62 protein-coding genes and 1 pseudogene (2 of these 63 cut by a window edge) are annotated in these 55514 nt (G+C 59.8%); 49 read left to right on the plus strand and 14 right to left on the minus strand.

The window, feature by feature from the left end; translation table 11 throughout:
* The 7 genes from fghA to rpoS all read left to right on the plus strand — a co-directional run.
* Positions 1–396, plus strand: partial view of an S-formylglutathione hydrolase gene (gene fghA / locus J3D54_RS14385; RefSeq protein ID WP_253419212.1) — the final stretch only. Its footprint begins 450 nt before the window's first position; 396 of the gene's 846 nt are visible here — the last part of the coding sequence; its start codon lies beyond the left edge, outside the window; the stop codon is at positions 394–396.
* Between the two features lie 43 nt (positions 397–439).
* The gene (ispF, locus tag J3D54_RS14390) at positions 440–913 is read left to right on the plus strand and encodes a 2-C-methyl-D-erythritol 2,4-cyclodiphosphate synthase (protein ID WP_018927000.1); all 474 of its coding nucleotides are present in this window, start codon (positions 440–442) and stop codon (positions 911–913) included.
* Complete coding sequence (gene truD, locus J3D54_RS14395) at positions 910–1968, plus strand: tRNA pseudouridine(13) synthase TruD (protein ID WP_253419214.1); 1059 nt, start codon at positions 910–912, stop codon at positions 1966–1968. The genes ispF and truD overlap by 4 nt, the downstream gene beginning before the upstream one ends.
* Positions 1956–2705: a 5'/3'-nucleotidase SurE gene (surE, locus tag J3D54_RS14400; protein ID WP_253419216.1), complete on the plus strand. Its 750-nt coding sequence runs from the start codon at positions 1956–1958 to the stop codon at positions 2703–2705. Before truD ends, surE begins: the two co-directional genes overlap by 13 nt.
* Before the next feature lie 41 nt (positions 2706–2746).
* On the plus strand, positions 2747–3382 hold the full coding sequence (locus tag J3D54_RS14405) for a protein-L-isoaspartate(D-aspartate) O-methyltransferase (RefSeq protein ID WP_172901226.1): 636 nt from the start codon (positions 2747–2749) through the stop codon (positions 3380–3382).
* A 211-nt stretch (positions 3383–3593) separates the two neighbouring features.
* Positions 3594–4451, plus strand: coding sequence for a peptidoglycan DD-metalloendopeptidase family protein (locus tag J3D54_RS14410; RefSeq protein ID WP_026331840.1), 858 nt, complete (start codon positions 3594–3596; stop codon positions 4449–4451).
* 106 nt (positions 4452–4557) lie between these two features.
* Complete coding sequence (gene rpoS / locus J3D54_RS14415; protein ID WP_253419218.1) at positions 4558–5562, plus strand: RNA polymerase sigma factor RpoS; 1005 nt, start codon at positions 4558–4560, stop codon at positions 5560–5562.
* Positions 5563–6046: 484 nt separating this feature from the next.
* Here the strand turns inward: rpoS and fdxA are convergent, their stop codons facing one another.
* Both fdxA and mutS read right to left on the minus strand, forming a co-directional pair.
* A complete protein-coding gene (fdxA, locus tag J3D54_RS14420) occupies positions 6047–6370 on the minus strand; it encodes a ferredoxin FdxA (protein WP_253419220.1) in 324 nt (107 codons plus the stop codon).
* A 142-nt stretch (positions 6371–6512) separates the two neighbouring features.
* A complete protein-coding gene (mutS, locus tag J3D54_RS14425; protein WP_253419222.1) occupies positions 6513–9092 on the minus strand; it encodes a DNA mismatch repair protein MutS in 2580 nt (859 codons plus the stop codon).
* A gap of 199 nt (positions 9093–9291) precedes the next feature.
* On the opposite strand from mutS, the gene J3D54_RS14430 reads away from it, so the two are divergent.
* From J3D54_RS14430 to recX, 36 genes are all read left to right on the plus strand, one after another.
* Positions 9292–10026: an XRE family transcriptional regulator gene (locus J3D54_RS14430; RefSeq protein ID WP_253426623.1), complete on the plus strand. Its 735-nt coding sequence runs from the start codon at positions 9292–9294 to the stop codon at positions 10024–10026.
* A 510-nt stretch (positions 10027–10536) separates the two neighbouring features.
* Complete coding sequence (locus J3D54_RS14435) at positions 10537–11118, plus strand: DUF642 domain-containing protein (protein ID WP_253419225.1); 582 nt, start codon at positions 10537–10539, stop codon at positions 11116–11118.
* Between the two features lie 70 nt (positions 11119–11188).
* Positions 11189–11539 (plus strand): phage holin family protein, encoded by a 351-nt coding sequence (locus J3D54_RS14440; protein WP_018926992.1) that lies wholly within the window; start codon positions 11189–11191, stop codon positions 11537–11539.
* A gap of 47 nt (positions 11540–11586) precedes the next feature.
* Positions 11587–12099, plus strand: a complete 513-nt coding sequence (locus J3D54_RS14445; RefSeq protein ID WP_253419228.1) for a hypothetical protein — start codon at positions 11587–11589, stop codon at positions 12097–12099.
* 3 nt (positions 12100–12102) lie between these two features.
* Positions 12103–12714 carry a phage baseplate assembly protein V gene (locus tag J3D54_RS14450; protein ID WP_253419231.1) on the plus strand — a complete coding sequence of 204 codons (612 nt, stop codon included), beginning with the start codon at positions 12103–12105 and terminating at the stop codon, positions 12712–12714.
* 10 nt (positions 12715–12724) lie between these two features.
* Entirely contained in the window at positions 12725–13057 is a 333-nt protein-coding gene (locus J3D54_RS14455) for a phage baseplate protein (RefSeq protein ID WP_253419234.1), read from the plus strand.
* A complete protein-coding gene (locus tag J3D54_RS14460) occupies positions 13054–14049 on the plus strand; it encodes a baseplate J/gp47 family protein (protein ID WP_253419238.1) in 996 nt (331 codons plus the stop codon). The genes J3D54_RS14455 and J3D54_RS14460 overlap by 4 nt, the downstream gene beginning before the upstream one ends.
* Positions 14046–14681, plus strand: coding sequence for a phage tail protein I (locus tag J3D54_RS14465; RefSeq protein ID WP_253419242.1), 636 nt, complete (start codon positions 14046–14048; stop codon positions 14679–14681). Before J3D54_RS14460 ends, J3D54_RS14465 begins: the two co-directional genes overlap by 4 nt.
* A complete protein-coding gene (locus tag J3D54_RS14470) occupies positions 14682–16583 on the plus strand; it encodes a phage tail protein (protein ID WP_253419245.1) in 1902 nt (633 codons plus the stop codon).
* 2 nt (positions 16584–16585) lie between these two features.
* The gene (locus J3D54_RS14475) at positions 16586–17008 is read left to right on the plus strand and encodes a phage tail assembly chaperone (protein ID WP_253419247.1); all 423 of its coding nucleotides are present in this window, start codon (positions 16586–16588) and stop codon (positions 17006–17008) included.
* A gap of 88 nt (positions 17009–17096) precedes the next feature.
* Positions 17097–17306, plus strand: a complete 210-nt coding sequence (locus J3D54_RS14480) for a hypothetical protein (protein WP_253419250.1) — start codon at positions 17097–17099, stop codon at positions 17304–17306.
* A gap of 2 nt (positions 17307–17308) precedes the next feature.
* On the plus strand, positions 17309–18475 hold the full coding sequence (locus J3D54_RS14485; protein ID WP_253419253.1) for a phage tail protein: 1167 nt from the start codon (positions 17309–17311) through the stop codon (positions 18473–18475).
* Positions 18475–18981 carry a phage major tail tube protein gene (locus tag J3D54_RS14490; RefSeq protein ID WP_253419256.1) on the plus strand — a complete coding sequence of 169 codons (507 nt, stop codon included), beginning with the start codon at positions 18475–18477 and terminating at the stop codon, positions 18979–18981. The genes J3D54_RS14485 and J3D54_RS14490 overlap by 1 nt, the downstream gene beginning before the upstream one ends.
* Before the next feature lie 194 nt (positions 18982–19175).
* Positions 19176–19757: a phage tail assembly protein gene (locus J3D54_RS14495; RefSeq protein WP_253419261.1), complete on the plus strand. Its 582-nt coding sequence runs from the start codon at positions 19176–19178 to the stop codon at positions 19755–19757.
* A gap of 128 nt (positions 19758–19885) precedes the next feature.
* Entirely contained in the window at positions 19886–22018 is a 2133-nt protein-coding gene (locus J3D54_RS14500) for a phage tail tape measure protein (protein WP_253419264.1), read from the plus strand.
* Positions 22018–22401, plus strand: coding sequence for a phage tail protein (locus J3D54_RS14505; RefSeq protein WP_253419267.1), 384 nt, complete (start codon positions 22018–22020; stop codon positions 22399–22401). The genes J3D54_RS14500 and J3D54_RS14505 overlap by 1 nt, the downstream gene beginning before the upstream one ends.
* Entirely contained in the window at positions 22394–22606 is a 213-nt protein-coding gene (locus J3D54_RS14510) for a tail protein X (protein WP_253419270.1), read from the plus strand. Before J3D54_RS14505 ends, J3D54_RS14510 begins: the two co-directional genes overlap by 8 nt.
* A 9-nt stretch (positions 22607–22615) precedes the next feature.
* Positions 22616–23632: a contractile injection system protein, VgrG/Pvc8 family gene (locus J3D54_RS14515; protein ID WP_253419272.1), complete on the plus strand. Its 1017-nt coding sequence runs from the start codon at positions 22616–22618 to the stop codon at positions 23630–23632.
* A 137-nt stretch (positions 23633–23769) separates the two neighbouring features.
* Positions 23770–24354, plus strand: a complete 585-nt coding sequence (locus J3D54_RS14520) for a hypothetical protein (protein WP_253419276.1) — start codon at positions 23770–23772, stop codon at positions 24352–24354.
* Entirely contained in the window at positions 24351–24533 is a 183-nt protein-coding gene (locus J3D54_RS14525) for a DUF2635 domain-containing protein (protein ID WP_253419279.1), read from the plus strand. Before J3D54_RS14520 ends, J3D54_RS14525 begins: the two co-directional genes overlap by 4 nt.
* Positions 24533–26029: a phage tail sheath subtilisin-like domain-containing protein gene (locus J3D54_RS14530; RefSeq protein WP_253419282.1), complete on the plus strand. Its 1497-nt coding sequence runs from the start codon at positions 24533–24535 to the stop codon at positions 26027–26029. Before J3D54_RS14525 ends, J3D54_RS14530 begins: the two co-directional genes overlap by 1 nt.
* Positions 26030–26096: 67 nt before the next feature.
* Positions 26097–26444, plus strand: a complete 348-nt coding sequence (locus tag J3D54_RS14535; RefSeq protein ID WP_018926973.1) for a phage tail tube protein — start codon at positions 26097–26099, stop codon at positions 26442–26444.
* Positions 26441–26737, plus strand: coding sequence for a phage tail assembly protein (locus J3D54_RS14540; protein WP_105340306.1), 297 nt, complete (start codon positions 26441–26443; stop codon positions 26735–26737). Before J3D54_RS14535 ends, J3D54_RS14540 begins: the two co-directional genes overlap by 4 nt.
* A gap of 130 nt (positions 26738–26867) precedes the next feature.
* Positions 26868–28358 carry a phage tail protein gene (locus J3D54_RS14545; protein ID WP_253419285.1) on the plus strand — a complete coding sequence of 497 codons (1491 nt, stop codon included), beginning with the start codon at positions 26868–26870 and terminating at the stop codon, positions 28356–28358.
* Positions 28355–29590 (plus strand): DNA circularization protein, encoded by a 1236-nt coding sequence (locus J3D54_RS14550; RefSeq protein ID WP_253419288.1) that lies wholly within the window; start codon positions 28355–28357, stop codon positions 29588–29590. The genes J3D54_RS14545 and J3D54_RS14550 overlap by 4 nt, the downstream gene beginning before the upstream one ends.
* 3 nt (positions 29591–29593) lie before the next feature.
* Positions 29594–30637, plus strand: coding sequence for a phage baseplate assembly protein (locus J3D54_RS14555; RefSeq protein ID WP_253419293.1), 1044 nt, complete (start codon positions 29594–29596; stop codon positions 30635–30637).
* Between the two features lie 135 nt (positions 30638–30772).
* A complete protein-coding gene (locus tag J3D54_RS14560; protein ID WP_253419297.1) occupies positions 30773–31282 on the plus strand; it encodes a phage baseplate assembly protein V in 510 nt (169 codons plus the stop codon).
* A complete protein-coding gene (locus tag J3D54_RS14565; protein ID WP_003222234.1) occupies positions 31282–31680 on the plus strand; it encodes a phage GP46 family protein in 399 nt (132 codons plus the stop codon). The genes J3D54_RS14560 and J3D54_RS14565 overlap by 1 nt, the downstream gene beginning before the upstream one ends.
* On the plus strand, positions 31670–32713 hold the full coding sequence (locus J3D54_RS14570; protein ID WP_253419300.1) for a baseplate J/gp47 family protein: 1044 nt from the start codon (positions 31670–31672) through the stop codon (positions 32711–32713). Before J3D54_RS14565 ends, J3D54_RS14570 begins: the two co-directional genes overlap by 11 nt.
* The gene (locus tag J3D54_RS14575; RefSeq protein WP_253419303.1) at positions 32701–33300 is read left to right on the plus strand and encodes a YmfQ family protein; all 600 of its coding nucleotides are present in this window, start codon (positions 32701–32703) and stop codon (positions 33298–33300) included. Before J3D54_RS14570 ends, J3D54_RS14575 begins: the two co-directional genes overlap by 13 nt.
* 11 nt (positions 33301–33311) lie before the next feature.
* The gene (locus tag J3D54_RS14580; protein ID WP_253419306.1) at positions 33312–34460 is read left to right on the plus strand and encodes a tail fiber protein; all 1149 of its coding nucleotides are present in this window, start codon (positions 33312–33314) and stop codon (positions 34458–34460) included.
* A gap of 49 nt (positions 34461–34509) precedes the next feature.
* The gene (locus J3D54_RS14585) at positions 34510–35073 is read left to right on the plus strand and encodes a glycoside hydrolase family 19 protein (protein WP_253419309.1); all 564 of its coding nucleotides are present in this window, start codon (positions 34510–34512) and stop codon (positions 35071–35073) included.
* Positions 35055–35573 carry a lysis system i-spanin subunit Rz gene (locus tag J3D54_RS14590; protein WP_253419312.1) on the plus strand — a complete coding sequence of 173 codons (519 nt, stop codon included), beginning with the start codon at positions 35055–35057 and terminating at the stop codon, positions 35571–35573. Before J3D54_RS14585 ends, J3D54_RS14590 begins: the two co-directional genes overlap by 19 nt.
* 80 nt (positions 35574–35653) lie before the next feature.
* Positions 35654–36154, plus strand: a complete 501-nt coding sequence (locus J3D54_RS14595) for a CinA family protein (protein ID WP_253419315.1) — start codon at positions 35654–35656, stop codon at positions 36152–36154.
* An 83-nt stretch (positions 36155–36237) separates the two neighbouring features.
* Positions 36238–37290: a recombinase RecA gene (gene recA / locus J3D54_RS14600; RefSeq protein WP_007940559.1), complete on the plus strand. Its 1053-nt coding sequence runs from the start codon at positions 36238–36240 to the stop codon at positions 37288–37290.
* Positions 37291–37298: 8 nt separating this feature from the next.
* The gene (gene recX, locus J3D54_RS14605; RefSeq protein WP_007940560.1) at positions 37299–37766 is read left to right on the plus strand and encodes a recombination regulator RecX; all 468 of its coding nucleotides are present in this window, start codon (positions 37299–37301) and stop codon (positions 37764–37766) included.
* Positions 37767–37808: 42 nt separating this feature from the next.
* Here the strand turns inward: recX and J3D54_RS14610 are convergent, their stop codons facing one another.
* Entirely contained in the window at positions 37809–38927 is a 1119-nt protein-coding gene (locus J3D54_RS14610) for a TIGR00730 family Rossman fold protein (RefSeq protein ID WP_253419318.1), read from the minus strand.
* Between the two features lie 491 nt (positions 38928–39418).
* Here J3D54_RS14610 and J3D54_RS14615 point away from each other — a divergent pair, with 491 nt between their 5' ends.
* The gene (locus tag J3D54_RS14615; RefSeq protein ID WP_253419321.1) at positions 39419–39613 is read left to right on the plus strand and encodes a hypothetical protein; all 195 of its coding nucleotides are present in this window, start codon (positions 39419–39421) and stop codon (positions 39611–39613) included.
* Here J3D54_RS14615 and J3D54_RS14620 read toward each other — a convergent pair whose 3' ends face one another.
* Positions 39614–40039 carry a PA3611 family quorum-sensing-regulated virulence factor gene (locus tag J3D54_RS14620; RefSeq protein WP_253419324.1) on the minus strand — a complete coding sequence of 142 codons (426 nt, stop codon included), beginning with the start codon at positions 40037–40039 and terminating at the stop codon, positions 39614–39616.
* Positions 40040–40228: 189 nt separating this feature from the next.
* Between J3D54_RS14620 and J3D54_RS14625 the strand changes: the two genes are divergently transcribed.
* From J3D54_RS14625 to J3D54_RS14635, 3 genes are all read left to right on the plus strand, one after another.
* The gene (locus tag J3D54_RS14625; RefSeq protein WP_253419327.1) at positions 40229–40987 is read left to right on the plus strand and encodes a tRNA-uridine aminocarboxypropyltransferase; all 759 of its coding nucleotides are present in this window, start codon (positions 40229–40231) and stop codon (positions 40985–40987) included.
* Positions 40988–41196: 209 nt separating this feature from the next.
* The gene (erdR, locus tag J3D54_RS14630; protein ID WP_018926954.1) at positions 41197–41847 is read left to right on the plus strand and encodes a response regulator transcription factor ErdR; all 651 of its coding nucleotides are present in this window, start codon (positions 41197–41199) and stop codon (positions 41845–41847) included.
* 75 nt (positions 41848–41922) lie between these two features.
* The gene (locus J3D54_RS14635; protein ID WP_253419329.1) at positions 41923–42285 is read left to right on the plus strand and encodes a diacylglycerol kinase; all 363 of its coding nucleotides are present in this window, start codon (positions 41923–41925) and stop codon (positions 42283–42285) included.
* Here the strand turns inward: J3D54_RS14635 and J3D54_RS14640 are convergent.
* Positions 42282–43208: a LysR family transcriptional regulator gene (locus J3D54_RS14640; RefSeq protein ID WP_253419332.1), complete on the minus strand. Its 927-nt coding sequence runs from the start codon at positions 43206–43208 to the stop codon at positions 42282–42284. The two genes, J3D54_RS14635 and J3D54_RS14640, sit on opposite strands and share 4 nt — an antisense overlap.
* 122 nt (positions 43209–43330) lie before the next feature.
* Here J3D54_RS14640 and fpr point away from each other — a divergent pair, with 122 nt between their 5' ends.
* On the plus strand, positions 43331–44110 hold the full coding sequence (gene fpr, locus J3D54_RS14645; protein ID WP_003443014.1) for a ferredoxin-NADP reductase: 780 nt from the start codon (positions 43331–43333) through the stop codon (positions 44108–44110).
* Positions 44111–44183: 73 nt separating this feature from the next.
* Here the strand turns inward: fpr and tsaA are convergent, their stop codons facing one another.
* The 6 genes from tsaA to rimO all read right to left on the minus strand — a co-directional run bounded on the left by tsaA (position 44184) and on the right by rimO (position 49431).
* Positions 44184–44885, minus strand: a complete 702-nt coding sequence (gene tsaA, locus J3D54_RS14650; RefSeq protein WP_253419335.1) for a tRNA (N6-threonylcarbamoyladenosine(37)-N6)-methyltransferase TrmO — start codon at positions 44883–44885, stop codon at positions 44184–44186.
* Between the two features lie 183 nt (positions 44886–45068).
* Positions 45069–45839 (minus strand): SDR family oxidoreductase, encoded by a 771-nt coding sequence (locus J3D54_RS14655; protein ID WP_253419338.1) that lies wholly within the window; start codon positions 45837–45839, stop codon positions 45069–45071.
* Between the two features lie 204 nt (positions 45840–46043).
* The gene (locus J3D54_RS14660) at positions 46044–46514 is read right to left on the minus strand and encodes a DUF1456 family protein (protein ID WP_018926949.1); all 471 of its coding nucleotides are present in this window, start codon (positions 46512–46514) and stop codon (positions 46044–46046) included.
* Positions 46515–46589: 75 nt separating this feature from the next.
* Positions 46590–47300, minus strand: coding sequence for an rRNA pseudouridine synthase (locus J3D54_RS14665; protein ID WP_019580978.1), 711 nt, complete (start codon positions 47298–47300; stop codon positions 46590–46592).
* Between the two features lie 195 nt (positions 47301–47495).
* On the minus strand, positions 47496–47969 hold the full coding sequence (locus tag J3D54_RS14670; RefSeq protein ID WP_253419341.1) for an acetyltransferase: 474 nt from the start codon (positions 47967–47969) through the stop codon (positions 47496–47498).
* Between the two features lie 124 nt (positions 47970–48093).
* Entirely contained in the window at positions 48094–49431 is a 1338-nt protein-coding gene (gene rimO, locus J3D54_RS14675) for a 30S ribosomal protein S12 methylthiotransferase RimO (RefSeq protein WP_018926946.1), read from the minus strand.
* 290 nt (positions 49432–49721) lie between these two features.
* Between rimO and J3D54_RS14680 the strand changes: the two genes are divergently transcribed.
* Positions 49722–51623, plus strand: a complete 1902-nt coding sequence (locus J3D54_RS14680) for a potassium transporter Kup (RefSeq protein ID WP_253419344.1) — start codon at positions 49722–49724, stop codon at positions 51621–51623.
* Between the two features lie 202 nt (positions 51624–51825).
* Here the strand turns inward: J3D54_RS14680 and J3D54_RS14685 are convergent.
* The 3 genes and pseudogenes from J3D54_RS14685 to mprF form a co-directional block, all read right to left on the minus strand.
* A pseudogene (locus J3D54_RS14685) lies at positions 51826–52032 on the minus strand (DUF3077 domain-containing protein); the annotation flags it as partial.
* Between the two features lie 234 nt (positions 52033–52266).
* Positions 52267–53562, minus strand: a complete 1296-nt coding sequence (locus J3D54_RS14690; RefSeq protein WP_253419346.1) for a virulence factor family protein — start codon at positions 53560–53562, stop codon at positions 52267–52269.
* Positions 53562–55514 carry the 3' portion of a bifunctional lysylphosphatidylglycerol flippase/synthetase MprF gene (gene mprF, locus J3D54_RS14695; RefSeq protein WP_253419348.1) on the minus strand. It continues 690 nt past the right edge of the window, so the window shows 1953 of its 2643 coding nt (coding positions 691–2643); its start codon lies beyond the right edge, outside the window; it ends in the stop codon at positions 53562–53564. The genes J3D54_RS14690 and mprF overlap by 1 nt, the downstream gene beginning before the upstream one ends.

Here is a 55514-nt window from a genome sequence, read left to right on the forward strand (position 1 = left end):
ATGGGCGGTCACGGCGCGCTGGTCTGCGCGTTGCGCAATCCGGGGCGTTATCAGTCGGTGTCGGCATTCTCACCGATCAACAACCCGATCGATTGCCCGTGGGGCCAAAAGGCCTTTTCCCGCTACTTGGGTGAAGACCGGTCGAAATGGCGCGAGTGGGATGCCTGTGCATTGATCGCCGAGGCCGACGAAAAGCTGCCGCTGCTGGTGGATCAGGGGGATCGCGACGATTTCCTCGCCACCCAGCTCAAGCCTGAAACCCTGCAACAGGCGGCGAAACTTGCCGGTCATCCGCTGACGTTGCGTTTGCAACCCGGCTACGACCACAGTTATTTCTTCATCGCGAGTTTCATCGACGACCACTTGCAGCATCACGGACGCGCTCTAGGCGTTTAATGCAGGTAGAATCACGCCCTGACAAAAATCGGGGCGTTTTTTTATGCGTATTGGCCACGGCTATGATGTGCACCGTTTCGGTGAGGGCGATTTCATCACGCTGGGCGGTGTGCGGATTGCACACAGCTTCGGGCTGCTTGCCCATTCCGACGGTGATGTCCTGCTGCACGCCTTGAGCGATGCGTTGCTCGGCGCTGCCGCGCTGGGTGATATCGGCAAGCATTTTCCAGACACCGACCCGCAATTCAAGGGTGCCGACAGCCGTGCGCTGTTGCGTCATGTCGTCGCACTGATCCACGCCAAGGGCTGGAAAGTCGGCAACGTCGATAACACCATCGTCGCCCAGGCCCCAAAAATGGCCCCGCATATCGAATCGATGCGCGCGCTGATTGCCGCGGATCTTCAAGTTGAGTTGGATCAAGTGAACGTGAAAGCTACCACCACCGAAAAGCTTGGCTTTGTCGGTCGCGAAGAAGGTATTGCCGTGCATTCCGTTGCCCTGTTGTTGCGCGCATGAACGAGGCGCAATTGCTCGGCCCACGGGCCTATGGTCAAGCCCTCGGCACCGCAGTGCTGAAAGCCACGGCGGAAGATTTCCAGGTCGATGAAGTCCTCGATATTCCCCTGAGCGGCGATGGCGAACACCTGTGGATCTGGGTGGAAAAGCGCGGTTTGAATACCGAAGAAGCGGCACGACGGATTGCCAAGGCCGCGGGCGTGCCGTTGCGGACTGTCAGCTACGCGGGTCTCAAGGACCGTCAGGCGCTGACTCGCCAGTGGTTCAGCGTGCAACTGCCCGGCAAGGCCGATCCTGATCTGTCGGCGGCGGAAAACGACACGCTGAAAATCCTCAAGACCGGTCGGCACAGACGCAAGCTGCAGCGCGGTGCCCATTCGGCCAACGGCTTCACCTTGCGCCTGACCCAGTTCGCAGGCGACAAGGCGGCGATCGAAGAGCGGCTGCTGTTGATCGCCAGGCAAGGTATTCCCAATTATTTCGGCGCCCAGCGTTTCGGGCATGACGGCGGCAATGTCGTCGACGCCCGTGCCTGGGCAGCACGCAAGGCCCTGCCGGAACAACGCAACGTGCGTTCGCGCCTGCTCTCCACCGCGCGCAGTTTTCTGTTTAATCAGGTGCTGGCGGCACGTGTCACCGATGGTACCTGGCAGCGTGCTCAGGTCGGCGATCTGCTGGCTTTCACCGACAGTCGCAGTTTCTTCCCGGCAGGTGAAGCCGAGTGCAGTGACCCGCGTCTGGCGATTCTCGACTTGCACCCGACCGGCCCGCAGTGGGGCGAAGGTGACTCGCCGGCGTCAGGCGCTGTCCATGAACTGGAGCAGGCAATCGCCGCGCGCGAAGCGGACCTGCGCGATTGGTTGATTAACGCCGGAATGAGCCACGAACGTCGCATCCTGCGGCTGCCCATTGGCGGGTTGACGTGGCATTATCCCGAGCCTGACATTCTGCAACTGGAATTCGTCCTCCCGGCCGGATGCTTCGCCACCGTATTGGTGCGTGAACTCGTCGATCTGGTGCCGGTGGGGCAGACGGACAGCCCATGCGTATTCTGATTTCTAACGACGATGGGGTAACCGCACCCGGTCTCGCCGCGCTTTATGCTGCGCTGGCGGATTACACCGAATGCGTGGTTATCGCCCCGGACCAGGACAAAAGCGGCGCCAGCAGCTCGCTGACGCTCGACCGTCCGTTGCACCCGCACACCTTGGCCAATGGCTTTATCAGCCTCAACGGAACACCCACCGACTGTGTGCACCTGGGCCTTAATGGCTTGCTGGAGTTCGAGCCGGACATGGTGGTTTCCGGTATTAACCTGGGTGCGAACCTGGGGGATGACGTGCTGTATTCCGGTACTGTCGCGGCGGCCCTTGAAGGACGTTTCCTGGAGCGTCCTTCGTTTGCCTTTTCGTTTGTCTCACGGCAAGTGGAGAACCTTCCCACGGCGGCCTATTTTGCGCGCAAACTGGTTGAGGCCCACGCGGACCTCAATCTGCCACCGCGCACGGTACTGAACGTGAACATTCCCAACTTGCCGCTGGAGCATATCCGCGGTATCCAGCTGACCCGCCTGGGCCATCGCGCCCGGGCCGCTGCGCCGATAAAAGTGGTCGATCCGCGCGGTAAATCCGGCTACTGGATTGCTGCGGCGGGGGACGCCGAAGATGGCGGTCCGGGCACCGATTTCCATGCGGTGATGCAAGGCTATGTTTCAATCACGCCACTGCAACTGGATCGCACCTTTAATGATGCCTTCAGAAGTCTCGATGGCTGGCTGGAGGGGCTGCGCTAATGGCTCGTGAACAAGACGATATTCTGCACCGCGGCATTGGGATGACCTCCCAGCGGACCCGTGAGCGTCTGATTCAGCGCCTCTATGAAGAAGGGGTGTCCAACGCCAAGGTGCTGGAAGTCATCCGCCGCACACCGCGTCACCTGTTCGTCGATGAGGCGCTGGCCCACCGCGCTTATGAAGATACGGCGCTACCGATTGGCCATAACCAGACGATCTCCCAGCCTTATATGGTGGCGCGCATGAGCGAGCTGCTGCTGGAAGCCGGCCCGTTGGATAAGGTGATGGAAATCGGCACCGGTTCGGGTTACCAGACAGCGGTGCTGTCGCAACTGGTTGAGCGGGTTTTTTCCGTCGAGCGCATCAAGGTTCTGCAAGATCGAGCCAAGGAGCGCCTGGTGGAGCTGAACTTGCGCAACGTGGTATTTCGCTGGGGCGATGGCTGGGAAGGCTGGCCGGCGCTGGCGCCTTACAACGGCATCATTGTTACCGCCGTGGCCACCGATGTGCCTCAGGCGCTGCTCGATCAATTGGCACCGGGCGGGCGGCTGGTGATTCCAGTCGGCTCCGGTGAAGTTCAACAATTGATGCTGATCATCCGTGAAGAGCAGGGCTTTTCCAGGCGTGTTCTAGGGGCGGTGCGCTTTGTGCCATTGCTCAACGGACCACTGGCCTGAGCATTTGTTTCAGCGCGCTGAATTCTCTTCGATTGCCCGGGTCTTACAGCGGCATCGATGGGTTAAACGCAATTCATCCTCAGGCAGCTAACGTGTGCGTGAAACGAGTTCGCTTCATTAAAGGTAAAGCCTGTTCGGCCCGTTATACTTGCGACATTTCGTGCCGAAACACGGCAATTCATATTTTCAGCCACCACAAAGGGAGCGGCGGGTGAGTCTCACAGTCGTTGCGCAGCGAATGGGTATAACGAGCTTTCAGCGTCTGGTGACTGGTCTTGTCTTGAGTACCTTGCTGGTCGGTTGCTCCAGCACCAAATCGAGTAGCGTGGGAGTTGTCGAACGCAACAATGCGGTCGCCCAGCGTCCCGCCGTAACCACCGGCCAGTACGTTGTTCGGCCCAAGGACACATTGTTCTCCATCGCCTTTCGCTATGGCTGGGACTACAAAGCCCTCGCGGCAAGGAACAACATTCCTACGCCTTACACGATCCATCCGGGTCAGACGATTCGCTTTGACGGTCGCAATGATTCAACGCCGACAGCGGTGGTGAGTTCGTCCAGTTCCTCGCCTTCGTCGTCGAGCAAAACCACGGTAATTCGGCGCCAGGCAAACGGCACGACGACCAGTACAACAGTGCTCGCACCGTCCGTCGCCAGCAAGCCGGCACCCGCTCCACTGCCTCCTGCCGGTCCGGCCCCGACGGGCTGGGGGTGGCCTTCTAGTGGCATTCTGATTGGAAAATTCTCTTCAAACGGTAGTTTGAATAAAGGAATTGATATCGCCGGGGATTTGGGACAGCCTGTTTTAGCTGCGTCTGATGGGACGGTGGTATACGCCGGGAGTGGCTTAAGGGGCTACGGCGAATTAGTCATCATCAAACACAGCGATACCTACGTCAGTGCCTACGGTCATAACCGCAGGCTGTTGGTTCGGGAGGGGCAGCAGGTCAAAGTCGGACAGACAATTGCCGAAATGGGGTCAACGGGTACAGACCGGGTGAAACTGCATTTTGAGATTCGCCGACAAGGTAAACCTGTAGATCCGCTGCAGTTCCTGCCACGTCGTTGATTTGTTAGCCAGCCTGTTCCGTCACGTAGAGGGAACAGGCTCCAGCGTTGCCAAGGATCAAGGCGCCGCTTGAGCTTGAGGTCGAACTCACCAAAGGACTATAACAATGGCTCTCAGTAAAGAAGTGCCGGAGTTTGACATCGACGATGAGGTTCTCCTTATGGAGACCGGCATCGCTATGGATTCGATGTCGAATGATGAAGGGGATGCACCTTCCGTTCGTGCCAAATCCAGACACTCCGCTTCGTTAAAGCAACACAAGTACATCGACTACACCCGGGCACTCGATGCCACGCAGCTGTACCTCAACGAAATCGGCTTTTCCCCATTGCTCTCCCCGGAAGAAGAAGTTCATTTTGCGCGCTTGTCGCAAAGTGGTGATCCGGCCGGACGCAAGCGCATGATTGAAAGCAACCTGCGGCTGGTGGTGAAAATCGCCCGGCGTTACGTCAATCGTGGGCTGTCGCTGCTGGACCTGATCGAAGAGGGTAACCTCGGCCTGATCCGGGCAGTGGAAAAGTTCGATCCAGAACGCGGCTTCCGCTTTTCGACCTACGCCACCTGGTGGATTCGTCAGACCATCGAACGCGCGATCATGAATCAGACCCGGACCATCCGGTTACCTATCCATGTGGTCAAAGAGCTCAACGTGTACTTGCGGGCTGCACGGGAGCTGACTCAAAAGCTCGACCATGAACCCTCACCCGAAGAAATCGCCAACCTGCTGGAAAAACCGGTAGGCGAGGTCAAGCGCATGCTCGGCCTGAATGAGCGGGTTTCTTCGGTCGACGTCTCGCTGGGTCCGGATTCGGATAAAACCCTGTTGGACACCCTGACCGATGACCGCCCGACCGATCCATGCGAGTTGTTACAGGATGACGACCTGTCGCAGAGCATCGATCAATGGCTCTCGGAGCTGACCGACAAGCAACGCGAGGTGGTCGTACGCCGCTTCGGCTTGCGAGGTCACGAGAGCAGCACGCTTGAAGATGTCGGCTTGGAAATCGGCCTTACCCGGGAGCGGGTCAGGCAAATCCAGGTGGAAGGCCTCAAGCGTCTTCGGGAGATTCTCGAGAAAAACGGCCTGTCGAGTGAGTCGCTGTTCCAATAAGCCATTCGCTCAACCAGCAACAAAAGCCCCGACTGGTTCGGGGCTTTTTGCTGTTGGGAAGATGAAGGTGCGTTGGTATTGGCGCCACCTCAGGTTTGTAGTCTCGTGGTGTAAGTCTTTGCTTACTCTTTCGTAAGTGTTCATTATTTTTACACCCTGGCAGTTGTCTATTCGAAGCGTGTAGTAATTATAAGTTATTGATTTATATGCTTATTTTATTAAGTTAACAGCATATTACAGATGATTTCAGCCATGGAGGCCGATTGCTCTTGGTGGGGAATCCTCTAGTATTTGAACTGTGTCGACGGATAGACACGCCCTTCAAGGAAGAGGGGAACGGACATCGCAGGATGCGATTCATCAGGACGATGAAAAGGAACACATGGAATAGGGAAAAAATGTGGGCGGGTCAAACCGCCCCTTTTTTTTGCCTGCAGAAAAGCAAAAAGGCCCGCAAGGGGCCTTTTCGGGAACGCGAGGGAAATCAGCGTTCGAGGTGTTCGATTTTGCCTGGCTTGCCATCCCATTCAGCGGAATCGGGCAATGGATCTTTCCGTTCAGTGATGTTTGGCCATACCTCGGCCAATTCCATGTTCAGCTGAATGAAGTTTTCCATGCCGGTGGGAACTTCATCTTCGGAGAAGATGGCCACGGCAGGGCATTCGGGTTCGCACAGTGCGCAGTCGATGCACTCATCCGGGTGAATCACCAGGAAGTTCGGGCCTTCGTAAAAGCAGTCCACCGGACAGACTTCTACGCAGTCGGTGTACTTGCACTTGATGCAGTTGTCGGTGACGACGAAGGTCATTTCTAATTTTCTCCTCAGGCGGCGGCAGCGGAGCCCCTTCAGGACGGGGTCGCCAGGTTCGGGAGCGATAGTCTGCAGGCCAGGCTATGAGCCTGCAGCATCCCAAACCGCGCGAGATTCTAACAGCTTGCAGGCAAGTGCGTTAGATCCGTGTCTTTAATGTATAGAGCATTTCCAACGCCTTGCGCGGTGTCAGGTCATCCAGGTCGAGCTTGGCCAGTTCATCCAGCACCGGGTGCGGCAGGCTGGCGAACATGTCGCTCTGCTGAGGCGCCACAGGCTTGCCTTTGGCCGGCGCTGGCATTTCATGAGGCAGCGCCGTGGATTCCAGTCGGCTCAAGTGTTCACGGGCACGCACGATCACTTCGCTCGGCACACCGGCCAACTGCGCAACCGCCAAGCCATAGCTCTGGCTGGCAGGCCCAGGCAGCACGTGGTGCAGGAACACGATGCGTTCGTTGTGCTCGGTGGCATTGAGGTGCACGTTGGCTACTAGCGGTTGGGCTTCCGGCAGCACCGTCAGCTCGAAATAGTGAGTGGCGAACAGTGTATAGGCCCGCAGCTGTGCCAGACGTTCGGCCGCGGCCCACGCCAGGGACAAGCCGTCGAAAGTGCTGGTGCCGCGACCGACTTCGTCCATCAGCACCAGGCTGCGCTCGGTGGCATTGTGCAGGATGTTCGCGGTTTCGCTCATTTCGACCATGAAGGTCGAACGCCCGCCCGCCAAGTCATCGCTGGAACCGATCCGGGTAAATATCCGGTCGACCAGGGACAACTCGCAACTGGCCGCCGGCACGAAGCTACCGATGTGCGCCAGCAGCACGACCAACGCGGTCTGGCGCATGTAGGTGGATTTACCGCCCATGTTCGGACCGGTGATCACCAGCATGCGGGTGCTGTCATCGAGGCTCAGGTCGTTGGCCACGAACGGTGTGGTGAGTACTTGCTCGACCACCGGGTGACGACCCTGGCTGATGCGCATGCAGGGCTCGCTGACGAAGCGCGGGCAGTTCAGGTCCAGATTCAGTGCACGCTCGGCGAGGTTGCTCAGTACGTCCAGTTCGGCCAGTGCGGCGGCTGTGTCTTGCAGGGGGGGCAACTGGGCGATCAGGTCTTCGAGCAGCGCTTCGTAGAGCATCTTCTCGCGCGCCAGGGCGCGGCTCTTGGCTGACAGCGCCTTGTCTTCGAACGCTTTCAGTTCCGGGGTGATGAAGCGCTCGGCGCCCTTGAGGGTCTGGCGACGGATATAGTCCGCCGGTGCCGACTCGGCCTGCTTGCTCGGCAGTTCAATGAAATAGCCGTGAATGCGGTTGTAACCGACCTTGAGGTTGGCCAGGCCGGTGCGGGTCTTTTCGCGGGCTTCCAGATCGATGAGGAACTGCCCGGCGTTTTCGCTGAGCGATTGCAGCTCGTCGAGTTCGCTGTCGTAACCGGTTTTCAACACACCGCCATCACGGATCACCGCTGGCGGGTTGTCGATGATGGCTTTTTCCAGCAGTGCTGCCAGTTCCGGGTAGGTGCTGGTGGTCGTTGCCAGTTGAATGATGTGCGGAGCTTCAAGCTCGGCCATCGCCACCTGCAACTCTGGTAGGGCGCCGAGGGCATCGCGCAGACGCGCCAGGTCACGAGGACGGGCATTGCGCAGGCCGATCCGCGCCAGAATCCGCTCGATGTCACCGATTTCCTTGAGCTGCGGTTGCAGTTTCTCGAAACGATAACGGTCAAGCAGGCAGGTAATCGACGTCTGACGCGCCAGCAATACGGTCAAATCCCGCAGCGGACGATTCAGCCAGCGGGTCAGCAAACGGCTGCCCATGGCGGTCTGGCAGCGATCGACCACCGATTGCAACGTGTTGTCGCGACCACCGGCCAGGTTGGTATCCAGTTCCAGGTTGCGACGGCTGGCGCCGTCCAGCACCACGGTGTCGTCCAGGCGTTCATGACGCAGGCTGCGCAAGTGCGGCAGGGCAGTGCGCTGGGTTTCCTTGGCGTAGCTGAGCAGGCAGCCAGCAGCGCCGATCGCCAGGGTCAGATTCTCGCAGCCGAAACCTTTCAGGTCCTGGGTAGAAAACTGCTGGCAAAGACTTTTCAACGCCGAGTCACGCTCGAAATCCCACGGCGCACGGCGACGTACCCCACGACGTTTCTCCGCCGGCAGGTCTTTCGGCCAGTCGTCCGGGATCATCAGCTCAACCGGATTGACCCGCTCCAGCTCCGCCAGCAGATTTTCCCAGCCCTTGATCTCCAGCACGGTGAAGTTGCCGCTGGTGATGTCCAGCACCGCCAGACCGAACAGACGCTCGTCACCCAGCACCGCCGCGATCAGGTTGTCCCGACGCTCATCCAGCAGCGCTTCATCGCTGACCGTGCCGGGCGTGATGATCCGCACCACCTGACGATCCACTGGGCCTTTGCTGGTGGCCGGGTCGCCGACCTGCTCACAGATCACCACCGATTCGCCGAGCTTCACCAGTTTCGCCAGGTAACCTTCCGCGGCGTGGTAAGGAATCCCACACATCGGAATCGCCTGACCCGCCGATTGCCCACGAGCCGTCAGGGTGATGTCCAGCAACTTGGCGGCCTTCTTCGCATCTTCATAGAAGATCTCGTAGAAGTCGCCCATGCGATAGAACATCAGCTGGTCGGGGTGCTGATTCTTCAGGCGCCAGTACTGCTGCATCATTGGCGTGTGGGAGGACAGATCGGAGACGGCTTTATTCATTGGATATAGGCAAATTCGTTGAAAGGTGTGGGGCAAAGGAGGGGCATCGGCCCGGCTTTTCCGCGATGGGCGCAAGGTTACCATGGGCGGTCCGCCCGACGCAGGCATGAAAACCCCAAGGCAATTTATCGTGGGTTTATGCACAAATTATGCAATTTGGCATTTGTCTTCCGAAAAAAGATCAAGCACTATTCGCGTTATGCAAAAACGCAATGTTTCTACCGTCTTAAGAGCGCTGCTCGATCAGCACGGGATCTCCCCCACGGAGCTTCACCGTCGCACCGGCGTGCCTCAATCCACTCTCTCGCGCATCCTCAGCGGGAAGATCGTCGATCCTTCGGATAAACATATCTCGAAGATTGCCGAATACTTTTCTGTGAGCACCGATCAGTTGCGGGGCCGCGCGGATGTCGCGCCGGCCGCCAGCGCCGGGCGCGATGAATTGCATTCGGAGCTCAAGGACATAAGCCTGTGGGACGACGATACGCCTGTCGATGACGACGAGGTATCTGTCCCCTTTCTTCGCGAGGTTGAATTGGCTGCTGGATCAGGAAGATTCGTCATCGAAGAGAGCGAGCGCTCTAGCCTGCGCTTCGGCAAGCGCAGCTTGCGCCACAACGGTGTGCAGTTCGACCAGGCCAAATGCGTGACCGTGCGTGGCAACAGCATGTTGCCGGTACTGCGCGACGGCGCCACGGTGGGGGTGAATGCCGGTAAATGCGGGATTGGCGACATCATCGACGGCGACCTGTACGCCATCAACCACAACGGCCAGTTGCGGGTGAAACAGCTTTATCGCCTGCCTACCGGGATTCGCCTGCGCAGCTTCAATCGCGATGAGCATCCGGATGAGGACTACAGCTTCCAGGAAATCCAGGAAGAGCAAATCGTCATCCTTGGTCACGTCTTCTGGTGGGGCATGTACGCCCGCTAACCTCACCGCTGTCAGATAAAACCCGTCGCCCGACGGGTTTTTTTTCGCCTGCCGAAAACCGCCAACGCCTTTGTCTGTGGGCCTTTCATGCGCCTGTGCATTTTCAATGCATAAACAAATGCATTTATGCATTGACTGTATATGCATACATGCATATTCTTTGTCTCAAGCCGCTCAACAAAGCGGCTCGAAACGAAGCTCTTTAGTTCCACCACAAAGGCAGCGATGAACCGGCCTCAACGGTTCAGAGGGTTGGCAACTGACCCGGGTGTGCAGCGTAAAGCACCAGAAGCAGTTATCCGGCGGGCAGGGACCGCGGTCGGAAAAACAATTTGAATCGATCCGTACCGCGCCAGTAGCGCCGAAAGATCACGCAAGCGCATTACTGAAAAGCCTGGGTGACCGGGCTTTTTGGAATGCCTGCCTACATCAGGCATATCAACCCTCATCCGGGACCGTAATTCCAGCAAACCGCTGTGCAATCCATTCATTCGACTCAATAGGTAAAACATGAACGTATTCAACAAAATCATTGGCCCGCTGATGCTGACCATGGCTCTGTCCGGCGCTGCGGGCAGCGCTACTGCCGCAAACCTCCTGGTCAACGGCAGCTTTGAACAACCGGGTTGCAGCGACAGTTGCATTCTGGACACGACGGCGAAAGCCAACTTCATCACCGGCTGGACGACCTTTCTGTCGGGCGCCGAATACTTCAACGTGCGCGCCTCGATTCCAGGCTCCGCCGCAGCGGAAGGCGCGGTGATTGTCGATCTGGCTAACAATATTTATGGCAACGGCGGCGGCATTCAGCAGAATTTCGCCACCGTAGTAGGGGCCAAGTATCGATTGACCTTCAGCCTGGGCAATTCGGTGTACGCCAGCCGCTCCGGTGATGGTGTCGTGCAAGTGAAGGTCGCCGGTCAGACCGCCACCTTCAACACGCCAACGGTCAAGGGTAGCGTTGTCGAGTGGAACACTGTGACTTATGACTTCACTGCGACCACGGCCCAAACCACTCTGGCCTTTTCCAATGAGCAGAACCCATACGTCAACTTCGCTTTCATCGACAACGTGATCGTTGAAAAGCTGTAGTTCTTCATCGATCAAAACCAGGCGGCTCATTTTCGAGAGGCCCATCTCATCGATCCCAAGGAGGCGGGACATGACAAACGAGCAACAAGCGTTGCTGGACATGCCGATCTGGCTGGTCATCCTCCTCGCGGTGGCGGGCGGGGTGTCCGGCGAAATGTGGCGCGCCGACAAGGAGGGCGCCCGTGGCTGGTCGCTGTTGCGGCGCCTGGCCCTGCGGTCCGGAGCCTGCATGATCTGCGGGGTCTCGGCAATCATGCTGCTGTACGCCGCCGGCTTGTCGATCTGGGCCGCCGGTGCCTTTGGCTGCCTGACGGCGATGGCGGGGGCGGACGTGGCCATCGGGCTTTACGAACGCTGGGCCGCCAAGCGGATTGGCGTTTGCGAAGTGCCACCGCGCGATTCTCGTCCCGATCAACAGTGAGCCGGCGTCGCTGATCTTCGCATTGCTATAGGAACAGGAGGCCATTAATGCCCGCCGCTATCGAAAAACCATCGCAGGTGCTTTCCGCCATTGCCGAGACGTTGCGCAGCGCCATCCCCGGTTTGAACGTCGGGACTCATCAAGACTTCGACGGCATCGTCGATCAGCCCTGGGTGTTGATCGCCATCGAGCGAGATGCGCCGGGCATCCGGGCCAACGACGGACGTATCGCTCATGTCCTGACGGTTTCCTTGCAAGCCGTGTTGCCCGGCGCAGGGTTGGCGGCGTGCGATCTGGCCAGTGAGTTGAAAAGCCTGGTCGTCGATAACCGCTGGAAACTGCCGGGCGAGCAATGCGATCTGCCGATGAACATTGAGGGCATCCCGTCCACGTTCATTAGCGAGGCACGGGAGTACACCGCCTGGACCGTTTCATTTACCCAAACCCTGTACCTCGGCCCGACGCTGCTCGAAGACCCGTTGGGCATCCCGAAATTCGCCCGTACCTGGGAAGTGTCGAACATCGACGACCCGGATCAATACACCGCACTTGAGGGTTGACCCATGTTTGATGCGCTTTTACGTATGCAATTGGGGCCGATCATCGAGCGTCTGGCCGAGATGGAAACCGAACTCGAAGACCTGCACCGGCGTGCCGACAGTTTTTGTCGCATCGGCATGTGTCAGGAAGTCGATGCGGCCAGCAATACCTGCAAGGTCCGTCATGGGGAACTGCTCACCCCGGCGATCCGGTTTTTCAACCCAAGCGCTGGCGCACAGAGCGAGTCGCGGATTCCTTCCGTGGGGGAGCAGTGTTTGTTGCTGAACCACGGCGGCGGCGAGGGCGGCGGGCAGTCGGTGGCGTTGTTCGGCCTCAACGGCGGTCAGTTTCCGCCCGTCTCGACGCAGGCATCGCTGACGCGTCGCCTCTATCAGGACGGCACGGAAAACGGTTACGACGACGCCAGTCATGTCCTGCACTGGAAGAACGGCCCGGCGGCGTTCACCGGTTCCCGTGAATCCCTCGAGTTGAACATCGGCCCGGCACGACTGGCGATGACGCCTGAGGCCATCGAATTGCAACTGGGCGCCGTCGGCCTGCGGCTCGACGCCTCCGGTGTGCATCTGAGCGGCCCATTGGTGGATCACCAGGGTCGCGTCATCAGTACCGCATAAAGAGCTCCCCATGATCGGAATCGATAGAAACACCGGCGCGACGGTCGACGACTGGCAGCAGTTTGTGCAGCGCGCCACCCGAGCCCTGACCACGCCGTTAGGCACGCGTCAAAAGCGCCCTTTGTATGGCTGCGCACTCACTGAATTGCTGGGGCAGAACCTCGGCGACGACCTGCTGATTCTCGCCCAGAGTCATGCGGCCCAAGCGTTTTACAACAAGTACAACGGCATCGACGATTTCGAGCCGCAGGTCATTGTGGCCAGCCGCTACGGTGCCGGGTTGTTGTTGCGTTTCGCCGGCACCTGGAAAAACCGCCAACAGACCTTCGAGGTGGTGGCATGAGTATGTTGATACCTGGCCAGAACCAGTTGGCCGAACCGACCATCGTCACAGTCGAAGCGTTCGAGGATCTGCTCGCAGAGTTCAAGACTTTCGTCGTCGAGTACGTCGGTGCCCGTGCTCCCGAGAGCGCGGCCAAGCTTGTGGTCAGCCTGGAAAACGAAAGCGAGTTGCTGACCCTGGCCCTTGAGGCGTTTTGTGTACGGCTGCAAACCCACGAACGCAAATACAACGCCCGCATCAAGCAGATGCTGGCGTGGTGGGCCACCGGCACCAACCTCGATGCGCGGCTGGCGGACATGGGGCTTGAGCGCCAGTTGCTGGACCCGGGCGATCCGGCGGCATTCCCGCCGATCGATCCGGTCTACGAGAGCGATGACGACGCCCGGTTGCGTTATTACCTGGCGCCGCATGCCCCGGCGGCGGGCTCGCGGATGCAGTATCGGCGCGAGATTTTCACCCTTGGCGAACGGCCTGTCGTGAAGGTGGAAACCACCGCGGCGGGTGTGGTGACGGTCACTTACACCTTCGACCCGGACGGCTATGTCGCACAGGTCAAGGACGGCAACGGGCGCCGGACCGCGCCAGGCGAAGTCACGGTTACGGTGCTTTCCCGAGAGGGCGACGGCACGCCATCCCAAGCGCTGCTCGACGGTGTTCGCCAACATTTCGCCCGGCCTGATGTCCGGCCCGAAACGGACCTGGTTACCGTGCAGGCTGCGCAAATCAAGAACTACAAAATCCGGGTGATCGCGAAGATCAATCCGGGTCCCGATTCAGGGCTCACCAAAGTCGCCGCGCAACAGCAGTTGCAGGCGTACGCCGATGCCTGTCATCGCCTGGAAGGGCGGGTGGACCCGAGCTGGATCGACTACACGCTGCACAGCGCTGGCGCGGTTCAACTGCAAATCCTTGAGCCGGTCGCGCCGATTGTCACGAGCGTTTTTCAAGCGCCGTATTGCACGGGCGTCGAGGTCGAGGTGGACACGTTATGAGTGACGACATACCTCGCCCGAGCCTGTTGCCAGCCAACAGCTCTCCACTGGAAAGGGCACTTGATCTCGGTTTCGCCCGGTTGCTTGAGCGCATTGACCCGCCGTTCCCCGAGCTGATGAACCCCGCCGAAACACCGCTGGCATTCTTGCCGTATCTGGGCGCGGATCGCGGGGTCGGCGAATGGAGCTCCGAGGCAGCCGAGTCTGAAAAACGTTTGACGGTAGAACTCGCCTGGCCCACCGCACGGCAGGCCGGGACGCGAAAAGCACTGGAAAACGCGGCCAAGGGTTTGCAATTGATGCCCGAGGTGCGCGCCTGGTACGAGCAAACACCACCCGGCCCGCCTTACAGCTTTTCCGTCAGGGCCTTCACCGAACAGCCCTACAGCGAAGCAATCGACGCCCGTCTCGATCGACGCCTGGCCGATGCCAAAAGCGAACGTGACACCTTGACGGTTTCTGTTGGCTTGAGCGCATTCGGCAGTCACGTCATCGGCGCCGCCACCGTCTGCGGCGAGCTGACCACGGTTTATCCGATCGTCGTCGAAGGACTTGAAGCCTCGGGTCAGGCCTTCATGGCCGCCGGGCTCTACACCGTCGAAACCTCCACTATTTATCCTCAGGGGTCCTAAATGGCCGACTATTACACCCTGCTCACCAATGCGGGGATCGCCTACGAAACCGCCTGCAAGGCAGCGGGCACACCGATCAAACTGTCGCAGATTTCCGTCGGGGACGGCGGCGGCGCGGTTTACAACCCGGCTGCCACTGCCACGGCACTGAAACGCGAAGTGTGGCGCGGGCCACTCAATGCACTGTTCCAGGATGAGAAAAACCCGAGCTGGCTGCTGGCCGAAGTGACTATCCCGCCTGAAGTGGGCGGCTGGTATGTGCGTGAGGCTGGGATCTGGACTGATACCGGGATTCTGTATGCGATCGTCAAATATCCGGAGTCGTTCAAGCCGGTGCTGGCGACTTCAGGGTCGGGGAAAGAGTTTTACATTCGTTCGATTTTCGAGACCAGTAATGCGGCGTTGGTGACGTTGTTGATTGACGACACTGTGGTCAAGGCGACGCGTGCGTGGGTGATGAGTTACCTCGCTGAAGAACTCGGCAAACTCGACGGCAAGCAGTCGGTGCGGGTTGCCGCTGCTGCTAACGTGGTGTTGAACGGTGCTCAGCAGATTGACGGTGTTGCGGTAGTGGCGGGGGATCGGGTGTTGTTGCCGAACCAGACGCTGGCCAAAGACAACGGCTTGTGGGTGGTTAGCAATGGCAACTGGGTTCGGACAAGCGATGCCAGCACCAGTGCGAAAGTTACTCCAGCCCTGACTGTGATGGTCGAAGAGGGCACGGTGAATGGTGATTCGCTGTGGCACCTGACCACCAACGGGCCGATTACCCTGGGCACGACGGCGCTGACGTTTGAGATGTTGGCCGGGCGGACGGGGATTCAGCCGGGGACTTATAAGAGTCTGACTGTGGATAAGTACGGTCGGGCAACCGGCGGTTCGAATCCTGAAACGTTAGCCGGGTTTGGTATCAAGGACACGTACACCAAGGCTGAAATCGAGGCGATGATTGCCGAGGCTTCGGCGCTTCCGGTTGGCGCGATGGTGCCGTTTCCTTTGAATAAAGTCCCGCCGGGGTTTCTTGAGATTGATGGCAGTGTGAAGAGCATTGCGGTCTATCCGGATCTGGCAGCGTTCCTCGGCACGGTATTCAACAAGGGGGATGAGGGGGCCGGTAATTTCCGTTTGCCTGAATCGCGCGGTGAGTTTTTGCGTGGTTGGGACCATGGGCGCGGTATTGATGCTGGCCGGGCGATTGGTAGTTGGCAGAAAGGTACGATGGTTAGCGCTGATACCACTGGCTCAGGTGATGGATCTACAGTCATCGGCCTCGGTGCAGCCGCCGCACTGCCTCTGGCGAGTTACGGTGTCGATCCTATCGCTCTTGCAGACTACCCGTCGCAGGTTACAGCTCTCTCAAGTGCTGCGACTGCGGCAAGCAATGTGGCGGTGAGTGGCTCGACTCGACCTCGAAACTTGGCGGTCATGTGGTGCATCAAGGCCTGGAATGCGCCGATCAATCAGGGAAACATCGATATCGCCGCGCTGGCTGCGTTGGCTGCTCCCGCTACTGAAACCAATCAGGGTACGGCCAAGGTCGCTACACAGAATCAGGCGGATGTCGGAACCGATGACACGACCTTTATCACGCCTAAAAAAATGCGTTGGGGAATTACGGCCAACCTTAACGCTAACGGCTACATCATTTTCCCGACGTGGATGTTCAGCTTCATTATCCAGTGGACCACTGTCGGTAATATTCCAGCGGGTGCATCAGGGTCTGTTGCCTGGCCTATTGCTTTCCGAGCTGCGTGTCTTTTTGGGGGGGCTTGTCCTGTTGGGGTAGCCTCTAACAATTCGGCGGGAAATATCGTGCCCGGTGCCGTTTCAACCACGGGTATCAATTTATATAACTGGGGGGTGATTAGCGCGTCTTCCCGGGCATGGGGGTTTGGAGTTTGAACATGCAGCGATTTTACAGCCAATCTACCGGTTGCACTTATCTCCAGGGCTTTCATACGCAAATGCCCGAGGACGCAAAGCCCATTGCCGACGAGCACTATCAAGCTGTTTTGGCAAATCCGGTGCCGGGAAAGGTTCGCGGTCATGATGCTGACGGGTTGCCGATGCTGGTCGATCCGTCACCCGAAGATCTGGCCGCTACGGAGAGAGCCTGGCGGAACTGCGAAATTCTGCGGGTGCAATGGATTCGTGACCGGTACCGAGACGAGCAGGAACTGAGCCGGCCGCCCTCGATCACGTCGGAACAATATTCGGGGTTGCTGGATTACATGCAGATGTTGCGCGACTGGCCAGAACAGCAGGAGTTTCCCGCTGAACAGTTCCGTCCGGTACCCCCCGCCTGGATCGTCAAGCAAACCCAGTAAACGCCCCGCACCGCCGGGGCGTTTTCTTTTCCTCAACACCTGAAAGTCCCTTCCTCAAGGGGCTTTTTTCATTTCTGGAGAAACCCAAATGGCACTACGCCAAACCTACACCGTGCTCCTCCCATTCCCCACTGGAGGTGGCCACTGGTCGAGCATCGGCCAAGAACTCGACCTGCTTGACGTAGAGGCCAGTGCGTTGCGCAGCGCTGGTCGTCTGGAGCTGAAAAAAACCGAGGCCGTCGAGTCGGCCTCTACATCCATCCCGGCCAAAAAGGCCGCTGCCAAGAAGGCTGAATAACCATGGCTGAGGTTTTGAACTTCGAGCACAACGGCATTACCGTCAATGCCACTGAATCTCCCGAGGCCATGGGTGGCCTGGGTGACAACGTCATCGGTCTGGTCGGCACCGCGCCGAAAGCGGATCTGTTGATCCCGCGTAACGCCCCGTTCCGCATCAACAGCTTCACCACCCAGGCACTGCTGGACCCGACCGGTACCGAGTCGGGCACGCTGTTTCACGCGGTGTTCCAGATCCTGAAAGTGGTCAAGGTGCCGGTCTACGTGGTCATCGTCGAAGAGGGCGCTACCCCGGCCGACACCGTGAACAACGTGATTGGCGGCATCGAGCCGTCGACCGGTCGCAAACTGGGTCTGGCCGCACTTGGCAGTGTGCCGGAAGACTTGACCATCATCGGTGCACCGGGTTTCACCGGCACCAAAGCGGTGGCCAGCGAGTTCGCCTCGTTCGGCAAGCGCATCAAGGCTCGGGTGGTACTCGACGGCAAGGATGCCGCAGTCGCCGATCAAGTGACTTACAGCCAGGAGCTGGGCGGCGCGGACCTCGGTTTCGACCGCTGCCTGCTGGTGCACAACATGCCGTCGGTGTACTCCAAAGCCGCGAAGAAAAACGTGTTCCTGGCGCCGTCGAGCCTGGCCATCGCCGCGCTCGCCAAGGTCAAGCAATGGGAGAGCCCGGGCAACCAAGTGACCTATGCCGAAGACGTTTCGCGAGTTGTGGAATACAACATCCTCGACACCTCCACCGAAGGCGATCTGCTCAACCGCTACGGTATCAGCTACTACGCCCGGACCATCCTCGGCGGCTTCTCGCTGCTGGGTAACCGCTCCGTTACCGGCAAGTTCATCAGCTACGTCGGTCTTGAAGATGCAATCAGCCGCAAGCTGGTGAAGGCCGGTCAGAAGGCCATGGCCAAGAACCTGACCAAGTCGTTCATGGATCAGGAGGTCAAGCGCATCAACGACTGGCTGCAAACCCTGGTCGCCGACGAAACCATCCCTGGCGGCAGCGTGTACCTGCACCCTGAGTTGAACAGCGTCGAGAAGTACAAAAACGGTACCTGGTACGTGGTGATCGACTACGGCCGCTACGCACCGAACGAACACATGATTTATCAACTCAACGCCCGCGATGAAATCATCGAGCAGTTCCTGGAGGACGTTCTCTAATGTTTACCAACCGCGTAAGACAGGCCATCGCGGCCACCTTGCAAGGCCTGCCGTTGTCGGCGACCGTGGAAGAGTTCACCCCGCCGAAAATAGAGTTCGACATGGAACCGATGGCCGGCGGACGCTTTATCGCCGAGGAAATGGCCAAGAGCGGCAAAGTGCTGGGCGCCACCCTCATCCTGCAAGGTGCCGGTCCGGAAATCATGCTCGCCCTGGGCGTGAAACTGGGCGACGACATTCTGCTGAACGTCCGGGAAGCCGGTCAGGATCAGGACGGCAACACCTGGTTCACCTACCACACCGTCGGCGGCAAGCTGAAATCCCTTGGGGAAGCCGCGCTGAAAATGGGCGAAAAACCCAAGACCACCCTTGAGCTGTCCTGCCGCACCTACAACCGTCTGGAGAATGGCATCCCGGTGATCGACATCGACGTGCGCACCCAGAAGTTCGTACTCAACGGCGTCGACATCCTCGGCGACGCCCGCCGCGCTGTGTTGCTGCCGTAACACCTCAACACCCTCAATGCCAGTCTGTTAAACGCAGTCCATGTGGGAGCGGGCTTGCCCGCGATACAGGCGCCTTGGAGAGTCAGGTACACCGAGGTGATGCTATCGCAGGCAAGCCAGCTCCCACAGGTTGCACACCTTGACTGACCGGCATTGCGCAACACCTCCCCATGATCCACCAAGGAATTCATTTCATGTCCTGGACGCCTCCTGTTCACGCCTTGTTGTCGCCGATTACCGGTGATGACGGATCCGACATCGAGCAGATCCAACTCAAACCGTTGTACTACGCCGCGCAGAAAGAGGCCCTGGCCCGTGCCGGCGATGATGAGGACGATCAGTTCTTCGAGCTGGCCAAATTGGCCACGGGGTTGTCGGTCAAGGAACTCGACCAGCTCAAACGCCCGGACTACGTAAGCATCGCGCAGTACGTGCATGAGATGTCGACTCGCCCTGCTTCGTACTTTCTGGAACAGCAAGCGCAGGGCGAACAATCGCTAGACGCCGATCAAGTGCAACTGCTGCAACCGCTCAACGTGGCCGGCCGCAGCATGACCTCGCTGACCCTGGAAATGCCGGTGCTGCGCGCCACCAAGGCGATGAAAAAACTGAAGACGGCCAAAGAACGCGCCGAGTTCATCACCGCCCATTGCACCGGGCTGATGCTGCCCGATCTGGACCTGCTGACCGTGCCCGACTGGACACAGCTTCAGGTACGCATCGACGATTTTTTAAACAAACCGGCGGACTTCTTTCGGAGCGCGACATCGAGGTGATCCTCGATGTGGTGCCGCTCATTTACCCGGTAAGTGAGGCGGAAATTCTGGAGTGGGACGCCGGCAAGGCCTTGCGCCGCTACGACATTGCGATTAATCGCCTTGGCGTGAAACAGGAGTAGAGCGGGATGGCAGACAGTAAGTATTCGCTGTCCGGTGCGGCGAGCATCGAGTTGCCGCAACTGGGCAGCACGTCTGAAGCGTCGGGGCTGAACCTGGCACTGACCACGGCCAGCCTCGACATCCGTCTGCTGGTGTCGGAACAGGTAAAGCTTCGCGAAGCGCTGGCGTTGCTGAACATTGCCTTGTCGTCGCAGCAGTCGCTGCTCAAGGCGAATGCTTCGGTGCCTGCGGCAAGCAGTGAACCAAAGTCCAAGTTAAAGGCTGAGGTCGATCAGCGCACGCCGCCGGATTTGCTCAAGTCGGCGATGGCGACCGAGTTGGCGATGGTTGAGCTCAACCAGGTACTGAAACTGGACAACGTCCAGTTGCAGAAACTGTCGGAGGCCAATCTGAAAATGGCCACTGACAAGCAGGTTGCCCCGAGCGGTGCAACGGCGGTTCAACTGGCCCAGGTCGAGTTGGCGGCGGCGAAGGCAGGTATCGGGGACGGGCTTGAGCCGGCCAAAAAACAGGATGAGCTGCTGAACTTCACCCGCGATAGCGCGGTAACAGCGTCGGCGTTCAATCTCGATGTCAAGGCTGCCAGCGAGATGCTGTTGGGCTGGCGCACCTCAATGAAGCTGGATCGCGGACAAAGCCTGAGTCTGGCGGATGCAGCCAACCATCTCGGCAACAGCGGTCTGAAGGTCAAAGCGGCAGACATCGGATCTGTCGTGCAACGCAGTGGCGAGGCGGGCATCGCCGCGGGAATGACCCCGGAACAGATGGCGGCGCTCGCGGCGGCGTTCTTGAACAGCGGCGCGGACAAGGCCGGTGCCGGTGAGGCTTTGAAAGGTTTCGCCACGGTTTTGGCCAAGGGAGACGCGGCCTCACCGCAACAGCGTAAGGCCTGGGCTGACCTGGACGGCACATTTAATCCCGGGATGTTGGCTGATGGCCTGCGCAAGGACGCACCGGGAACGATCAACCTGGTGCTTGAAGCACTGAAGAAAAAACCTGCAGAAGAACAGCAGTCACTGACCAAGACATTGTTCGGTGATAACGCGGCGATTCTTGAACTGCTGAAAAAACCGGAAGACGTTCAAAAGGCTTTTTTACTGGTGTCCGAGCGGACATCCGACGGGACGTTGCCGAAATTCAACGGTTCCGTAGCGAAATCCGCCGAGGCGCTGGGTGAAACCTCGCAAGGGCGCTGGAATGCGCTGGATGCGAGTAAGAACCGGATGTTCGCGGCGGGCGGCAATGCCCTGGCGCCGTTGACTGATGGTTTGATGGTGTCGCTCGGCGCATTGGCCGATGGCTTGAGCGGGGTCGCTGAAGCACAACCGAAAGCCACTGCAGGATTGCTGGTGCTCGCGGGAGCCGTTGCGTTGGCGCGCGGCGCTGAAATCAAGGTTGCGATGGCGTCCGCGATCACTGCTGCTGCGACAAAACTTCTGGCTCTGGCCGGCGCGCGACAGATTCCCGAGGCGGGGGATCTGACAGCTGATGCCAAGGAGCGTGGCCGTAAGGGTAAAAAGCAACCCCGAGGCGCAAGGGCCGGAAAAAGCGCCATCCCCAAAAGCGCTACCAGGCTGCCACGCATGTCTACCGGGAGTCGCTTGCTGGGTGCCGCCAGAATGGGCTCGGCAGTCACCAGACGGGTCGCGCCGCTGATGCTGCTCAGTGCTGGTTACGATGCCGTCAAAGGCTTGCAGGCCGGTGATACCAAAGCGGTCGGCGGGGCGCTGGGCTCAGCCGGTGGCGGGCTCGCCGGTACTTATGCTGGCGCTGCTGCCGGCGCCATGATTGGCAGCGTAGTGCCTGTTCTGGGCACGGCGGTCGGTGGTGTGATCGGTGGTTTGTTGGGGGGGATGGCGGGCAGTTGGGGAGGGGAATGGCTGGGTGAAAAACTCGCCGCGCCCGCCGATAAGCTCGCCGCTCCAGATCAAGTCAGCAAAGACCTGACCAACGCGCAGACAAGCAATCAACAGAACACGGTTAACGCGAACATCTACATCAACGGCCAGGACCAGGCCAGCGCCAGCCAGTTGGCGAACCTGGTGGTGCAACAGATTTCCGGCCAATTCGGACTCATGACCATGCCCAACTCACTCGCCATGCGAAGTGATGCGGCCCTGACTGACGGAGGTACGTGATGCGTCAGCAAATGGCACTCGGCAGTTTCATTTTCGGCCTGTCCAGAAACTTCGCTTACCACACCCTGCTGCGCACCTCGGACGGTGGCTGGAAGAACATCGACATCCTCACCAGCAAACCCAAATCCAGTCAGGTCGGCCAAGGCCTGCAAGGGCTGACGATAACGGGCAAGTCCATGTACGCGACGGGCATGGATCGTCTTGATGAGTTGCGTGCCTTGCAGGCGCTGCGCATCCCTTTGCCCTTGGTTGACGGCATCGGCCGCAACTGGGGCCTGTGGCAGATCAACAAGGTGACAGAAACCCAAAACAACATCCTTGATGACGGCACCGCGATGGTGGTCGATTGGATTATCGAGTTGACGGAGTTCGCCAATGCGTAGGGTTCGAAGTATCGCCGGTGACTCGGTAAATCTGTTGCTCTACCGCGAGCTTGAACGTTGTGACGATGCCACCGAGGAAGCCCTTTGGCGTCTTAATCCGGGGCTTGCCGAATGGGGGCCGATATTGCCGGCGGGCGTGTGGGTTGTGCTGCCGGAAGTGGATTCGAAACCCGTCGCACCCACACCGGTTTCGGCCTGGGATTAAGGAGGCAGCATGTCACTGGGTTTCACGCCTGCGGTAGAAATTTACGGCGCAAACGCTGCGCTGCTCAACGAACGATTGCTCAGTTGGACGCACATCGACGCAGCGGGGATCGAGTCAGATCAACTGACGCTCCTCATCAGTCTGGATGGGCTTGAAGGGTTGCCCAGCCTGGGCGGGAAAATCGGTCTGCGGGTCGGTTATCTGGAGTCGGGGCTGGTGGATAAAGGCGAGTTCGTCATTACCCGACGCACGCCGACGCTGTTCCCTCTGCGTCTGACGCTGGTGGCCACGGCGGCGCCGTTCAGTGCGGCGGATCAGACCGGATTCAAACAGCGCCGATCGGCCAGCCATGGTCCGACGACCTTGGGTGCGCTGTTTCGTCAGTTGACGTCCAGGCATGGGTTTTCCCCTCGTGTGGCCCCGGACCTGTCACTGATAAAAATCGCGCACATCGACCAGTCCAACGAAACCGACATGGGTTTTCTGACGCGACTGGCCTACTTGCATGACGCCGTCGCCAAACCGGTCAACGAGCTGTATGTGCTGGCACGGCGCGGTCAGGCGAAGTCGTTATCGGGCAAAGTTCTGCCGACCATAAAGCTGTCGGTGACGACGAACAATCGCCCAGGGGATCACGCCTTTATCTCCGCCGTTCTGGATGAAACTGCCCGGGCGAAATACCAGGGCTGCAAGACCAGCTGGTGGGATGCGGCGGCCGGCAAAGTGCGTGTCGAGGAGAGCGGCATCGCGCCATTCAAGACCCTCCGCCAGCGTTTTCAGAGCGCAGACGATGCCCGGGCCGCCGCCGAAGGCGAGACCCGCCGGATGATGCGCGAAGCACTCAAGGTGACGATCGAATGCCCCGGCAATCCGGGACTGTCTGCTGAAGGGATCGTGCTGCTGGACCCTACCTGGCCGGATTTCATGCGCGGTCGTTGGTCGATCGACAAGGTCACCGCCAGCGGCGACCGGGAAAAAAGCTATCGCTGCAAGATTGACGCGACCTGCCTGGACGCTAGGGCATAACGCACATCCCCTTGTGGGAGCGGGCTTGCCCGCGAAGACGGTAGCACATTCAACATCAATGTTGCCTGACCCACCGCTATCGCGGGCAAGCCCGCTCCCACAGGTTCAATCGCACCCCCAAATGTCGGAGCACCTCGATGAAGATCACACCGATCCTCACGCAGCTGCGTGAGCAATGCCCAACCCTGGCCAATCGTGTGGCGGCGGGCATTGACCTCGCCACCCTGCAAGCCAACACCCCGCTCACCACGCCTTGCGCCTACGTCGTCCCCATCGCCGATGTGGCGAGCAAAAGCGTGGCGCAAAACCTGATGCTGCAACCGATCCGCGACCGCTTCGAAATCACCCTGGTGCTCGACACCTCGGACGCCGTTGCAGCGCTGGATCAACTGCACGATTTACGCGCCGAACTATGGCGCGCACTGGTGGGTTTCAAGCCCGGCAACGACTACAGCGCCATCGCCTATGACGGCGGCGAAGTGGTTTCCATCAACAGCAGCCGCGTGCTCTATCGCCTGCGCTTTTTCGCCGAATTCCAGCTCGGCCGCAATCTGCCGGGGCAACCGGCGCAGAGCTGGCACGAGCGTGAACTGGACGGCTTGTCGTCCTTTACCGGGGTCACCGTACGGGTCGATGCGATCGATCCGGCGGACCCCAATCTGCAACGCCCAGGCCCCGACGGGCGCCTGGAACTGACTTTCTCTGGAGACGTAACCCCATGAGCAAACGCATCACCGTGCTGCCGGCCCCGGGCCGTGCCGTGCCGGACCCGGAAGCGGGCGATTTGTTGCCCTTCGAGGGCCGTGAAGTGCCGGACAACGCCTGGTGGCGTCGACGTCTGGCCGATGGCGATATCACTATCAAAGCCGTGAAAGCGGCGAAACCACAGGGAGCCAAATAATGGCGATCGGATTCAGCAACATCCCCGCGGACATTCGTGTTCCGCTGTTCTATGCCGAAATGGACAACTCGGCCGCCAATAGCGCGTCGTCGGCCATGCGCCGCCTGATCGTCGCTCAGGTCAACGACAACATTGCGCCAGCCGATGCCGGCAAACTGGTGTTGGTGTCCAGCGTGGCGCTGGCCAAAAGTATTGGCGGCCAGGGCTCGATGCTCGCCTCGATGTACGAAACCTGGCGCAAGACCGATCCGATCGGCGAGATCTGGTGCCTGCCGCTGCACAACACCGAAGGCAGCATTGCCAAAGGCGTGCTGACCCTGACCGGTGCCGCGACCCAAAGTGGCGTGCTCAACCTGTACGTCGGCGGCGTTCGCGTTCAGGCGGCCATCGTCAACGGCGCCACCGCGGCGCAAGCGGCCACCGCCCTGGCACTGAAAATCAACGCCAGCGCCGATCTGCCAGTCATTGCGGCGGCGGCCGAAGGTGTGGTCACCCTGAGCGCCAAATGGACTGGCGACAGCGGCAACGACATCAGCCTGCAATTCAATCGCCTGGGCAAGAGCAACGGCGAAGAAACCCCGGCCGGCCTGACCTCGGCGATCACCGCCATGACCGGCGGCGCCGGTGTGCCGGATCAAGTGGCCGCCGTGGCGGCGCTGGGCGATGAACCGTTCGAGTTCATCTGCATGCCGTGGTCGGATCTGTCGACCCTCAACACCTGGCAAGCGGTCATGGATGACAGCACCGGTCGTTGGTCCTGGGCCAAGCAATTGTTCGGTCACGTCTACAGCGCCAAACGCGGCACCGTCGGTACGCTGGTGGCGGCAGGGCAAGCGCGTAACGACCAGCACATGACCATTCAGGCGCTGGAACCGGGCGTGCCGCAACCGTTCTGGGTGCAGGCTGCCGCATTGGCCGCGCGCACTTCGGTGTTCATCTCGGCCGATGCCAGCCGTCCGACCCAAAGCGGCAGCCTGCCAGGTCTCGACCCGGCTCCGGCGAGCGAGCGGTTCACCCTGACCGAGCGTCAGTCGCTGCTCAACTACGGCATCGCCACCGCGTACTACGAAGGCGGCTACGTGCGCATTCAGCGTTCGATCACCACCTATCAGAAGAACGCCTACGGCCAGGCAGACAATTCCTACCTGGACAGCGAAACCATGCACCAGTCGGCGTTCATCGTGCGTCGTCTGCAAAGCGTGATCACCAGCAAATACGGTCGCCACAAACTGGCCTCCGACGGCACCCGTTTCGGCGCCGGCCAGCCAATCGTTACCCCGAGCACCCTTCGCGGTGAGCTGATCGCCCAGTACGCCAAGCTCGAACTGGAAGGCCATGTGGAAAACGCCGAGCTGTTCGCCGAACACCTGATCGTCGAGCGCGACACCCAGGACCCGAGCCGGGTCAACGTGCTGTTCCCGCCGGACTACATCAACGGTCTGCGCGTGTTCGCGCTGCTCAACCAGTTCCGTCTGCAGTACGACGACGCAGCCTGATCGCTGCCTCTGACTGTGTGAATTCGGCCCACCGCGCGTGGGCTTTTTATTTGAAGGGAGAAACACCATGGGTCAACTGATTGCGGGCACCTGCTACGTCAAAGTGGACGGTGCTCAACTGACCATCAACGGTGGCTGCGAAGCACCATTGATGGCCGTTAAACGGGAAACCGTCGTGCCGGGCTTCTACAAGGAAACCGACATCGCGCCGTCGTTCAAAGTGACGGCGCTGCACACCGCGGACTTCCCGCTCAAGCAACTGATCGCAGGCTCCGACATGACCGTCACCTGCGAATTCAGCAACGGTAAAGTCTACGTACTGGCCGGCGCCTATCTGGTGGAAGAGCCGGTATCCAAAGGCGATGACGCCACCATCGAACTGAAATTCGAAGGCATCAAGGGGACCTGGCAATGAGCAACGCCGTGAAGCTTCAAGTTGCGATCGAAGCCCACGGCGAGCCCTTGACCGAGCTCAACCTGCGCCGTCCGACGGTGCAGGAAGTGCGGGCGATCAAGGCGTTGCCGTACAAGATCGACAAGAGCGAAGAGGTCAGCCTCGACATGGACGTCGCGGCCAAATACATCGCCGTGTGCGCCGGCATCCCGCCGTCGTCGGTCAACCAGCTGGATCTGGCTGACCTCAATACGCTGAGTTGGGCGGTCGCGAGTTTTTTCATGAGTGCGGCGTCGGCGCCATCACCGACCTGATCGCAGTCGCCTATGACCTGGCCTGGTTCTGGAAGGTTGACCCCGAACAGATGATGGCCAGGCCACTGGATGTGCTCCGCGAATCGCTGGAGCACGCGCAACGGATCAATGCGATGCAGCAGGTGCAGTGATGGCAGACACACAAACCAAAGAGAAAACATCGGTGCTGCTCACGGGCATCGATGAACTGTCGCCCAAGCTCGGTGCCCTTCGGGCAAAAGTCGAGAGTTTCAAGAAAAACCTGGAGCAGACCGGCCTCGGCAAACTGGACATCAGCGGTCTGTTTAAGGGCGGTAGCGTGATCACGCCGTTCGTGGATGCAATCAAGGTGTCCGACGCGTTCAAGGGCAAATTGGCCGAAGTCAGTGAATCGGCCGAAGGTGTTGATTTGCCGAAAGCGCCAGTGAGCGCTACGCAAAACATGAATGTGTTCAGTCGCTCGATGGAGCAGGTATCGATCGCGGCCAACACGGCCTTGCAGCCTGCTGTTGCGACCGTAACGGCAGGTCTTCAACCTTTGTTGGTTGGATTTGGCAGCCTGCTCGATGACAACCCGAAATTGGTCGAGGGGTTGGCGGCCGGTGCCATCGCATTTTCGGCAATGCAAACGGCTGTGACTGGCGCGACGCAAGTGTTTGATCTGATGAGCATGGTGCTCAAGACCAATCCCATCATGCTGATTGCCATGGGCATTGCCATGGCGGCCGGTGTGATCATTGCCAACTGGGAGCCGATTTCGACGTTTTTCGCCGGGCTCTGGCAAAAGATTGTCGGATATTGGGCGCCGATCAGCGGCGTTTTCTCGGCAATTTTTGATCAAGTCAAAGCAGTCGTGAGTGCAGGATTCGACTTCCTCAAGGCGTGGTTTGCCTGGACGCCCTACGGAATGATCTTGAACAACTGGGGGGCCGTTGTCGGTTTGTTTGCGGCGATCTGGGATCTGCTCGTGGCGCTGACCGTGCCGGTGAAGGAGAAACTGCGCAGCCTGTTCGACTGGGTGCCGCTGGACGCCATTGCCGCGGCTTGGGATCAGGTGCCTGCCATGTTCTCGGGCTACTGGGAGTCAATCAAGCTTGGAGCGCAGGCGTTCTTTTCTTACCTCAGCGGCCTGTTCACTTGGTCGCCCTTGGACGCACTGAGCGAAACATGGGCATCTGTGGTTCAGTTTTTCAGTGAAAAAACGGAAAAGCTCCGGGCCATTCTGGCGCCCATCCAGGAGATGCTGGGCGGTAGCTTTGGTGGTTTTATCGCCAAAATTACTGGCAAGGTCGAAAGCTTCACCGAGGTGCAACAGAAAACCAATGCTGAAGGCAAGGGTGAGTTTGCGCCGGCGGTGGCGTTCATCAATGCCGCTTCCGAGCCGCCCTCCAACGCGCTGGCGACTCCCGGCAGTTTGCCGCTCAAGTCGTCGATGCAGTCCGGTTCTCTGACCCAAAACTCCAGCACCCTGATCCAGCAAAGCGCCGCCAACAACCGCACGCAACTCGAAGGCGGCCTGACCGTGCGCTTCGAAAACGCGCCGGCCGGGTTGCGCACCGATCAACCGCAAACCAATCAACCGGGGCTGGCGCTCAACTCGCGCATCGGCTACCGCTCACTGTCCCTGGGAGGCCTCCAATGAGTTGGCGTGACCGTTTGTTGCCGGCGTCCTTTCGGGGTGTCGGTTTCTGGGTCGATCAGGCGAAAACCCCGGTCGGTAAAAAAGGCCAGTTGCATGAGTATCCGCAGCGGGACCTGCCGTTTTTCGAGGGCCTTGGCCAGCAGGCGAAGATCCACGATCTGACGGCGTTCATCGTCGGCCCCGATTGCCTGGAGCAGCGCGACAAGCTGCTCAAGGCACTGGAGCAGGGCAGTGGTGAACTGGTCCATCCATGGCTGGGGCGGCTACAAGTCAAGGTCGGCGAATGCGACATGACCCACACCCGCCAGGACGGCGGGCTGGTGACGTTTTCGCTGAAGTTTTACCCCGATGAACCGCTGCCGTTTCCGACGGCTACGGTCAGCACGCAGAAGGTGCTGCTGGCCAAGGCCGACACCCTGCTGGGTTCGGCGGTGGCGCGTTTCGAACAGGCCATGACCCTGATCAAGGCCGCGCGGATCGGTATCGCCAATCTGCGCAACAGCCTGACCGGGGTCTATGAAGTGATCCAGGAACAACTCAAACCGTTGATCGAGCAGTACCGACAGATCACCGAGCTGGTCAAGGCGGTCAAGGAATTGCCCAAGGAAGTGGCGGCGGAATTCAAAGGATTGCTCGGCGATATCAAATCGCTCAAGGACTTCGCGAAGGAGGGTTATCGTGGCGTGATTGCCGACGTGTCCCAACAGCTCGAAGCCATCCGCAAGGCCGATGCGCCGAAGCTCACCACCGGCAAGGACACCACGGCCGCGGCGCAAGCCATGGCCGATCTGGTGCAGGACACGCTGCTGGTCAAAGTGGCGCAATGGGTCGCCTCGATGCCGGTCGCGTCGACACCGGTGAAACTGTCATCGACGCCATCGCTGGAGCAGCAGGCGAACCTGCCGGTCACCCGGCAGGAAGTACCGGTCACCGACGATTTGAAAGCGCTGCAAAAGGCGCTGGTCGAGGCGACCAACCCGATGCTGGACAAGGCCGGTCCCGCGCATTATCAAGCCATCGACGATGTGAAACAGGCGCTGCTTGCGCATCTCAAGGCAGTGGCTTCGTCGGGCGTACGGCAGGTCAGCAAGTCGTTTCAGGAAAGCCTTCCGGCGCTGGTCGTGGCGTACAAGCAATTTGCCGATGCAACGCGGGTCACCGAAGTGATTCAGCGCAACGGGATTGCCCATCCGGGGTTTGCGCCGAACGATGTGAAAGTGTCCGGGAAGTGAACCATGAACGAGATGGATAACCGCGTCACATTGACGGTCGGCGGCCTGGAATACGGTGGCTGGAAAAGCGTGGAAATCACCGCGGATCTGGAGCGTCAGTTCCGCACCTTTAAACTCAACATCACCTGGCAATGGCCGGGGCAGACCGTGGACAAGCGGATCCAGCCCGGTGACGCCTGTGAAGTGCGCATCGGCCAGGACCTGGTGCTGACCGGGTATGTATTCAAGGCGCCGATCAGTTATGACGGGCGGCAGATCAGCCTGAACATCGAAGGCAGTTCCTGCACCCAGGACTTGGTGGATTGCGCCGCGACCAACCGCCCGAACCAATGGCATGAGCAATCGCTGTTGAGCATCGTCGAAGCGCTGGCGATCACCTACAAGGTCTTTGTGGTCAGCGAAATTCCCGAGACCTCCCGGCTCAGCAGTCACACCATCGTGCCGGGGGAAACGGTGTTTCAATCCATCGATCGCTTGCTGACGCTTTTCCGGGTGTTTTCTACCGATGATGCCCAGGGCCGGCTGGTGCTGGCCCGGCCTGGCAGTGGTGGCCGGGCCAGTGATGCGTTGGAATTGGGCAAAAATATTCTGTCGGCCAATGCGCCGATGGATTACAGCCAGGTGTTCTCCGAATACCGGGTCATCGGTCAGCACAAGGGCACGGACAAGAAGAGCGGGGCGGCGGTCAGCGAGGTCGAATCGGTGTCCGCCGACCTGAGCTACAAGCGTCGGCGGGTCACGGTGATCAACGAAGGCATGCAGATCAATCCCGATCTCGCCTTGCAACGGGCCAACTGGGAAAGCGCCACCCGCGTCGGCAAGGCCAAAACCACCACCTATCAGGTGCAGGGTTGGCGGCAATCGAACGGCGATCTGTGGCGTCATAACACGTTGGTGCGGGTCAAGGATCCGGTGCTGGGGTTCGATGACGACATGCTGATTTCCAAAGTGACCTACTCGCTGTCGGCGCAAGGTTCGATCACCACCCTGCAAGTCGCACCGCCACATACCTTCGACGCCAATCCCGAGCCTCCCAAAAAGGCCTGAACCTGGCGCCCGACCCTGTGGGAGCGGGCTTGCCCGCGATGGCTGCGGCACATTCAACATCAAGGTGACTGATCCGCCGCTTTCGCAGGCAAGCCAGCTCCCACAAGAGTTGCGGTCGCCTTCAAGGAAAATCCAATGAGCCTACTGACACGCCTCCTGGCGCGCGGCACTGTCGTGCTCGCCAACTCGGCCACCAAGCTTCAATCGCTGCAAATGCGCCTCACCGCCGGCGAAGTGAACGACGACATGGAGCACTTCGAACCCTACGGTTTCACCAGCAACCCACTGGCCGGTGCCGAAGGTGTCGCCACGTTTCTGGGCGGTGATCGCTCCCACGCCATCGTGCTAGTGGTCGCCGACCGTCGTTATCGCCTCCAGTCTCTGGCCCCTGGCGAAGTGGCGATCTACACCGACGAAGGCGACAAGATCCACTTCAAGCGCGGACGGATCATCGACATCGAAACCGCCACCCTGAACATCCGCGCCAGCAGCGCGGTGAACATCGACACCCCCGTGATCAATCAGACCGGAAAAATCGTCTCCACCGGCGATCAGATTGCTGGCGGCATCAGCCAGATCAAACACGTGCATGTCGGCGTTCAAGCAGGCAACGGCCAGACCGGCGCACCGGCGGGAGGGCAGTGATGTTGATCAGCCAGAACCTCCACGCCGCACTGACTCGTGCAGTGTTGATCAGCCTGTTCACCTGGCGCCGTGCCGCCGATGACGATGCCCTCGACGACGAAGAGCGTTTCGGCTGGTGGGGCGACAGCTTTCCTACGGTGGCCGACGACCGCATCGGTTCGCGGTTGTGGCTGTTGCGCCGGGTCAAGCTGACCCGCCAGACCCAGATGGACGCCGAGTTCTACGCCCGCGAAGCCCTCCAATGGCTGATCGATGACGGCCATTGCAGCGCCATCGACATCATCAGCGAACGCCTCGACGCCCAGCGCCTGAACCTGCGCACGGTCCTGACCCTGGCCGACGGCGAACGCCTGGACATCAACCCTGATAACAGTTGGCAGGTGATCTATGCCGTTTGAAACCCCTTCGCTGCCGGTGCTGATCAAGCGCACCCAAAGCGACCTGGCCAGCGATTCGCTGCGCCAGTCCGATGCACAAGTGCTGGCCCGCACCCTCGGTGGCGCCGCCTATGGCCTGTATGGCTATCTGGATTGGATCGCCGAGCAGATCCTCCCGGACAAGGCCGATGAATCGACCCTGGAACGGATCGCCGCACTGCGTCTGAACCAGCCGCGCAAGTCCGCACAAGCGGCCAGCGGCAGCGTCAGCTTTACCGCCAGCGCCGGTGCCGTGCTGGACGTCGACACCCTGCTGCAATCGAGCGACGGTCGCACCTACAAAGTGACCGCCGCACGCACCATCCGCAATGGCCTCAACAGCACCACCATCGCCGCGCTCGAAGCCGGCAGTCTGGGCAATGCCGAGGCGGGCATGACGTTGATTCCGGTGCAGCCAATCCAGGGCATTGCCGGCAACAGTTTCACGGTGCTGGCGCCGGGATTGATTGGCGGCATCGCACGGGAAAGCCTGGAATCCCTGCGCTCCAGGGTCATCAGGTCCTACCGCATCATTCCCCATGGCGGCTCGGCGCAAGACTACGAAACCTGGGCACTGGAATGCCCCGGTGTGACTCGCGCGTGGTGTCGCGGCGGACTCTTGGGGCCGGGAACCGTCAGCCTCTACGTCATGCGTGACGACGATCCGCAACCAATCCCGGACGCGGCACAACTGGCCGAAGTTCAGGCTTACATCGAACCGCTGCGACCGGTCACGGCTGAACTGTACGTGTTGCCACCGATACAAGTGCCGGTTACGTACAGACTGACGCTCACCCCCGACACCACCGCTGTGCGGGCTGCCGTCGAAGCGCAACTGCGTGATTTACACAACCGAGAAGCCGGCTTGGGCGACACCTTGCTGATCAGCCACATCCGCGAAGCCATCAGCAGTGCCACCGGTGAAAGCGACCACACACTGACCTCGCCCACAGTCAATGTCGACGCTGACGTTAACCAGTTGCTGACCTTTGGAGGTTGCATATGGGGGGCATAAGAACCGCCGCGCAATACCACGCGCAACTGCGCAGCCTGCTACCCGGCGGCCCGGCCTGGGACCCAGAGCGGGTTCCAGAGCTCGAAGAAGTGCTCGAAGGCGTTGCCCAGGAATTGGCCCGCCTCGACGCCCGCGCCGCCGACTTGCTCAACGAAATGGACCCGGCCGGTGTCAGCGAATTAGTGCCGGACTGGGAGCGGGTGATGAACCTGCCCGACCCATGCCTGGGCGCCACGCCGTTGTTCGACGACCGCCGTCTCGCGGTTCGCCGCCGCCTGCTCGCGGTCGGCAGTCAGGCCGTCGGTTACTACGTCGAAATCGCCAAGAGCCAGGGTTACCCAAACGCCACCGTAACCGAGCACCGGGCTCCACGTATGGGCTGTTCACGGTTTGGTCAGGCGCATTTCGGCACTTGGCAGGTGCAGTTCATGTGGACCCTCAACACTGGCGGACGCCTCTCACTGGGGCGCCGCTTTGGCGCCAGTTATTGGGGCGAACGCTTTGGCATGAATCCAGGCTCTGCCTTGGAATGCCTTATCCACCGCAGTGCACCGGCTCATACGCAGGTGCATATCAATTATGACTAAGGAGTAGAGAAATGGATTATCCAAAGAGCGTGGCCAGCGTCGGACTGGTCAACGGTAAGTTTATCGATGAAAACCCGCTGACCGGCATGCCAGGGTCGTTGATCCCGGCCGCTTGGGGTAATGCTGTTACGGAAGAGTTGTTGGGTGTCATCAAGGGGGCAGGGGTGGCTCCTGACGAAGTCGATTTTGGACAACTGCTGTTGGCTGTACGCAAGATCAATCAGGCAGGGTTGGTTGATTACGCATTGGATACCGGCACGGCCAACGCTTACAGTGCCAACTACAAGCCTGTGCTCCTCGAACTGGTCGATGGGCTGGTGCTGCGTTTTAAAGCAGTCCATGCCAACACCGGTGCCAGTACCTTCGCCCCGAACGGGATGGCGGCCAAGCCTATCGTAGGTGTTGACCATAACGCTGTTCAGGACGGAGAAATTACCGCGGGTGGCGATGTCTGGGTTCAGTGGAACAGCTCGATTGCCGAGGGGGCGTGGGTGATGGTCGCTAGCACGGGGATGATCAAGCAGACCGGCAGTGACATCGGTGACATCAAAACCGTAGCTACAGCAGAGCCGCCCAAAGGCTGGCTCAAGTGCAACGGTGATATTGTCTCTCGTACACAATATGCAGCGCTGTTTGCGGCGATTGGCACGCGCTTCGGTGCTGGTAATGGCAATACAACCTTTGCCCTGCCGGATCTGCGCGGCGAATTCGTCCGTGGCTGGGATGATAGTCGTGGAATCGATTCCGCGCGGGAATTGGGTAGCGCGCAAGGTGGGCAAAACGCCTCGCACACTCACACGGCAACGACAGCGGCTGCGGGTACCCATACCCACGGAGCCTCGACAGGGGGGGCAGGCACCCACACCCATTCCGGTACTACAAATAACGCCGGGGATCACCAGCACGGCGTTCTAGCCAACGGTAACAACACATCTTACGGCCGCCAGGGTACGGGCAGCGGGCCGGGCGATTACGCTGCGGTGACCGCAGCCGCGGGCAACCATGCCCACGGTCTGGCGATCAACGCGGTGGGGGATCACGTCCATGCTGTCGCAGTAGCTGCCGTTGGCGATCATGCCCACACCGTTACCGTGGCAGCGGTCGGCGGTAATGAATCGCGTCCTCGAAACGTCGCATTGTTGTATGTGATCAAGTACTGATCACCGCATCGATTTTGCGAGTTTCATCCATTAACCACAGGAGCGAGTGATGCGCTTCACCGATCAACAGTTGCGCAACATCTTCCCCAACGCCCGCTCCCAAGCGGGCGTTTTCATTTCTGCCCTCAACACCGCCATGTCTCACCACAACATCAACACCCCCAAGCGCGTCGCCGCCTTCCTTGCGCAAGTCGGTCATGAATCGGGGCAATTGCAGTACGTACGTGAACTGGGTAGCACTCAATACCTGAGCAAATACGACACCGGCACGCTGGCCGCCCGTTTGGGCAACACTCCAGAACCCGACGGCGACGGTCAACAATACCGTGGCCGAGGTCTGATCCAGATCACCGGGCGCAACAACTACCGGCAATGCAGTCTCGGCCTGTTTGGCGATGAACGTCTGCTGTCTCTGCCTGAACTGTTAGAGCAGCCCCAATGGGCGGCCGAATCAGCGGCATGGTTCTGGGAGCAGAATGGCCTGAATGAATTGGCCGATCGCGACCAGTTCAACAGCATCACCCGCCGTATCAACGGTGGGCTGAACGGGTTGCAGGATCGTCTGGAGCTCTGGGCGCGGGCGAGGGCGGTGCTATGCCAGTCTTCGGTCTGATCGGCTGGCGACTGATCGGTCTGCTGGTGCTGGCCGGTTGCTCGGCGGCGCTGGCCTGGCAGTTTCAGGATTGGCGCTACGGCCGGCAACTGGCGGAACAGGCCAGGGTGCACGCCGAGAGCCTTAATCAACTGACTCTGGCGACCGCCACCGAGCAACAGGCCGAACAAAACAAGCGTCTGGCCCTGGAGCAGCGACTTTCGGCCAGTGAACAAACCCATTATCGAGCGCTTAGCGATGCCGAACGTGATCAAGGTCGCCTGCGCGATCGTCTTGCCACTGCTGATGTGCGCCTGTCAGTCCTCCTCGATGCCCATGACGCTGCCTCAACCTGTGCAGTGCCAGCCGCCTCCGGCACCGGCGGCGTGGATCATGGCGCCGCGCGAGCCCGACTTGACCCGGCGCATGCTCAACGAATTATCGCCATCACCGACGCCGGTGACAGCGGATTGATTGCCTTGCAGGCCTGTCAAGCCTATGTCAGGGCTCTCGCTCGCTAACATTTTGATCGGTCCTGAACCTTGCAAGTGCGATTCGCTCGTGTACGGTAGGCCTCATTCCGCTCGATCAGGAGAGAGCCGTGAAAGAGATCACTCATCTGGCCGATCTACTCGGCAGACGCTTGCAGCTTCTCAATGCCCACGTCACTGCCGCCGAGTCCTGCACAGGCGGTGGGATCAGCGAGGCGATCACCCGCATTCCGGGAAGCTCGGCGTGGTTCGAGGCCGGTTATGTCACCTACTCAAACCGTCAGAAAACCCAGCAATTGAATGTCCCGGCCGAATTGTTTTCAACCGCCGGGGCGGTCAGTCGCGAGGTGGTCGAGGCCATGGTCCGAGGCGCGCAGGAAAAAAGCCGGGCGCGTTTTGCCGTGGCGGTCAGCGGTGTGGCGGGGCCGGATGGCGGCTCGCCGAACAAGCCCGTGGGGACGGTGTGGCTGGCCTGGGGCGTCGGTGAGCAGGTGTTCAGCGAGGTCCAGCACTTTGCCGGTAGCCGTGACGAGGTCCGCCGACAAACGGTGAAGGCCGCGCTAGAGGGGCTGCTGCGGCATACCGCTGGAGAAATCTCAAATCAGGGGTAGGCGATCCTGAAACGCTGTGGAATAATACTGGCTACTTATACAGGTGTTGGCCGTCAGGCCTTATTGATTACGTGAGGACTTTAATGGACGACAACAAGAAGAAAGCCTTGGCTGCGGCCCTGGGTCAGATCGAACGTCAATTCGGCAAGGGTGCCGTAATGCGTATGGGCGATCAGGACCGTCAGGCGATCCCGGCCATTTCCACTGGCTCTCTGGGTCTGGACATCGCGCTCGGCATTGGCGGCCTGCCAAAAGGCCGTATCGTTGAAATCTACGGTCCTGAATCCTCCGGTAAAACCACCCTGACACTGTCGGTGATCGCCCAGGCTCAAAAAGCCGGCGCGACCTGCGCATTCGTCGATGCCGAACACGCCCTCGACCCTGAGTACGCCGGCAAACTGGGCGTCAACGTCGACGACCTGCTGGTTTCCCAGCCGGACACCGGCGAGCAGGCCCTGGAAATCACCGACATGCTGGTGCGTTCCAACGCCGTTGACGTGATCATCGTCGACTCCGTGGCCGCTCTGGTGCCAAAGGCTGAAATCGAAGGCGAAATGGGCGACATGCACGTGGGCCTGCAAGCCCGTCTGATGTCCCAGGCGCTGCGTAAAATCACCGGTAACATCAAGAACGCCAACTGCCTGGTGATCTTCATCAACCAGATCCGCATGAAAATCGGCGTGATGTTCGGCAGCCCGGAAACCACCACCGGTGGTAACGCGCTGAAGTTCTACGCATCGGTTCGTCTGGACATCCGCCGTACTGGCGCGGTGAAAGAAGGTGATGAAGTCGTCGGTAGCGAAACCCGCGTCAAAGTCGTGAAGAACAAAGTGGCTTCGCCGTTCCGTCAGGCCGAGTTCCAGATTCTTTACGGCAAGGGCATCTACCTCAACGGTGAGATGATCGACCTGGGTGTGCTGCACGGTTTCGTCGAGAAGTCCGGTGCCTGGTATGCCTACAACGGCACCAAGATCGGTCAGGGCAAGGCCAACTCGGCCAAGTTCCTGGCAGACAACCCGGAAATCGCCGCGACCCTCGAGAAGCAGCTGCGCGACAAGCTGCTGACTCCGGCACCGGACGTCAAGGCTTCGGCCGTCAGAGAGACCGAAGACGACTTGGCTGACGCTGATATCTGATTAATCCGATGACCGCCGTACTCGATACACTCGTCGCGGTGCGGCGAACCGCAATGGACCTGCTCGCGCGACGCGAGCACGGTCGAGTCGAGCTGACGCGTAAACTGCGTCAGCGCGGCGCCCTCCCTGAAATGATCGACACAGCACTCGACCGCTTGACGGAAGAGGGGCTGTTGTCCGAATCCCGCTACCTCGAAAGCTTCGTTTCCTACCGTGCCCGTTCCGGTTATGGCCCTTTGCGCATTCGCGAAGAGCTGAGCCAGCGTGGTCTGCAACGTACCGACATTGAGCTCGCCTTGCGCGAGAGTGGTATCGATTGGCAGGAACAACTGGAAGACACTTGGCGGCGCAAATTTTCCGGGCATTTACCGATAGACGCCCGGGAGCGTGCCAAACAGGGCAGGTTCCTGAGTTATCGGGGATACTCCATGGAAATGATCAGCCGCTTGTTCAGCGGCCGAGGGATGGACGATTGACTGAAACGGCTCGCTATTTCGATAGCGGGCCGTTTTTTTGCATCACGTTACCTTGGACGGTTCCCGTGTGCGTTGTTGTGCCTGGGGTCTGGACTGGGCCCAGTTTTCCGGCAGGTTGATGTAATCCACCAATTCCCGCAGACGGCCATGATCACGAGCGTTGAAGGTAAAGGACAAGCGCACCAGATGGCTGAACTGCGCTTCGTCGTGCTCCTCGCCACTGTAGGCATGCTGATGGAAATGATCGCTCAGGCACAGGTCGGCGAATGCCTCCTGCATGTGTTCAAGCGCCCGGTCGCTGAGCTTATGGTTCATGCGAGTTACGAACTGATGCTTGAGCCAGCGGCTGGAGTGGAAATTGCTGTAGAACTGGTTGATCTGCTCGACGGCCTCTTCGGCGCTGTAGACCAGGCTCAGCAGCTTCATGTCGGTCGGCAGGATGTAGCGATTTTCCTCCAGTTGATGGTGAATGAAGTCCAGCGCGCCTTGCCAGAACTTGCCGCCCGGCGCATCCAGTAGCACGACAGGCACCAGCGGGCTTTTACCGGTCTGGATCAGGGTCAGTACTTCCAGCGCTTCATCCAGCGTGCCAAACCCGCCAGGGCACAGGACCAGCGCATCGGCTTCCTTGACGAAGAACAGCTTGCGGGTAAAGAAAAAGTGGAAGGGCAGCAAGTTGGCGGTGCCATTGACCGTGGGGTTGGCATGCTGCTCGAAGGGCAGGGTGATATTGAATCCCAGGCTGTGTTCCAGGCCGGCACCTTCATGGGCTGCCGCCATGATGCCGCCGCCGGCGCCGGTGATGACCATCATGTCCGAGCGCGCCAGAGCGGCTCCCAGTTCTCGGGCCAGGCCATAAAGCGGGTGTTCTATCGGCGTGCGGGCCGAGCCGAAAACGGTGACTTTGCGTCGACCCTTGAACTGCTCCAGCACACGGAAAGCGTGCTCGAGTTCACGGAGGGTTTGCAGGGTGATCTTGGCATTCCAGCGGTTGTGATCTTCCTGAGCCATGCGCAGCACGGTCAGGATCATGTCGCGGTAAATCGGGATGTTGGGGCTGTTGGGTGAAACCAGGTTGAGTTGTTCTTCGACCTTGCTGGTGAGGTCGTGGCCGCTTTCTTGAAAATGACGGCTCAGTAGGTCATTCGGTTGGTAAGGCATTCAACTTCTCCTTCTGCACAGAACCCTCGGCCCGACAAAACAATCGTCGGCGCCGCGACACCCCTTGTGTCGCTGTCTGCCCAAGCCCATGCCCGGGCGCTCTAACCTGACTCGGTTGCAATCGAGCCATCCATACGGGCTCTGCTTATCCCTTGAATGAAAGAAACGTTCGCACAATAAGACATCGTAATGGGCAGCCCCTTTTCTACCCTCAAAAAAACAACATGAACACTTTGAATTTAGACCCTCGCGACGATTTTCGCTGGCTTGATCATTGCGCCGCAAAGTCTTTCGTGGCAACCGCTTATTGACGATTTGCAAGGTGCTTTCACCGCTCGTCTGAACGCAAGCCGCATGTCCCGCGCTCTGATTTACTAAGTTACAGGCGTGACACGACAACTTTGCGTCAACGGCAGGACGCATCATTCAAGCAATTCAGGGATTTATCGCGTGATCAACGGCGATCAATGCATGCAGGGAGGCGGGAAACCATGCCCAGAGTGACTCTGGAGATCGATGCACAACTGTATCGATTGCTGAAAGCATCGGCCGAGACCCATCATTTGAGTCTCGAAGAGGAGTGCTGCCGACGTCTGGATGGCGGTGAGCGACGTTCGCGTTACTTGCAGGCGCTATTGGCAGAGCTGCGCGCCGAGGATGAACAGCGGCGCGCCAATGCCAGATAGTTATTTCTTCTTCGCGGGAGTCTCTTTCGGGCAGTCCGATTCCTGGAAGCTTGCGGAGCCGACCGGACGGTTGGTCTTCACCTCGGTGAAGTCGTAACGCATGATCGCGCCCTTGGCCATCAGCTTGCGGAAGCCTGGGTTTCTGCATACCGAGGCGCCAAGCTGGAAGTACACCGCTTTGGGATCGGCGCGCATTTTTTCGGCGTGGCTGCTTTGCACGCTCAAGTGGTTGATCAGCACTTTTCCTTCGGCGGTGTAGCCCTGATCAAGAATATCTTCGTTGATCGCCCGTGGAGTGCCAACGCTGCTTTGTACGGCGACGTTTCGCAGCTCTCTGTTCAGATTCTGCTCACTCAATGAAGCAGCCTGAGCGCTGAAGGACGACGCCAGCAAAACGGCAGCGGTGGGAACGATAAGGCGCAGCATGAAACTCTCCTGGTTCAGTGACTGGTGGTTCGACCAACCACGTGACTGTGCGTTCAGTGGCGGCGAATTATAGGGGCAGTGGCCTGGACGGTACAGGCTTGCGCCGACCGCTCTGATAAACTGCCGGCACTTTCTGCCTTGCCGAGTGTTTTTTGTGTCGATTTCCCTTAGCCGACAGCGTTGCCTGCGATGAGTCCTACCCCAGCGCCCTTTGCGGTGAACGCCGTAGCCCGCTTGCGCGATGAGCGCGAAGAGGCGGGCATCAAGCCGATTCAGGCCCGTGGCTGGCGTGCAGCTCGTTGTCGTGCCTGTCGCGTGATCGAGAGCCACTGCCTGTGCGCCTGGCGCCCGCAGGTCGAAACCCGCAGTGGTGTGTGCCTGATCATGACCAACAAAGAAGTGTTCAAGCCAAGCAACACCGGTTGGCTGATTGCCGATGTGGTGCGCGATAACCATGCGTTTATCTGGTCGCGTACTGAAGTCGATCAGCAACTGTTGGCGCTGTTGTCCGATCCGCAATGGCAGCCGTATCTGGTCTTTCCGGGTGAATACGTTGAGCCCGAACGCGTCACCAACAGCGTCGAGACCGATAGCACCAAGCGTCCGCTGTTCATTCTGCTGGACGCCACCTGGACCGAAGCCCGGAAGATCTTTCGCAAGAGCCCGTATTTTGATCGCTTGCCGATCTTGAGCCTGCTGCCCGAAAAACTGTCACGTTATCGACTGCGCCGTTCTACCCGTAGCGAACATTTATGCACCGCTGAAGTGGCTGCACTGTGTCTCGATCTGGCCGGTGATACCGAGGCCGCGTCAGCGCTGGACGCTTATTTTGACGTGTTCAGTCAGCATTATCTGGACGCAAAAAACCAACTGGACATGAACCTCGCCACACCGGCCCACGCCGAGCTGATGCCGTTTGTTCATAACGACGTCCCCGCCATGTTCTGATTGTCGCCCATACTGCAAAGAACTGTACCGGTTATGTATCTTGACCACCCCGGTTTCGCTGGGCATGCTTGGCGCCGATTAGGGCGCGGCCATCGTTTGATACGCCGTATTTTTACGTGAATAGCCATGTGATTGGCGTTGAACGTGCCCTGTTGGTGCATCTGCGTGGCTGCACCTGGAGTTGTTTGAAAAACAGGATCATTTGAAAAATGGCCACATACGAAATCCTGATTGCCGACGACCATCCTCTTTTTCGTAGTGCCTTGCATCAAGCGTTGACCTTGGGCCTGGGCCCGGATGTCCGTCTGGTGGAAGTGGCAAGCATTGCCGAGCTGGAAAGCCGTCTGACCGAAAAGGCCGATTGGGACCTGGTGTTGCTGGACCTGAACATGCCAGGGGCTTACGGTTTTTCCGGGCTGGTGCTGTTGCGTGGTCAGTACCCGCAGATTCCAGTGGTGATGGTGTCGGCTCAGGAGGAAGCGTCGATCATGGTGAAATCCCGTGAGTTCGGCGCCAGCGGTTTCATTCCCAAGTCCAGTGACCTGAGTGTTATTCAAAAAGCCGTGCGCGCGGTGCTCGATGGTGACGTTTTCTGGCCGCCCCAGGCCTTCGAAGCGGTCAGCGTTTCCGACGAAGCCAAGGCGGCCAGTGAAGGCCTTGCCAGCCTGACGCCCCAGCAGTTCCGGGTGTTGACCATGGTCTGTGAGGGTTTGCTGAACAAGCAGATTGCTTACGAATTGAGCGTTTCCGAAGCGACGATCAAAGCCCACGTCACCGCGATTTTCCGTAAGCTGAATGTACGGACCCGGACTCAGGCGGCGCTGCTCTTGCAACAACTTGAGTCAATTTCGAGCCACTAAGGTGTTATGTATTCACGCTTTTTTGACTTTGCTTCATCTAGCTTTCCCACTCCTTTTTGGTCAGTTGCTTACTCTATGTCACCTTTCAAAGGCCAGACCGGCCTAAAACGCATCCTCAACGCCTCCGGCTACTCCCTGGACGGTCTGCGCGCGGCCTTCACCGGTGAAGCGGCTTTTCGGCAACTGGTGTTGCTCAATGCGATCCTGATTCCGCTGTCGTTTTTCCTGAACGTCAGCCGTGTCGAGCGGGCGCTGCTGATTGCAGTCTGCCTGTTGGCGTTGATTGTCGAATTGCTCAACTCGGCGGTCGAAGCGGCCATCGACCGCATTTCCCTGGAATTGCACCCACTGTCCAAGAATGCCAAGGACATGGGTAGCGCCGCTCAACTCGTAGCGTTGAGCATGGTCGCGCTGGTATGGGCGGTGATCCTGCTTTAAGCGATGGCAGGCAGAACGATCTCGTCGCTGCGCTGAACCCCGGCGGTGAAGGCGCGGCACAGTTCGAGGAATTCGCGCATCGCCGAGGTTTGATATTTCTGTTTGTGCCAGATGAAATAGAACTGCCGCGCCAGGTCCAGATCCGGTGTTTCCACCGGCACCAGGCTGCCACGACGGAACGCATCGCGCAGCGCCAGGCGTGAAATGCAGCCAATCCCCAAACCCGATTCCACCGCGCGCTTGATCGCTTCGGTGTGTTCCAGTTCCAGGCGAATGTTCAGCGCGCTGCGGTGGTGGCGCATGGCCTGGTCGAACGTCAGCCGTGTGCCAGAGCCTTGTTCTCGGAGAATCCACGCCTCATGACTCAGCTCCTCCATGCTGGCTGTGCCGCGTTTGGCCAGCGGATGCTGGGGCGCACAGAACACCACCAGCTCATCTTCGACCCAGCTTTGCACTTCGATGTCCGGATGGCTGCAGTCGCCTTCGATTAGACCCAGATCAATTTCATAATGAGCCACCTGTTGCACGATGTTGGCTGTGTTCTGCACATGCAGCTTCACCTGGCTTTCCGGATGGCGCTGCATGAAGCTGCCGATCAGCAGCGTGGCCAGGTAATTGCCGATGGTCAGGGTCGCGCCCACCGCCAGGGAGCCGAAACCGGACTTGCCGTTGAGCAAGTCTTCGATTTCCTTGGCCTGATCGAGCAGGGCCACCGCTTGCGGCAACAGCTGTTTGCCGAGGGCGTTGAGGCTCAGCCGTTTGCCGGCGCGATCGAACAGCTGACAGCTGCATTGGCGCTCCAGCTCGGTGATCGAGGTGCTCGCCGCCGATTGCGAGAGGTTGAGCAGGCCCGCGGCACGGGATACGCTTTCCTGCTGGGCGACGGCGACGAATACTTGAAGTTGACGGAGAGTAAATCGCATATCTATATAACCGATAACCCTTATCTTAATAATCCATTTAACAGATATTGTCGCTGCCATTAGAATGCGATGCAATTGTGCACATCATTGGCGCAGGCAAAATCTCCAGGAGTCCCACGTACATGAGCAACATGAACCACGAGCGTGTCCTCAGTGTTCATCACTGGAACGACACTCTGTTCAGCTTCAAGTGCACCCGCGATCCGGGCCTGCGCTTCGAGAACGGTCAGTTCGTGATGATCGGCCTGCAACAGCCCAACGGCCGGCCGCTCATGCGCGCTTACTCGATTGCCAGCCCGAACTGGGAAGAGCATCTCGAGTTCTTCAGCATCAAAGTGCCTGATGGCCCGCTGACTTCCCAGTTGCAGCATCTGAAGGAAGGCGACGAGATCATCATCAGCAAAAAGCCTACCGGCACCCTGGTGCTGGATGACTTGAAGCCTGGCAAGCATTTGTACCTGCTCAGCACCGGTACCGGTCTGGCGCCGTTCATGAGCGTCATCCAGGACCCGGAAACCTACGAGCGTTTCGAAAAGGTGATCCTGTGCCACGGCGTGCGTTACGTCAACGAAGTCGCTTACCGCGAATTCATCACCGAGCACCTGCCGCAGAACGAGTTCTTCGGCGAGGCCCTGCGTGACAAGTTGATTTACTACCCGACCGTGACCCGCGAGCCGTTCGAAAACGAAGGCCGCCTGACCGACCTGATGCGCAGCGGCAAGCTGTTCAGCGACATCGGTCTGCCACCGATCAACCCGCAGGACGACCGCGCCATGCTGTGCGGCAGCCCGAGCATGCTCGACGAGACCAGCGAAGTGTTGAATAGCTTCGGCCTGAAAGTTTCGCCACGGATGCGCGAGCCGGGTGATTACCTGATCGAGCGTGCGTTCGTCGAGAAGTAAGAACACCGCATTACTAAAAAGCCCCCATTGCCTGTGCAGGCAATGGGGGCTTTTTTATGCCGGACGAAATCGCCTACGGGTTGGGTACGGGAATGACTTCGAGAACGCGGATAAGTCCGGCTTGGGGGTAGTGCCAGCGCACATCGAGATCCCAGAACTGCGCGCCGTATTCCCGCTCAGGCGTAGGGATCTGGTACGCCGGGCGTGGATCTTGTGCCAGGCATTGCTCGATCAGCTCAACCAGGGGCTCGCCAAGCCGCTGAGCGTGGCTGTGGGCCTGTTGTAATGCTGAGTCCGTCCACTGCACGGGAATCAGCAGCGGCGGGGCGCTGGCGATGTTGTTGGACGCCGTGTTGATGATGTCGGCATAGGGCACGTAGGGTTTGATGTCGAGAACTGGCGTGCCGTCCAGCAAGTCGATGCCGGAGATCCACAGCCGATTGGCTTCGACCTTGTCCAGTTTGACCACCGACTGACCGATGCCATTGGGGCGATGTGTCGCGCGGGTGGCGAACACGCCCATGGATTTGTTGCCACCCAGGCGCGGCGGGCGGACTTTGAGGCGTGGCTTTTCTTCCAGCGCTTGATGGAACAGGAACAACAGCCACACATGGCTGACCTGCTCCAGCCCCTGCACGGCATCACCCTGATCGAACGGCGCCACCAGCTCCAGCACGCCGCGAGCGGCCGGGGCCAGTTGCGGTTGACGCGGAATGGCGAACTTCTCCTTGAAGCCGGAGCGCACGAAGCCGATGGGGGAAACGCTGTAGGTCATGGTCTGGGTCGAGGCAGGGTTGGGGTGGGGATGATAACCCGATCAACCGTTGCAACGGTGGCGCCTGTCAGTCCGTCATCGCGGGCAAGCCACGCTCCCACAGGGTTCTCGAGAGAACACAAATGTTGTGTACGGCATAAAACCTGTGGGAGCGTGGCTTGCCCGCGATAGCCGCACCGCGGATCAGAGGCTGAACCCACCATCCAAAGGAATGACATTCCCGGTCATATAAGCCCCGGCCGTACTCGCCAGGCTGATCGCCAGCGCCGCCATTTCTTCCTCCCGGCCCCAGCGCTTCATTGGAATCAACGCCGTGTCCTCAGCCAGCGCCTGCTCATCATTGCCAATGTGCTGAGTCATCTTGCTCGGGAAGCGTCCCGGGGCAATCACGTTGACATTGATGTGCTGGCTCACCAGCTCCCGCGCCAGGATCCGCGACAGTTGGTGCAGGGCGGCTTTGCTCGGGCCGTAGGCATACGCCTGTTCGCCGAAGGATGAAATCCCGGCCACCGAGCCGATGTTGATGATTCGCGCCGGACTCGCCGCCGAACCGGCCTTGCGCAGCAGCGGCAGAAATTGCTGAATGCAGTTGAATACCGACGTCACGTTGAGCTGCATGACTTTTTCCCAGCCCTTGACCGGGTAACTCTCCAGCGGCGCGCCCCAGGTGGTGCCGGCGTTGTTCACCAGAATATCCAGCTGGCTGATCTGTTCGCTCAAGTGCGCAGCCAGTTGTTGAACGCCTTCTTCGTGCGCCAGGTTGGCGGCCACGGCATGGCAAACCCCGAAAGCACTCAGCTCAATGGCGGTTTGCTGGCAAGCCTCGGCATCCCGGGCGCACACGTACACGGTGGCGCCGGCCTCGACATAAGCCTTGGCGATCATTTTGCCGATACCGCGGGTGCCGCCGGTCACCAGAGCGGTGCGGCCTTGCAGAGAGAAGTAGGGGTGCATGGCGAGTCCTGAGGGCTGAGGGTCAATACACCCTAGTCTTCAGCCGCCGGAAGCGGAGCCACTATTTTTGCGCGGAATGTGGGTCTATACAGCCTTGAACCGCCACCGCCCTTGTAGGAGCACAGCTTGCTGGCGATGGCGTTTTGAAGATCGCCTTCGCGGGCAAGCCTCGCCCCTACAGGGACTGTGGCGTTCGTGGGCGATTTACTGCGGGCGCACGCGCAGGGTCAGGCCCTTGAGGAAGTTGCGCAGCAATTGATCGCCGCACGGGCGGTAGTTGGTGTGGCCGAATTTGCGGAACAGCGCGCTCAGCTCAGGCTTGGACACCGGGAACTCGGCGGCCTTGAGGATGGCGTGCATGTCGTCTTCCTTCAGTTCGAAGGCGACGCGCAATTTCTTCAGGATGATGTTGTTGGTCACCGGCACTTCGATCGGCTGCGGCGGACGGCTTTCGTCCTTGCCACGCTTGAAGATCACCAGACCGTCGAGGAAATGCGCCATGACTTCGTCCGGGCAACGTACGAAACCTTCCTCGTCTTCTTCTTTCTTGTCGAGGTACGTCACCAGGTCTTCCAGAGTGACGTCCATGCCGCCGAGCTTGATGATCTCGATGACTTTCTTGTCGCTGATGTCGAGCATGTAGCGCACGCTGCGCAGTACGTCGTTATGAATCATGTGTGCAGTCCTGATATTTCGCTGTGGGCGCCGCATAAAGCTGCGGCGCCGAAATGTATGGCGGCGGGAAAAGCCTTAGAACTTTTCTTTGCCGGACAGGTAGCGCCATTGCCCCAACGGCACTTTGCCGATGGACACGCCGCCGATGCGGATGCGGCGGATGGCGACGACCTTGAGGCCGACGGCCTGGCAGAACAGGGCGATCACGCCCGGTTGTGGGTTCTTCATGGCAAAGCGCAGACGGTTTTCGTTCTGCCAGCTGGCCTTGACCGGTGGCAGTTCCTTGCCCTTGTACGTCAGGCCGTGGTTCAGGCGGTTGAGGCCATGAGCCACCATGTCGCCTTCGACCTCGACCACGTATTCCTGCTCGATCTTGCTGGCATCGGCGGTGAGTTTGCGCAGGATCTTCCAGTCCTGGGTGAACACCAACAGACCGCTGGCGTTGGCCTGCAGGTCGGCGCTGGCGGTCAGGCGCAAGAAGTGGCCCTTGAGCGGGCGTTTGCCGTAGCGGTGTTCTTCGCTCAGGGTCGCGGCGCTGAGGGTCGCCATGGCGCTGTCCGCGTCCATGCCCGCCGGGACGTTCATCAGGATGGTCACCGGCTCCGGCGCAGTGGCCTTGGCCTCTGGGTCGAGCTCGACTTTCTGGGTGTCGACCTTGAACTGCGGCTCGTCGATGACTTCACCGTCCACGGTGACCCAGCCGCCCTCGATGAACAGCTCAGCCTCCCGACGGGAGCAGCCGACGAGTTCGATGAGGCGTTTGGAGAGACGAATCGGGTCAGTCATGACAGGGCCGTAACAAAAAAGGGGTGGGCATTGTACCTGCTGGGCGCGGGTTAATCGCGAGTCCATTTGCCTCATGTGGCTTTTTGTGGGAACTGGCTTGTCGGATCGCCGCACCGCTGCGATTGCATCGCTTCGACCTGACAGACAGACCGCGTCGTCTGCATCGCAGGCAAGCCAGCTCCCACATTGTTTGTGTCAGCCATTGCGCGTGCGTTGTTGCGCCTGGCGCAAACGCATATGCAGCAATGGATAAGGCTGGCCCATACCGTCATGCTCCGAACGACCAATCACCTCGAAGCCCTGCTTGAAGTAAAACCCCAGGGCCTGCGGGTTCTGCTCGTTGACGTCCAGCTCATCAGCGTTCAGGTGTTCCAGGGCGTAGTGCAGCAATTGCTTGCCCAAGCCCTGGCCGCGGTGATCCGGGTCGATGAACAGCATTTCGATCTTGCCCGCCGCCACGCCGGCGAACCCGGTAATGTGTTGGCGCGAGTCTTTAGTGCAGATCAGCATGACGGCGTCGAGGTAGCGGGTCAGCACCAGGTTTTTCAGCAGTTCTATGTAACTGTCGGGCAGAAAGTCATGGGTAGCGCGCACCGAGGCTTCCCACACTTGGGTGAGTTCTTCGTAGTCGCTCTGTTTCGGTGTGTAAATGACCGAATGTTGATGCATGGCCGCTTGCTCCTTCTGTTAAGAGCCGTTCCCGTAAGGCTGCGAGTTTTTCTCCCACAAAACGATAGACGTAAAAAAGCCCCGCATCTCGCCAAGAGAGCGGGGCTTTTCGTATTTTTTGCGTTTAGATCTGTTCAGCCCACAGGTCGTATTCGTCGGCGTCGGTCACTTTGCACCAGACCTTATCGCCCGGCTTCAAGTTGCTGCCGTTGTCGATGAACACATTGCCGTCGATTTCCGGGGCATCGAAGAAGCAACGGCCGACCGCGCCTTGCTCGTCGACTTCGTCCACCAGCACTTCGATTTCACGGCCGATGCGCATTTGCAGGCGCGCCGAGCTGATGGCCTGCTGGTGCGCCATGAAGCGATCCCAGCGGTCTTGCTTGACGTCGTCCGGCACGATCTCCAGGTCCAGATCGTTGGCCGGTGCGCCTTCGACCGGCGAGTACTGGAAGCAGCCGACGCGGTCCAGCTGCGCTTCGGTCAGCCAGTTCAGCAGGTACTGGAAGTCTTCTTCGGTTTCGCCGGGGAAGCCGACGATGAAGGTCGAACGGATGATCAGGTCCGGGCAGATCTCGCGCCAGTTCTTGATTCGAGCCAAGGTCTTGTCTTCGAAGGCCGGGCGTTTCATGGCTTTGAGGACTTTCGGGCTGGCGTGTTGGAACGGGATGTCCAGGTACGGCAGGATTTTCCCGGCGGCCATCAGCGGGATCAGCTCATCGACGTGCGGGTACGGGTAAACGTAGTGCAGACGCACCCAGACGCCGAGGGTGCTCAGGGCTTCGCAGAGTTCGGTCATGCGGGTTTTCACCGGCGCGCCGTTCCAGAAGCCGGTGCGGTATTTCACGTCGACGCCGTAGGCGCTGGTGTCCTGGGAAATCACCAACAGCTCTTTGACGCCGGACTTGACCAGGCGCTGGGCCTCGTCGAGCACGTCACCGACCGGGCGGCTGACCAGTTTGCCGCGCATCGACGGGATGATGCAGAAGCTGCAGCTGTGGTTGCAGCCTTCGGAAATCTTCAGGTAGGCGTAGTGGCGCGGGGTCAGTTTGATCCCTTGCGGCGGCACCAGGTCGATCAGCGGGTTGTGATCCTGACGCGGCGGCACGACGTCGTGCACGGCGTTGACCACTTGCTCGTACTGCTGCGGACCGGTCACGGCCAGCACACTTGGGTGCACGTTGCGGATATTGCCTTCTTCCACGCCCATACAGCCAGTCACGATGACCTTGCCGTTTTCCTTGATGGCTTCGCCGATCACTTCCAGGGACTCAGCCTTGGCCGAGTCGATGAAGCCGCAGGTGTTGACCACCACGACGTCAGCGTCCTGATAAGTGGACACAACGTCATAGCCTTCCATGCGCAGCTGGGTAAGGATGCGCTCGGAGTCGACCAGTGCTTTCGGGCAACCCAGGGATACGAAGCCAACCTTTGGATTGGCCGGCGCAGGAGTGGTGGACATGTCTAACCTCGGTATTTGTGACGCCTCCAGCCGAAGACGGCAAGGCGACAGACGGGCGCTATGTTGCACCCTCTGGTCAAAAAGTGCGCAATTCTAACGATGGGCGGCGCACTTGACCAGCTTTATGCAGGGAAATACGACGAGTGCTGCGCTATGCTTCGCGCCGTTACGCTTTACCGATTTTTTACAGTCAATAAATCGTCTGTAACAACAAGTAAAACAGTGCATGCTGCACCACAAATCATAGTGCTTCTTCGAAGAAGCCCGGATCTGAGTAGTAGGAGTGATGGATGGGGCAGGCAAGTAGTCAGGCGATAGCCGGCGGACATTCGGCGGCGAAGCCGATCAGCATGCTGGTTGCGGCGGTCGGAGTGGTTTATGGCGACATCGGCACGAGCCCGTTGTACACCCTCAAAGAAGTGTTTTCCGGTGGCTATGGCGTGCCCGTCAACCATGACGGCGTGCTGGGCATTCTGGCGCTGATCTTCTGGTCGCTGATCTGGGTCGTGTCGATCAAATACATGCTGTTCGTGCTGCGTGCCGACAACCAGGGCGAGGGCGGAATCATGGCCTTGACCGCGCTGGCACGACGAGCGGCGGCGGGGCATGCAAAATTGCGCACGCTGCTGGTGGTCTGCGGGCTGATCGGCACGGCGCTGTTCTACGGCGACAGCATGATCACCCCGGCGATTTCCGTGCTGTCGGCGATTGAAGGGCTGGGGCTGGCCTTCGAAGGCATCGACCATTGGGTGGTGCCGCTGTCGTTGATCGTGCTGGTGGCGCTGTTTCTGATCCAGCGTCATGGTACGGCGCGGATCGGCATTCTGTTCGGGCCGATCATGGTCACCTGGTTTCTGGTACTCGGCGCGCTGGGCGTGTATGGCATCAACCAGCACCCGGAAGTGTTGCAAGCGATAAACCCGGTATGGGGCGTACGCTTCTTCATGGACCATCCAGGCATGGGGATCACGATTCTGGGTGCCGTGGTGCTGGCGTTGACCGGCGCCGAGGCGCTGTACGCCGACATGGGCCACTTCGGTCGCAAGCCGATCGCTCGGGCCTGGTTCATCTTGGTATTGCCCGCACTGGTGCTGAACTACTTCGGCCAGGGCGCCTTGCTGCTCGGTGATCCGGAAGCCGCCCGCAACCCGTTCTATCTGCTGGCGCCAAGCTGGGCGCTGATCCCGTTGGTAGCGTTGTCGACGATGGCCACGGTGATTGCCTCGCAAGCGGTCATTTCCGGTGCCTTCTCCCTGACCCGTCAGGCGATCCAGCTCGGCTACATTCCGCGCATGCGTATTCGGCACACTTCCAGTGCCGAGCAAGGGCAGATCTATATCGGCGCGGTGAACTGGGCGCTGATGGTCGGCGTAATCCTGCTGGTCCTGGGCTTCGAGTCCTCCAGTGCCCTGGCCTCGGCCTACGGTGTGGCGGTGACCGGGACCATGCTGATGACCACGATTCTGGTGTCGGCGGTGATGCTGCTGCTATGGAAATGGCCTCCGGTTCTCGCGGTTCCGGTGTTGCTCGGCTTCCTGTTGGTAGACGGTTTGTACTTCGCCGCCAACGTGCCGAAAATCGTCCAGGGCGGTGCGTTCCCGGTGATCGCCGGTATCGCACTGTTCGTGCTGATGACCACCTGGAAACGCGGTAAGCAACTGCTGGTCGATCGCCTGGACGAAGGCGGGTTGCCGCTGCCGATCTTCATCAGCAGTATCCGCGTGCAACCGCCACATCGGGTCCAGGGCACCGCTGTGTTCCTTACCGCGCGCCCGGATGCCGTGCCCCACGCGCTGTTGCACAACCTGCTGCATAACCAGGTGCTGCACGAGCAAGTGGTGCTGCTGACAGTGGTGTACGAAGACATCCCGCGCGTTCCGCCGCAACGACGTTTCGAGGTCGATTCCTACGGCGAAGGCTTCTTCCGGGTCATCCTGCACTTCGGTTTCACCGACGAGCCGGACGTGCCGCAAGCGCTGAAACTGTGTCATCTCGATGACCTGGACTTCAGCCCGATGCGCACCACGTACTTCCTCAGCCGCGAGACGGTCATCGCCTCCAAGCTCGAAGGCATGGCCCGCTGGCGCGAGGCGTTGTTCGCCTTCATGCTGAAAAACGCCAATGGCAACCTGCGCTTCTTCAACTTGCCGCTGAACCGGGTGATTGAACTGGGTACCCAGGTCGAGATGTAAGCCTCATGAAAAAGCCCCCGTTGCCGTGAAGGTAGCGGGGGCTTTTTATCGTCTGGCACTTGATCCGAACCTACAAAAATCCTTGTGGGAGCGGGCTTGCCCGCGATAGCGGTATGTCTGTCACATCAATGCCGGATCTGCTGCCGTCATCGCGGGCAAGCCCGCTCCCACAGGGGAATTGAGTGTTTGCTGGAATGTGCCTTTACTGGCTTTCAGGCCGCTCTGCTTCAGATTCGGTCTGTGTCCGGGCAGGTCGCGGCGTCAGCACCTTCACCACATCATCAATCACTGCCTTGGACATAGCCGTCAGATAATGCGCGGCCCAGGCGTGGCGGTCGGTGTCCTTTGCGTAGGCGGCATCCTCGGTAAATGATTTGGCGAGGAACAGCAGGTCGGAGGCTTGTGACACCTTCTGTAAACGAAACTAAACATGTCCCCATTTATCTGAGTTCAGCGCAGCCCCCTGTGGGAGCGGGCTTGCCCGCGATAGCGGTATGTCTGTTACATCAATGTCGGACCTGCCGACGTCATCGCGGGCAAGCCCGCTCCCACAGGGATCTGTGGTGCGGTTAAATTGCGTGCTAATGAAAAAGCCCCCGAAACCGTGAGGTGTCGGGGGCTTTTTTGTGTCCGGGGACTCAGATCACTCCTGAGCCGGCGTCTCCTTCGCTTGACGCTTCACGATGGCATCCACCAACCGCTGCGCCAACGCCGGATAGTTCTCGTCGAAGTGATGGCCGCCAGGCAGTTTCATCGCTTCGCCCACGGCGGTCTTGTCGGTGCAGCCGCTTTCGTCGACTTCTTCCTCGCCGTAGATGCACACCACTTTCGCCGGCGGCAGCTTGGCCATTTCCGGGCCGGTGGCGGCTTCTTTGCCGGCGTTGCCGAGCCAGCCTTCGACTTCGATCTCGAAGCTGCCGGTGCGGGCGAAGGCCAGCAGGATGATTGCGTCGATGCGTTGCTGTTCTGATTCCGGCAGGCGGTTGTAGATGGCTGGCAGGACGTCGGCGCCAAACGAGTAGCCGGTCAGGATGAAGCGCTTGGTGCCCCATTTCTGCCGGTAGTGCTGCATCAGTTCGGTCAGGTCCAGAGCGCTTTGTTCCGGGCTCTTGTGCTGCCAGTAGTAGCGCAGGGTGTCGATGCCGACCACTGGATAGCCGATTTTGGCCATCTCGCCGGCCACGTCGCGGTCCAGGTCGCGCCAGCCGCCGTCGCCGGAGAGGAACAGGGTGACGGTGTCCTTGGCTTGGCCGGCCGGCACTTCGACCACCGGAATCTGCAGGCCGCCGGCGGCTTTATCGCCACCGACGAGGGTTTTGCGCAGTTCGTTGTTCAGCACTTGCGGCAGGTTGATGTCGTAGTCGCTGATGCTGGTTTCGGCGTTGGGCTGGTCACGCACGAAGCCGGCGCTGGTGTCATCCGGGTTGTCGTTCCAGGCCACCAGCCAGTGACCGTGGGCAGCACTTTTTGGCAGCAGATGAGTGCAGCCAGGTTTTTCCAGGGCCAGGTCAACCGAAATGGCCTGGGCCTTGTCGTCCTTCTGCTCGGCCAGCCAGCGCCACGCCAGCACTGCGCCAGGACCGATGCCGCTGACCAGGGTTGCCGGGCCTTTGAGTTCTCTGAGGCCTGCTTGCAGGGCCCGACTTTGCTGGATGCAGTCCTTGGGCAGGATCACCTGGACGATCTGCGCCGAGCCGCTGCGGCTCAGGGTCATCAATTGTTTATCGCTGAGCTTCTGTTCTTCATTGACCGCCACCAGCACCTGCGCGCGCGGCGTGGTGCCGGGGATGACGCGGGTCATCGCGGCGCCATCGGCCGGCGTCAGCAGTTCGAGGGTCGGTTCGGGTGCCGGGCGTTTGAGGTACCAGTAACCGCCACCGACAATCAGGGCCAGCACTACCAGTGTGGCCAGTACGTACCGCAGGGAGCGTTGAATCATCAGCGTTTCACCAATCCAGTCAAGCCGCCCGCAATCAGGGCGGCAGTGTCGGCCAGGGCCACCAGCGGATCGAGTCCGGCGGGCACGGCCATATAACGGGGTTCCCAGTCAGGCTGGAACTTGTCTTTGAAGCGGCGCAAACCTTGGAAGTTATACAGCTGCTCACCACGGCGGAACACCATCGAGCCCAAGCGCTGGGTCAGTGGTGCGCCGCGCCGGGGTTGCAACCCCGACAATGGCACCATGCCCAGGCTGAAACGCGCGTATCCATGATTTTTATAATGTTGAATCAGGCCGACCATCATGAACTCCATGGTCAGCTTCGGGGCATCGGGGTGCGCGCGCATCAGGTCGAGGCTGGCCAGTTCATGGCCGTAGGTCTCGAGCAGGTTGGCGAACGCCACCGGGCGCCCTTCGAAACGTATCACTGCAATACGGAAGTGCTTGAGGTAGTCATCACTGAAACGCCCGAGCGAGAAGCCTTTCTCGCGCACATTCTTGCCGGTCAGCCAGGCATCGGAAATCACCTTGAGCTCGTCCATCGGCGCTTGTCCCGGCTCATGGATCTCCAGTGACAGGCCGTCACGGGTGCCACGGTTCCAGGTGTAGCGCAGGTCCTTCATCTCTTTGCCTTTGGCTTCGAGATCGAAACGCTTGAGATCGACCCGGGCTTCTTCGCCGAGCTTGATCGCGGTCAGGCCGATGTCCATGTAGTACGGCAGGTTCTCGGCACGCACTTGATAAAACACAGGGCGGGCGTGATGGATATCGCACAGGTCACGGAACTGCCAGATCATTTCCGCTCGCTGCTGGGTCGGGCCAATCGGGTCATACAGCGCCACCAGGCTGCGGCCACGGCGGGCGTACATCAGGAACGCCTCGTCGTTAGGGTGAAACAACAGCGCCTTGTCACCGGTCAGGGCCAGGCCGCCATCGGGTTGGGACGAAGCCATGAGGATCTTTGCCGCCCGCTCCAGTTCATCGGCGGTTGGCAGGTGGATCACCGGGCGCGCGGTGCGCAGCAGCCAGGTCAGGGACACCACCACCAGCAGGACCGCGGCACCGAGCAACGAGCGCAAGCCTCGCGGGGCATCGGCGTCGAGGGTGAACTGCCACCAGAGTTGATGGCTGTAGGGAACGTCCTGATAGGCGAACAGCAGCAACCAGATCGATGCGCCGAGTACGCAAAGACTCGACACCAGATACAGCGGCGAAAACGGCAGCTCGGTCAGGCGGCTGGGACGGTAGAACGAACGCCGGAAAACCCCCAGCAAACTTGCTGTCAGGGTCATCAGGCAAGCTTCCTCCCAGTCGAAGCCTTTGAGCAGAGAGAGCACGGCGCCGACCAACAACAGAATAGTGGTCAGCATCCACGCGGCCGACAGGCGGCGACGCAAGCCCTGAGCCAGCAGCAGGCAGAGCACGCCCACCAGGCTGGCGCCGAAGTGCGAGGCGTCGACCAGTCGATGCGGGATCAGAAAACCGATGTGTTCAAGACGTGTATCGATCTCCGGTGTCACGCCGGAGAACAGCAACACCACGCCGGACAGGAACACCAGCACCGCCAGAATCGGCGCGGCCAGGCCTGAGGCGGCGCGCAGCGACTGGCGCGTTTGAAACAGGCGCTGGCCTTCGTTGATCAGCAACAATATGCAAGCCACCAGCAGCGGCAATATCACGTAGATCAGGCGGTAGAGCAGCAGGGCAGCAGCCAGTGGCGCCGCACCGAGCTTGTCGGCGAAGGCCGCCAGCAAAATCGCTTCGAACACCCCGACACCGCCGGGTACATGGCTGAGCACGCCGGCGGCCAGAGCCAGTAGGTAGACCAGCAGGAACGCACCGAAGGGCGGCGCTTCCGGCAGCAACAGATAGAGCACCGTCGCGGCGGCAGCTACGTCCAGAGCGGTAATGACCAGTTGCAGGAAGGTCAGGCGGCGGCCCGGCAAGCGCAA

It is taken from the genome of Pseudomonas sp. GGS8 (assembly GCF_024168645.1).
Lineage (GTDB): Bacteria > Pseudomonadota > Gammaproteobacteria > Pseudomonadales > Pseudomonadaceae > Aquipseudomonas.

Excerpts from the sequence above, each read along its gene's own strand:
- ispF (WP_018927000.1), top strand. The coding sequence starts at position 440 with ATGCGTATTGGCCACGGCTATGATGTGCACCGTTTCGGTGAGGGCGAT.
- truD (WP_253419214.1), top strand. The coding sequence starts at position 910 with ATGAACGAGGCGCAATTGCTCGGCCCACGGGCCTATGGTCAAGCCCTC.
- surE (WP_253419216.1), top strand. The coding sequence starts at position 1,956 with ATGCGTATTCTGATTTCTAACGACGATGGGGTAACCGCACCCGGTCTC.
- J3D54_RS14405 (WP_172901226.1), top strand. The coding sequence starts at position 2,747 with ATGACCTCCCAGCGGACCCGTGAGCGTCTGATTCAGCGCCTCTATGAA.
- rpoS (WP_253419218.1), top strand. The coding sequence starts at position 4,558 with ATGGCTCTCAGTAAAGAAGTGCCGGAGTTTGACATCGACGATGAGGTT.
- fdxA (WP_253419220.1), bottom strand. The coding sequence starts at position 6,370 with ATGACCTTCGTCGTCACCGACAACTGCATCAAGTGCAAGTACACCGAC.
- mutS (WP_253419222.1), bottom strand. The coding sequence starts at position 9,092 with ATGAATAAAGCCGTCTCCGATCTGTCCTCCCACACGCCAATGATGCAG.
- J3D54_RS14430 (WP_253426623.1), top strand. The coding sequence starts at position 9,292 with ATGCAAAAACGCAATGTTTCTACCGTCTTAAGAGCGCTGCTCGATCAG.
- J3D54_RS14435 (WP_253419225.1), top strand. The coding sequence starts at position 10,537 with ATGAACGTATTCAACAAAATCATTGGCCCGCTGATGCTGACCATGGCT.
- J3D54_RS14440 (WP_018926992.1), top strand. The coding sequence starts at position 11,189 with ATGACAAACGAGCAACAAGCGTTGCTGGACATGCCGATCTGGCTGGTC.
- J3D54_RS14445 (WP_253419228.1), top strand. The coding sequence starts at position 11,587 with ATGCCCGCCGCTATCGAAAAACCATCGCAGGTGCTTTCCGCCATTGCC.
- J3D54_RS14450 (WP_253419231.1), top strand. The coding sequence starts at position 12,103 with ATGTTTGATGCGCTTTTACGTATGCAATTGGGGCCGATCATCGAGCGT.
- J3D54_RS14455 (WP_253419234.1), top strand. The coding sequence starts at position 12,725 with ATGATCGGAATCGATAGAAACACCGGCGCGACGGTCGACGACTGGCAG.
- J3D54_RS14460 (WP_253419238.1), top strand. The coding sequence starts at position 13,054 with ATGAGTATGTTGATACCTGGCCAGAACCAGTTGGCCGAACCGACCATC.
- J3D54_RS14465 (WP_253419242.1), top strand. The coding sequence starts at position 14,046 with ATGAGTGACGACATACCTCGCCCGAGCCTGTTGCCAGCCAACAGCTCT.
- J3D54_RS14470 (WP_253419245.1), top strand. The coding sequence starts at position 14,682 with ATGGCCGACTATTACACCCTGCTCACCAATGCGGGGATCGCCTACGAA.
- J3D54_RS14475 (WP_253419247.1), top strand. The coding sequence starts at position 16,586 with ATGCAGCGATTTTACAGCCAATCTACCGGTTGCACTTATCTCCAGGGC.
- J3D54_RS14480 (WP_253419250.1), top strand. The coding sequence starts at position 17,097 with ATGGCACTACGCCAAACCTACACCGTGCTCCTCCCATTCCCCACTGGA.
- J3D54_RS14485 (WP_253419253.1), top strand. The coding sequence starts at position 17,309 with ATGGCTGAGGTTTTGAACTTCGAGCACAACGGCATTACCGTCAATGCC.
- J3D54_RS14490 (WP_253419256.1), top strand. The coding sequence starts at position 18,475 with ATGTTTACCAACCGCGTAAGACAGGCCATCGCGGCCACCTTGCAAGGC.
- J3D54_RS14495 (WP_253419261.1), top strand. The coding sequence starts at position 19,176 with ATGTCCTGGACGCCTCCTGTTCACGCCTTGTTGTCGCCGATTACCGGT.
- J3D54_RS14500 (WP_253419264.1), top strand. The coding sequence starts at position 19,886 with ATGGCAGACAGTAAGTATTCGCTGTCCGGTGCGGCGAGCATCGAGTTG.
- J3D54_RS14505 (WP_253419267.1), top strand. The coding sequence starts at position 22,018 with ATGCGTCAGCAAATGGCACTCGGCAGTTTCATTTTCGGCCTGTCCAGA.
- J3D54_RS14510 (WP_253419270.1), top strand. The coding sequence starts at position 22,394 with ATGCGTAGGGTTCGAAGTATCGCCGGTGACTCGGTAAATCTGTTGCTC.
- J3D54_RS14515 (WP_253419272.1), top strand. The coding sequence starts at position 22,616 with ATGTCACTGGGTTTCACGCCTGCGGTAGAAATTTACGGCGCAAACGCT.
- J3D54_RS14520 (WP_253419276.1), top strand. The coding sequence starts at position 23,770 with ATGAAGATCACACCGATCCTCACGCAGCTGCGTGAGCAATGCCCAACC.
- J3D54_RS14525 (WP_253419279.1), top strand. The coding sequence starts at position 24,351 with ATGAGCAAACGCATCACCGTGCTGCCGGCCCCGGGCCGTGCCGTGCCG.
- J3D54_RS14530 (WP_253419282.1), top strand. The coding sequence starts at position 24,533 with ATGGCGATCGGATTCAGCAACATCCCCGCGGACATTCGTGTTCCGCTG.
- J3D54_RS14535 (WP_018926973.1), top strand. The coding sequence starts at position 26,097 with ATGGGTCAACTGATTGCGGGCACCTGCTACGTCAAAGTGGACGGTGCT.
- J3D54_RS14540 (WP_105340306.1), top strand. The coding sequence starts at position 26,441 with ATGAGCAACGCCGTGAAGCTTCAAGTTGCGATCGAAGCCCACGGCGAG.
- J3D54_RS14545 (WP_253419285.1), top strand. The coding sequence starts at position 26,868 with ATGGCAGACACACAAACCAAAGAGAAAACATCGGTGCTGCTCACGGGC.
- J3D54_RS14550 (WP_253419288.1), top strand. The coding sequence starts at position 28,355 with ATGAGTTGGCGTGACCGTTTGTTGCCGGCGTCCTTTCGGGGTGTCGGT.
- J3D54_RS14555 (WP_253419293.1), top strand. The coding sequence starts at position 29,594 with ATGAACGAGATGGATAACCGCGTCACATTGACGGTCGGCGGCCTGGAA.
- J3D54_RS14560 (WP_253419297.1), top strand. The coding sequence starts at position 30,773 with ATGAGCCTACTGACACGCCTCCTGGCGCGCGGCACTGTCGTGCTCGCC.
- J3D54_RS14565 (WP_003222234.1), top strand. The coding sequence starts at position 31,282 with ATGTTGATCAGCCAGAACCTCCACGCCGCACTGACTCGTGCAGTGTTG.
- J3D54_RS14570 (WP_253419300.1), top strand. The coding sequence starts at position 31,670 with ATGCCGTTTGAAACCCCTTCGCTGCCGGTGCTGATCAAGCGCACCCAA.
- J3D54_RS14575 (WP_253419303.1), top strand. The coding sequence starts at position 32,701 with ATGGGGGGCATAAGAACCGCCGCGCAATACCACGCGCAACTGCGCAGC.
- J3D54_RS14580 (WP_253419306.1), top strand. The coding sequence starts at position 33,312 with ATGGATTATCCAAAGAGCGTGGCCAGCGTCGGACTGGTCAACGGTAAG.
- J3D54_RS14585 (WP_253419309.1), top strand. The coding sequence starts at position 34,510 with ATGCGCTTCACCGATCAACAGTTGCGCAACATCTTCCCCAACGCCCGC.
- J3D54_RS14590 (WP_253419312.1), top strand. The coding sequence starts at position 35,055 with ATGCCAGTCTTCGGTCTGATCGGCTGGCGACTGATCGGTCTGCTGGTG.
- recA (WP_007940559.1), top strand. The coding sequence starts at position 36,238 with ATGGACGACAACAAGAAGAAAGCCTTGGCTGCGGCCCTGGGTCAGATC.
- recX (WP_007940560.1), top strand. The coding sequence starts at position 37,299 with ATGACCGCCGTACTCGATACACTCGTCGCGGTGCGGCGAACCGCAATG.
- J3D54_RS14610 (WP_253419318.1), bottom strand. The coding sequence starts at position 38,927 with ATGCCTTACCAACCGAATGACCTACTGAGCCGTCATTTTCAAGAAAGC.
- J3D54_RS14615 (WP_253419321.1), top strand. The coding sequence starts at position 39,419 with ATGCCCAGAGTGACTCTGGAGATCGATGCACAACTGTATCGATTGCTG.
- J3D54_RS14620 (WP_253419324.1), bottom strand. The coding sequence starts at position 40,039 with ATGCTGCGCCTTATCGTTCCCACCGCTGCCGTTTTGCTGGCGTCGTCC.
- J3D54_RS14625 (WP_253419327.1), top strand. The coding sequence starts at position 40,229 with ATGAGTCCTACCCCAGCGCCCTTTGCGGTGAACGCCGTAGCCCGCTTG.
- erdR (WP_018926954.1), top strand. The coding sequence starts at position 41,197 with ATGGCCACATACGAAATCCTGATTGCCGACGACCATCCTCTTTTTCGT.
- J3D54_RS14635 (WP_253419329.1), top strand. The coding sequence starts at position 41,923 with ATGTCACCTTTCAAAGGCCAGACCGGCCTAAAACGCATCCTCAACGCC.
- J3D54_RS14640 (WP_253419332.1), bottom strand. The coding sequence starts at position 43,208 with ATGCGATTTACTCTCCGTCAACTTCAAGTATTCGTCGCCGTCGCCCAG.
- fpr (WP_003443014.1), top strand. The coding sequence starts at position 43,331 with ATGAGCAACATGAACCACGAGCGTGTCCTCAGTGTTCATCACTGGAAC.
- tsaA (WP_253419335.1), bottom strand. The coding sequence starts at position 44,885 with ATGACCTACAGCGTTTCCCCCATCGGCTTCGTGCGCTCCGGCTTCAAG.
- J3D54_RS14655 (WP_253419338.1), bottom strand. The coding sequence starts at position 45,839 with ATGCACCCCTACTTCTCTCTGCAAGGCCGCACCGCTCTGGTGACCGGC.
- J3D54_RS14660 (WP_018926949.1), bottom strand. The coding sequence starts at position 46,514 with ATGATTCATAACGACGTACTGCGCAGCGTGCGCTACATGCTCGACATC.
- J3D54_RS14665 (WP_019580978.1), bottom strand. The coding sequence starts at position 47,300 with ATGACTGACCCGATTCGTCTCTCCAAACGCCTCATCGAACTCGTCGGC.
- J3D54_RS14670 (WP_253419341.1), bottom strand. The coding sequence starts at position 47,969 with ATGCATCAACATTCGGTCATTTACACACCGAAACAGAGCGACTACGAA.
- rimO (WP_018926946.1), bottom strand. The coding sequence starts at position 49,431 with ATGTCCACCACTCCTGCGCCGGCCAATCCAAAGGTTGGCTTCGTATCC.
- J3D54_RS14680 (WP_253419344.1), top strand. The coding sequence starts at position 49,722 with ATGGGGCAGGCAAGTAGTCAGGCGATAGCCGGCGGACATTCGGCGGCG.
- J3D54_RS14690 (WP_253419346.1), bottom strand. The coding sequence starts at position 53,562 with ATGATTCAACGCTCCCTGCGGTACGTACTGGCCACACTGGTAGTGCTG.